The organism is Variovorax sp. YR750 (genome assembly GCF_900109805.1).
Lineage (GTDB): Bacteria > Pseudomonadota > Gammaproteobacteria > Burkholderiales > Burkholderiaceae_C > Variovorax > Variovorax gossypii.
Window position 1 is genome coordinate 565,713 of sequence record NZ_FOBJ01000001.1, and the last position, 55,196, is coordinate 620,908.

The following is a 55,196-nucleotide window of genomic DNA, read 5'->3' on the forward strand; positions in this document are numbered from 1 at the left end:
CGTGCTGAGCCAGCCCAGCGACGACGCGATCTGCCAGAAGACGATGAGCCCGACCGGCACCAGCCACGGCACCAGCCGCTTCGCCACGTTGACGGCGAAGGCCTTGAACGCGCTGTTGCCCGCCTCCTCGGCCGGCACGACCGCCGGCAGTTCCTGAACCTGTTCAGTCATGGCGATCCTTCAGCTTTGGGAGACGAGGCGCGAAGGCGCGTCTAGGTTGGCGACGACCTCGCCGAAAGGGCCGCTCAGCGAACCGCCGGCCAGCTGCGTCTTCGCCTTGCGCGAGAGCAGCGGGAACACCAGCTCGGCGAAGCGGTAGGCCTCCTCCAGATGCGGGTAGCCCGAGAGGATGAACTTGTCGAGCCCGAGCGCCGCGTATTCCTCGATGCGCGCCGCGACGGTCTTCGGATCGCCGACCAGTGCCGTGCCAGCTCCACCGCGCACCAGGCCCACACCGGCCCAGAGGTTCGGGGCAATTTCCAGCTCGGCGCGGCTGCGCTTCGCACCGCCCGCATGCAGCGCGGCCATGCGGCGCTGTCCTTCGGAATCCATGCGCGCGAAGGCGGCCTGCGCGCGGATCACGGTCTCGTCGTCCACGCGGCTGATCAGTTCCTCGGCGGCCTTCCATGCGGCGTCTTCGGTCTCGCGCACTATCACGTGCAGGCGAATGCCGAATTCGACCTTGCGGCCATTGCGCTGCGCGCGGGCACGCACGTCGGCGATCTTCTTCGCGACTTCCGCGGGCGGCTCGCCCCAGGTGAGGTACGCGTCGACCTGCTCGGCGGCGAGGTCGTGCGCGGCGGCCGAGGAGCCACCGAACCACACCGGGGGGTACGGCTTCTGCACCGGCGGGTACAGCAGCTTCGCGCCCTTCACGCTCAGGTGCTTGCCCTCGTAGTCGAAGGCCTGCCCGTCATGGCTGCGCGCGATGATCTCGCGCCAGATGCGGATGAACTCGGCCGACTGCTCGTAGCGCGCCGCATGGTCGAGGTACACGCCGTCGCCCTCGAGCTCGGCTTGGTCGCCGCCGGTCACGAGATTCACGAGCAGGCGCCCGCCCGAGAGCCGGTCGAAGGTCGCGGCCATGCGCGCGGCCAGGCTGGGCTGGTGCAACCCGGGGCGCACCGCCACCAGGAACTTGAGCTTCTTCGTCGCGCCGATCAGGCTCGAAGCGATCACCCAGGGGTCTTCGCACGAGCGGCCCGTCGGGATCAGCACGCCTTCGTAGCCGAGGTTGTCGGCCGCGCCGGCGATCTGCTGCAGGTAGGCCAGGTCGATGGGGCGCGCGCCCTCGGTGGTGCCGAGGTAGCGGCTGTCGCCGTGCGTGGGGAGGAACCAGAAGATCTGCATCACGCGACTCCCGCGCCGGCGGCTTCGAGCACGTTGATCTTCTTCGGGATCAGCTTGAGCTCGAAGAAGGTGTCGGCGATCTTCTGCTGCTCGGCCAGGATGGCCTTGGTGATCGGCGCCGTGCCGTAGGCCGAGCGGTTCACCGACAGTTCGGCCACCGGCTTCGGAAGGCCCCAGAGCGTGGCCAGCTCGCCGGCCAGATCGCCCTTGTTGGCGGCGCCCCAGACGTCGACCTTGTTGAGCTCTTCGATCGCGATGGCCAGCACGTCGGAGTTCTTCGCCACGTAGTCGAGCGAGGAGAAGTAGTAGGCGCGGTTGCCGACCACGCCCGTGGCATCGGCCAGCACGCGCGCATCGAGCGACTTCTCGGCCGCGGCGAGGAACGGGTCCCAGATCACCCATGCATCGACCGAGCCCTTCTCGAAGGCGGCGCGCGCATCCGCGGGCGGGAGGTAGACCAGGTTCAGGTCGGCGAACGCGAGGCCGTGCTTCTCGAACAGCTTGACGATGAAGTAGTGGACGTTCGAGCCCTTGTTGAGCGCGATCTTCTTGCCCTTGAGCTCGGCCACGGTCTTGATGGCGGAGCCCTTGGGCACCAGCACCGCCTCGGACTGCGGACGCGGCACAGTCGCGCCCACGTAGGCCAGCGGCGCGCCGGCGGCCTGCGCGAAGATGGGTGGAGCCTCGCCCACGTCGCCGAAGTCGATGGAGCCGACGTTCAGCGCCTCGAGCTGTACTGGGCCGGCGGTGAACTCGGTCCACTTCACGCTCACGCCGAGCGGCGCCAGGCGTTTCTCGAGCGTGCCGCGGCCCTTGAGCAACGTGAGGTAGCCCTTCTGATGGCCGATGCGGAACTGGCGCGCGGGCGTCTGCGCCAGCCCGGCGAACGAGGCCGGCAGCGCGATGGCGGCGGCCGCGCCCTGGATCAGGCGGCGGCGGGGAATGGAGATGCGTGTCATGGTTGTGCGGGAACGATCCGTTGGATGCCTGTGCCTCAGGGCTGCGCCGTGACCACGGCGTCGCTGACCTTGATGGGCTTGGGAATGAGCTTCAGCGCGAAGAAGGTGTCGGCGATCTTTTGCTGGTCGGCCGCGACGGCCGGGGTGATCGGCTTCACGTTGAATTCGTAGCGGCGCAGCGCCAGCTCGACCACGTCGACCGGCAGGCCCTGCAGCGGAGCGATGAGCTCGGCTGCCTGGCGCAGGTTCTTCTTGAGCCAGATGCCCTGCTCCACCGAATCGGCGAACAGCGCGTCGATGACCTTCGGGTTGTTCTTCACGAAGCCGCGCTCGCCCAGGTAGTACTGGTAGTTGTTGACCACCTCGGGCGTGCCGTCGGCGAGCACGCGCGCGCCGGTTGCCTTCTCGGCGGCTGCCTGGAAGGGGTCCCAGATCACCCATGCATCGACGTTCCTGCTCTCGAAGGCGGCGCGGCCGTCGGCGGGCGCGAGGTAGACGGGCTGGATGTCGGAGAGCTTCAGTCCGTTCTTCTCGAGCTGCTTCACGAGCAGGTAGTGCACGTTGCTGCCCTTGTTGAGCGCGACCTTCCTGCCCTTCAGGTCGGCAACCGACTTGATGGGCGAATCCTTCGTGACCAGGATGGCCTCGGCGCGCGGCGCGGCCGGGTCGTAGCCGAAGTAGACGAACTTGGCGCCCGCGGCCTGCGCGAAGATGGGCGGCGCCTCGCCGACATAGCCGACGTCGACCGCACCGACGTTCAGGCCTTCGAGCAGTTGCGGACCGGCCGGGAACTCGACCCACTTCACGCCGAAGCCTAGCGGCGCGAGCTTCTTCTCGAGCGTGCCCTGCGCCTTCTGCAGCACGAACAGACTGGCCGACTTCTGGTAGCCGATGCGCAGCTCGCCCTTGCCCTGGTTGCCCTGGGCGTGGGCCGAGGCCGCGGAGATGAAGCTGACGATCAGCGCGATGGCACTGACCACGATGGCGCTGATCAGCAGATCGCGCAGGCCGCGCCAGAAGGAGCGCGGCGGCACCTCGAGCACGGGGTCTTCGGTTGCGACGGGGTTCATGCGTGGATTCCTTGGTCTGCAGAAACTTCAGGCAAAGCCATCCCCTCGCCGCATACAGGCGGCTTCGAAAAGAGGATGGGGATGGGTCTGGAGGGAGCCGGGTTCGTTGAAGAACCCGCTCGTCAGACGCTACATCGCACGCGGGAAAACGGCACCGGCTCGAAGCCGTGCGTGGCAGGCAGCTTGAGGCCCTCGGTGGCCAGTACCTCGACGGCCTCGTTGAGCCGTTCGGCCAGGTCGTTGTGCACCTGGTACGCGTTCTCGGGCGTCAGCGCGATCTGCGATTCGCTGGCGTACACGCCCGGCAGGATGTGGCGCGCCGACAGCGACTGCAGCACGGGGCGCAATGCGTAGTCGAGCGCAAGCATGTGGTGCGGGCTGCCGCCGGTGGCCAGCGGCAGCACCGTCTTGCCCTTGAGTGCGTTCTGCGAGAGCAGATCGAGAAAGACCTTGAGCAGGCCGCTGTAGGCCGCCTTGTAGACCGGCGTGGCCACCACGATCACGCGGGCCGCCGCCACCTGGGCGATGGCCTGCTCGATGGCCGGGTTGTTCCACTCCGCCAGCAGCAGCGCCTGCGCGGGCAGCTCGCGCACGGCGAGCCGCTCGATCCGCGCATGACGCTGGGCCAGCCTCTCGCCCACCGCATCGAGCAAGGCGGTGGAGCGGGACGGGGCCGTGGGGCTGCCGGCAATCAGGAGAACGGACACGGGAGACTTTCTGTTTTCTTCAGGAATTCAGGGTGAGCCGGGCCACGGCGCCCGCTAAACAGGCACCGTGCACTGCCGGCTCGGCAGCGGATCGGCTTACTTCTGTTTTGCCGTGTAGATCTGGTCGAAGGAGCCGCCGTCGGCGAAGTGCTCCTTGTCGGCCTTCGCCCAGCCACCGAAGGCCTGGTCGATGGTCACCAGCGTCAGCTTCGGGAACTGCTTCTCGTACTTGGCCTTGGCCTTGTCCGAGGTCGGGCGGTAGAAGTTGCGGCCTGCGATGTCCTGGCCTTCGTCCGAGTACAGGTACTTCAGGTATTCCTCGGCCACGGCGCGCGTGCCCTTCTTGTCGACGACCTTGTCGACCACCGCCACGCTGGGCTCGGCCAGGATGGAGATGGAAGGCACCACGATCTCGAACTTCTCGGGGCCGAATTCCTTCAGCGCCAGGAAGGCCTCGTTCTCCCAGGCCAGCAGCACGTCGCCCACGCCTCGCTGCACGAAGGTGATGGTCGAGCCGCGCGCGCCGGTGTCGAGCACGGGCACGTTCTTGAACAGATTGCCGATGTATTCCTTGGCCTTGGCGTCGCCACCGTACTTGCGCTTGGCGAATTCCCAGGCGGCCAGGTAGTTCCAGCGGGCGCCGCCCGAGGTCTTCGGGTTGGGCGTGATCACCTGCACGCCGGGCTTGACCAGGTCGTCCCAGTCCTTCAGGCCCTTGGGGTTGCCCTTCTTCACCAGGAACACGATGGTCGAGGTGTAGGGAGCGGAGTTGTGCGGCAGGCGCTTCTGCCAGTCGGCCTTGACGAGGCCGCCGTGCGTGACCAGCGCGTCGACGTCGCCGCCCAGCGCCAGAGTGGCCACGTCGGCATCGATGCCGTCGATGATCGAGCGGGCCTGCTTGCCCGAGCCGCCGTGCGACTGCTTGATCGTCACGTCCTGCCCGGTCTTGCCCTTCCAGTACTTGGCGAAGGCCTGGTTGTAGTCCACGTACAGCTCGCGCGTCGGGTCGTAGGAGACGTTCAGCAGCGTCACGGGACCCTGGGCCAACGCCGGCAACGCCGAAAGGGCCATGGCACCGGCCACGCCGGCACCCAGGGAAAGCTTGATAAAGTCGCGGCGAAGGCTCATGGTGTCTTGCTCTTAAAAGGCATATCGATGAAGCTGCGTATTCTCAATACGACATATAGAAACTGGAACGACCAAGTTTTCAGTTCTAAATAGCCAAATCAACTAAGCAGCCGCTTCCCGCTTTTTCTCCCGTCTCCCCACATTTCCCGTTCAAAGGCAATCGATATGGCACGCATGATTCAGTGCATCAAGCTCGGCAAGGAAGCCGAAGGGCTCGACTTCCCCCCCTATCCCGGCGAACTGGGCAAGCGGATCTGGGAAAGCGTCAGCAAGGAAGCCTGGGCCGCCTGGCTCAAGCAGCAGACCATGCTCGTCAACGAAAACCGGCTGAACCTGGCCGATCTGCGCGCCCGCCAGTACCTGGCGCGGCAGATGGAAAAACACTTCTTCGGCGAAGGCGCCGACGTGGCCCAGGGCTACGTCCCCCCTTCGGCCCCCTGACTATCGCTGGCGCGATTGCCTCCGAATTCTTCTTCGGGGAACACCGCAGAACCGGCTTTGCCGGGCTGCAGGTGTTGCCCCCTCGAAGGGGGTGGGCGAAGCGACACGAAGTGCGCGCAGCCTGGGGGTGAGCCTGTTACCTGGCGCGCCGACGGCGTTCCGCGAAGCGAGCGCTTCGACGACATCTATCACACCGAAACCGGGGCACTGGCGCAGTCGCGCCATGTGTTCCTGGGCGGCTGCAGCCTGCCCGAAGCCTGGGCCGGACAGCCGAAATGGCGGATTCTCGAAACCGGCTTCGGCCTCGGCCTCAATTTCCTGACAACCTGGCAGGCCTGGCGTGCCGACCCGGCGCGGCCGCGCATGCTGCATTTCGTCTCGATCGAGGCCCATCCGGTCTCGGCCGACGACGTGCTGCGCGGCGCCGGGGCCTATCCCGAGCTGGTTTCCCTTGCCCGTGAACTGGCCGGGCAGTGGCATGGGCTGCTGCCCGGCTTTCACCGGCTGGCCTTCGACGAGGGCCGCGTGCTGCTCACGCTGTGCGTCGGCGACGTGCAGCCGATGCTGCGCGCCCAGCGCTTCGAGGCCGACAGCATCTTTCTGGACGGCTTCAGCCCCCGGTTGAACCCGGTCATGTGGTCTGAAGACACGCTCAAGGCCGTGTCGCGCTTCGCCCGGCAAGGCACGCGCATCGCCACCTGGACCATCGCCCGGACGATCCGCGACGCGCTAGCGCAGTACGGTTTCAGCGTGGACAAGCACCCGGGGCTGCCGCCGAAGCGCGACTGCCTGCGCGGCGTGTTCGCTCCCGCCTGGACCGTGCGCCGCCGCGAGCCGCCGCCCGAAGGCATCGAGGCGCCCGGCCACTGCGCCGTCATCGGAGCGGGCCTCGCGGGCGCGGCCGTGGCGGCCAGCCTCGCGCGGCGCGGCTGGCGGGTGAGCGTGCTCGACGCTGCCGACTGGCCTGCTTCGGGCGCCTCCGGCCTGCCGGTGGGCATGCTGGCACCGCATGTTTCGCCAGACGACGCCCTGCTCTCTCGGCTCACGCGGGCCGGCATCCGCGCTACATGGAGCGAACTGGAGCGGCTGCTCGAAGAAGGCCGCGACTGGCGTGCCAGCGGCGTGATCGAGCGCCGGCCCGACGGCGACGTGCGCGTGCCCGCCGGCTGGAGCGCTGACGGGCCGAACGAATCGTGGGCCGCCAGTGCCGACCGGCTGGCCGCGGCCGGCCTGCCCGACGACGCCCCGGCCCTCTGGCACTCGCGCGCGGCCTGGGTGCGACCGCAGCGGCTGATTGCCGCGTGGCTGCGCCAGCCCGGCATCGAGTTTCGCGGCGGTTGCCGCGTGGCGCGGCTGGAGCGCCATGCAAGCGGCTGGCAGCTGTTCGACCCGGACGGCGGACTGCTGGTCGACGCAGACCGCGTGGTCGTCTGCGCGGGCTTCGAGTCCGGCCGCTTCGCCCCCGGACTGCCCTTGCAGCCCGTGCGCGGACAGGTCGCCTGGGGCCCGATGCCCGACGACGATGCAGCCGCCCTGCCCCTCACGCCGGTCAACGGTGACGGCCATCTGGTCGCCCATGTACCCGGCGAGCACGGCGACGCGCCGATATGGCTGGCCGGTGCCACCTTCGACCGCGACAGCACCAGCCTCGAAGCCACCGTGGCGGATGGCGCCGCGAACCGCGAGCGCCTCGTTCGCCTGCATCCGGCTGCAGCCACGGCGCTGGCCGATGAATTCGAGCGCGGAGAGAGCCGTGCGTGGGTGGGCGTGCGCTGTGCATCCGGTGACCGGCGTCCGCTGGTCGGCCCGATCGACGCGGATGCTTCGGGCCTCTGGGCCTGCACCGCGCTGGGCTCTCGCGGCCTGAGCTTCGCCGCGCTGTGCGCCGAGTTGCTGGCCGCGCAATGGCACGCCGAGCCGTTGCCGCTGCCGGCCACGCTGGCCAAGGCGCTCGGCACCCAGCGGCTCTGAAGCTCCGAGGCGCTCGATCAGCTCGCGCTCGCCGCGCGATATGCCATCAGCAGCGCCATGCAGATCACCAGCACGAAGAAGTACCTGCGCAGCGTCCGCTCGTCGAGCCGGGTCGCGAGCCTCGCCCCGGCCGCCGTGCCGATCCACAGTCCGATCACGACGCAGCCCAGCAGGAGCCAGGGCAGCCCGTTGGCCACGCTCGCATAGACGAGCACCGCCGGCAGCGCGAGCGGCAAGGCGTTCACCGCCAGGCTCACGGCCTGCGCCCTGTGCTGCGAGTAGCGAAGCGCCACCGTCAGCAGCGCCGTGATGGCGAGCCCGCCACCGATGCCGAGCAGGCCCGACGACGCACCCGCCACCATGCCCACCACCCCGAGCGCCACGGCCGTGCCGTGCGGCTCGTCGGCCTGCGCCACTTCGGCGCCGTCCCCGGTCTTCGCGGGCGACTTCAGCACGACCAGCGTCGCCAGCACCAGCAGGTAGCCGACGAACATCCAGCGCAGCGTCGCGTCGGCCACGTGGCTGGCACCCCGCGCGCCCAGCCAGGCTCCGCCCAGGAAGCCGGCCGATATCCAGGCCACGGTGCGCCACGAGGCCCCGTGCCCCGACACCCGGTAGCGCACGAAACCGGCCAGGCTGGTCGGCAGCAGCTGGGCCGCGAGCGAAACGGCCTGCGCGTCGTGCTGGCCCAGCCCGGGCATCAGCGCCAGCGCCGGCACGAGCGCCCCGCCGGGGCTGACGCCGAGCAGCCCGCCCACCGCGCCCGAAAAGACGCCGATCGCCAGCCCGCCGAGCACCTGCACGAGGCCGAGGGATTCGAGCATGGGCGGCTAAGCGGCGCCCGGCCCCGAAGGAGCAAGCATGTGGTCGATGCGGCTGTCGCCGTAGGTGCGCAGCACCTCGGAGATCACCACCCTGTAGCCGTCGAGCCAGTTCGCCTGCGCCGCCTTGGCCTGTTGGTGCACGGGGTGGCGGATCAGCGCCTGCAGGCTCTCGAGCGAGTCCCAGTAGTAGACGTTCGACACCAGCCCGTTGCCCGGGTTTTCCCACGTTTCCTCGCCCAGGTAGCCGGGCAGCGATTTTGCGGCGGCGGCGATGGTCTGGTCGAGGCGGTGGAACTCGTCGTCGAACTGCCTGGTGGCGAAGATGAAGGTGGCGGAGTACATGGCGGGTCGGGTTCTCCTGGTGACGCAAGGTCCGGCCGGGCATCGGGCGGGCGCCGATTCTGCGGCATGCGCACGCGCCGATCCACATTTCCTTCGCCTTTCCTTCTCCTTTCCCTTCGCCTTTCTTTTTGCCACGCGAAGGCATGAGAATGCGGCGCATGGCCATCCAGTACGACATCCGGCACACCACCGTCTACCGCTACAGCAAGCCGGTCAGCTTCGGGCTGCACCGCGTGATGTTCCGCCCGCGCGACAGCCACGACCTGCGCGTGCTCGCCACCGACCTGCAGGTGAGCCCGGAGGCCAGCACCCGGCTCATCCAGGACCCCTATTCGAACTCCGTCGCGCTGGTGCAGCCGCTGGGCGAAGCCACCGAGCTGCGCATCGTCTGCTCATTCACCATCGAGCACGTGCCGCCCTCGCAGCGCGACCTGCTCACGCTCGACCCGTCCGCCGAGTTCCTGCCCTTCGCCTATTCGGTGCAGGAGCGCCTCGACCTCGAGCACTACCTTCGCCCGCACCACGACGACGATACGGAAGGCACGCTGATCCGCTGGGCCCACCAGTTCCTGCGCACCGACCAGCCCAACAGCACGCGCGAAGTGCTCACGCGCATGAACGCGCACATCGGCCAGAGCTTCGAATACAAGGCGCGCGACGAGGAAGGCACGCAGACGCCGCTCGAAACGCTGGCGCTGGGCAGCGGCAGTTGCCGCGACTACGCGCTGCTGATGATGGAGGCCACGCGCAGGTTGGGCATCGCCACGCGCTTCGTCTCTGGCTACCTCTACGACGCCGCGCTCGACACCGCCGCCCAGGCCCAGCCCCCGGGTGCCGGCGAGGCCGTGACGGGCGCCGGCAGCACGCACGCCTGGCTGCAGGCCTATTTGCCGGGCGTGGGCTGGCTGGCCTTCGACCCCACCAACAACCTCATGGGCAGCGGCCAGCTGATCCGCGTCGGCGTCGCGCGCGACCCTTCGCTGGCGGCGCCGATCTCCGGCAGCTGGTATGGCGACGCCGAGGCCTACGAAGGACTCGAGGCCTCGGTGGTCGTGAGCCGCCGCCAGGGCTGAACGCCCTGCGGCGGCTTTCTCCCTTACTTCCCGCGCGCCGCGCGGTACGCCTTGACCGCCGGCACCGCAGTCGCGGGACTGTCGGCGAAGAGGCCGTCAATGCCCGCGTCGAGGAAGGCCTTGATCTCCCCTACCGTGTCGCCGAACGCGATCGGGTTGGTCTTCGGCTCCTTCTTGAGGCTCTCGGGCAGGAAGTTGTTCTCCGGCCGGAAGGTCCACACGTGGACCTGCAGCTTCCTGTCGTGCGCGTCCTTCACGAGCGTGGTCGGCGTGCCCAGCTTGCCGTCGACCACCGGGATCACGCTCGCCTTGTCGGCACCGATGCCCTGCGCGTAGGTCGCGATCTCGGCCAGGCCCTCGGGCTTCTTGAGGTCGGCGTAGGTCCGCTTGTCGCCCAGGACCTGCAGGTCGTAGGGCGCGCCCTGCGAGTAGACGAGCTGCACGATCTTCACCGTGCTCTTCAGGCGGATGTCCTTCAGGTTGCCCGTCTCGAAGGACTGCACGAACACCGGCGCGTCGGCCTTGTTCATGTCGTGCTTCTGCAGCGTGTCGAGCAGCCTCTTCTCCAGCGGCAGGCCGATGGAGCGGAAGTAGGTCGGGTGCTTGGTCTCGGGGTAGACACCGATCACCCGGCCCTTGGCCGCCGACTGCGCCTTGGCGAGCTGGATCACCTCGTCGAGCGTGGGCACCTGGAACTGGTCGTTGTAAGACACGTTGGCCGGGCGCAGCTTCGGAATGCGCTCGCGGGCCTTCAGCTCCTTGAGCTCGGCCAGCGTGAAGTCCTCGGTGAACCAGCCGGTGATCGAGGTGCCGTCGATGACCTTGGTGGTCTTGCGGCTGGCGAACCTCGGCACGTCAGCCACGTTGGTGGTGGCTTCGGTCACGTTGCCCGAGGCGTCCACGATGGCGATGGCGTTCTCGTGGCGGGCGACCAGTTCGCCGTCCCTGGTGGGCACGAGGTCGGGCTCGATGAAGTCGGCGCCATCGTCGATGGCCTGCTGGTAAGCGGCCAGCGTGTGCTCGGGCCGCGATGCCGAGGCGCCGCGGTGGCCGATGACGAGCACCGGAGCGGCCTCCGCCGGAGCAGGCGCCGGCGCGGGGGCTGGTGAAGGAGCCGGTGCGGGTGATGGTGCGATGGGCAACAGCGGTGCGCCACCGCCGCCGCTGCCGCCGCCACAGGCCGCGATGAACGCGCAGGCGCAAGCCGCCAGCGTCGTCCTGGAAAAGATGAACGATTGCATTGAGATTCCTCCCTCTTGTATGTCGATGCGAATGCACCCGCCTCACGCTTCTTCGTGTTGTGGTCGGCTGGCGGTGGGCGCGCCGGATCATCGAGGGGAGGTGTGTCGGTCGCATGACATTCGACCGCACCGCGGCGCTCGGCCGCGCTCAGTAGCGCTCAGCCACGCGCGGCCAGCTTCGCCTCGAGCTCGGCGATGCGCGCGCGGGCTTCGTCGCCCTCGGGAATTGGCCGGCCGCTGTCGCGCCACTGCACCGCGCTCTTGAAGCCCTCGGCCTCGGCCTGCCGCCTGAACCACATGCCCTCGGGGTTGTGGCGCGTGATGCCGTCGAACACGGTGGCGAACATCTGGCTCTGCTCCAGCCCCATCGAATGCCAGACCTGGTTGACGACCAGCTTGTGCATCATGAGATGCGAGCTCGGCACGCCGGCGATGCGCAGCGCGAGCTTCGTCGTGGCCTCGTCGAGCTGGTCGGCCGGCACCGAGAAATTCGCGAGGCCCCATTCGGCCGCCTGCCTGCCGGCAATGGTGTCGCCCGTGAACATGAGCTGCTTGGCGCGCATGGCGCCGAGGCGGTAGGTCCACATCGCGGTCGTCGGGCAGCCCCACACCCGCGTGGGCATGTAGCCGATGCGTGCGTCGTCGGCCATGGTCAGCAGGTCGCAGCACAGAGCGATGTCGCTGCCACCGGCCACCGCATAGCCGTGCACCTTGGCGATGGTCGGCTTGCGGCTGCGCCACAGGGCCATGAAGTCGTCGGTATTGCGCTTCATGGCGGCGTAGTCGAGCATCGGGTCCCAGGGGGTCTTCTCCTGGCGGCAGGGGTGGTCGCCCTGCCCTTCATGTCCGTGGCCCTCGGCATAGTCCCCGAGGTCATAGCCGGCGCAGAACGCGCGGCCCGCGCCTTCGACAACGATCACGTGCACCTCGTCGTCGGCCTCGGCCCATTCCACAGCGCGACGTATCTCGGTGGGCGTGGTCTCGCCGATGGCGTTGAGTTTTGCAGGCCGGTTGAGCACGAGGCGCGCGATGCGCGGGTGTTGCGGGTCCTTTTCGATCAGCACGGTTTCGAAGGCGGGCATGGTCTTTTGTCTCCTGGGGTTGGGTCGCGTTGCTCTTGTAGCATCCACGCTCACCTGCAGGCAAACCTCCGGCTCCTTCCATGATCGCGACATTCAGAATCTCCGAAGACGACTACGCCGACGCGATGAGGCTGTTCGCCCGGCCGACGCCGCTGCGCTGGGCGTTGCTGGCGGCGATCGGCCTGCTGCTCCTGCTCGGCGCCCTGATCGGCGGCCCCGGGCTCTGGCCCGCCGCGGTGGGAGGAATGGTCGGCATGGCCATCGTGCTGCTGGCCACGCGCCTGCTCACGCCTGCCTTGGCGCGCCGGCACTACCGCAAGTACAAGGCGATGCAGGCGGAGTTCCAGGCGGAACTGCTGGACACCGGCCTGCGCCTCGCGTCGCCGCACGGCGATGGCACGGTGGTTTGGGAGAACGTGCTCAAGTGGCGCCAGAACGACCGCTTCGTGCTGATCTACCCGATGCCGCGGCTCTATCACATCGTGCCGAAGTCGATCGCCTCTCAAGGCTTCGACCTGCAGGGCCTGACGCAACGGCTGGAGCGGCACGTGGGGCCGCCGTTCTGACGCGCGCCTTCAGGCCCCCGCCGCACCGCCCAGCTGGAAGCGGAACACCGCCCCCCTGTCCGCCTGCTGCACCAGCCTGATGTCGCTGTCGTGCAGCTGCAGGATGCGCTTCACGATCACCAGCCCCAGCCCGCCGCTGCTCGCGCTGTCGGTGCGCGAGCCGCTCATGAACACGGGGCGCATGAACAGCGCCTTCTGCAGCTCGCCGGGAATGCCGGGCCCGGTGTCGCTCACCTGCACCGCCACGCCGCCGTTCTCGGCGCGCAGCTGCACCACGATCTCGCCGCCCTCGGGCGTGTGGCGGATGGCGTTGTCGAGCAGGTTGGTCAGCACGCGCTCGATCATGCCGAGGTCGGCCGACACCACGGGCAGGCCCGATGCGATGTCGGGCCTCAGGCGCTGGCGCCTTGCCTCGGCCGCCAGCTCGAACTTCTGGAACACGTCCTGCACGAGATCGGCCGGCGCGAAATTCTCCTTCTCGGGCTTGACCACGCCGTACTCGAGCCGGGCCAGCTCGAACACTTCCTGCGCGAGGCGGCCCACCTTTCGGCTCTGGCCCAGGGCGATCTCGAGGTAGCGCTGTCGCTCCTCGTCGCTGAGCGTGCCGGCCTTGAGCAGCAGCGTTTCCAGGTAGCCGTGCAGCGACGTGAGCGGCGTGCGCAGGTCGTGCGAGATGTTGGCGAAGAGCTCGCGGCGCTGCTGGTCCTGCAGGGTGAGCTCGCGCCATTGCTCGGCGATGCGGCGCGTCATCTGCGCGAAGGCCTGGCCGAGTTGCGCGATCTCGTCGCTGCCGCGCGAAAGCCGCTCCAGCGTGGGCGCCTCGCCCTCGAGCGAGTCGATGCCCTCGGTCTCGAAGCGCTTCACCGCCGCTGTCAGCTCGCGCAGCGGCCGGGTGATGAGGCGGAATGCCGCAAGGCCCGCCAGCAGCCCGAGCAAAGCCACCAGCCCCATCGACCACAGCGTGGTGCGCAGCACGTTGTCGGTTGCCACGTTGGCGACCAGCGCGTCGTGGTCCTCGCCCTGCAGCACCACGTAGACATAGCCCGCCTCGCGCCCGTCCATGCGCAGCGGCGCGGCGCTGAACACCTTGGACGCCGTGAGGCTGCGCGGATCGTCGCCCGCGATGGGCAGCGGCGCGCCCGAGAGCAGCCTGCGCACCGGCTCCAGCCCGACCCGGTCGCGCTTCAGGTGCCCGGGCGGCGCGGCCTGCGCCTTGATGCTGCCGTCCATCCCCAGCAGGTAGACCTCCACGCTCGGGTTGACGGCCATCAGCTTGTCGAAAAGATCCTTCACCGCTTCCTGATTGAGCCCGCCGGGCTTCATGAGCTCGGAGTTCTCCGCGATGTGCGCCGCGAGCCCGAGCGACAGCCGCTGGATGACCTCCTGCTCGTGGATGCCGCTGGAACGCATCTGCAGCCACACCGATGCGCCGCTGCACACCAGCAGCAGCACCGCGAACACGGCGGAAAGCCGCCGCGACAGCGTGGCCCAGGCCATCACGCCGAGTCCTCCCCGCTGCCGCCGGCCGACAGCTTGTAGCCGCGCCCCCACACCGTGAGGATGCGCCTGGGCTCCGCCGGATCGGCCTCCACCTTGGTGCGCAGCCGGTTGATGTGCGTGTTGACGGTGTGCTCGTAGCCGTCGTGCTGGTAGCCCCAGACCTGGTTGAGCAGGTCGAGCCGCGAGAACACCTTGCCGGGGTTGCGCGCGAAGAAGTACAGCAGGTCGAACTCGCGCGGCGTGAGCTCGACCGGCTTGCCGTCGACGCGCACCTCGCGCGCCAGCGGCTCGATGTCGAGGTTGCCCAACGTGAGGCTGCCCGACTCCATGCGCGCGTTGCGCGCCAGCGCGTCGGTGCGCCGCAGCAGCGCCTTCACGCGCGCCACCAGCTCCAGCACCGAGAAGGGCTTGGCCAGGTAGTCGTCGGCGCCCAGCTCCAGCCCGAGGATGCGGTGCACCTCGCTGGAACGCGCGCTGATGATGATGATCGGCGTGTAGCGCGTCATGGCGCGGGCGCGGCGGCAGATCTCGAGGCCGTCGATGCCGGGCAGCATCAGGTCGAGCACCAGCGCGTCCCAGTTGCCGCGCTCCAGCTCGCGAAGGCCCGCGTGGCCGTCGGCGGCGTGCTCGATGGCATAGCCCTCGTCGCGCAGGTGCATGCGCAGCAGTTCGGCAATATGGGCGTCGTCCTCGACGATCAGCACGCGCTTGGCAGTGTCCATGGTGGCGACATTGTCCCGCGATACGGCCGGCCGAGTTATCACGATTAATTGAACTTTGCGTGATGAATCGGCCATGGGGTGCGCCCAAAAATCCGCTCCATGAACAGCCGCACAGCCATCGCCCCACTCGCCCCGGATGCCCCGCAGGCCGATGCCCGCCGCCCGATCCATCCGCTGTGGATGCGCATCACGCATTGGCTCAACGCGCTGGCGGTGGTGATCCTGGTGACCAGCGGCTGGCGCATCTACGACGCCGCGCCCTTCTTTCCCTTCACCATCCCGACCGTGGTCACGCTCGGCGGGTGGCTCGGCGGCGCGCTGCAGTGGCACTTCGCGGCGATGTGGCTGCTGGTGTTCAACGGCCTCGTGTACCTCGCGCTGAACATCGCCAGCGGCCGGCTCTTCACGAAGTTCTTTCCGCTCACGCCGCGCGGCGTGCTGCAGGACGCGCTGGCCGCCCTCAAGGGCAAGCTCTCGCACGCCGACCCGCGCCACTACAACAGCGTGCAGAAGCTGGCCTACCTGTTCGTGATGCTCGACCTGATCGTGATCGTGCTGTCGGGCCTGGTGCTGTGGAAGTCGGTGCAGTTCCCGGTGCTGCGCGAACTGATGGGCGGCTACGAGTCGGCCCGCCGCGTGCACTTCTTCGGCATGGCCGCCATCGTCGCCTTCGTCGTCGTGCACCTCGTGATGGTGGCCCTCGTGCCCCGCACGCTCCTCACCATGATCCGCGGCGGCACGCCCAAAGCCTGAGATGAAAATCTTCAAAGCCCCCACCCTGAACGGCATCGACGGCGACGCCGTGCTGCGCGAAGCCCGCAGCCTGATTTCGAAGAAGCTCGACGAGCCCTCGCGCCGCGTGTTCCTGCGACGCTCGCTCACCCTCGGCGGCCTTTCGCTGCTCACCGGCTGCAGCATCAGCGACAACGCGCAGGTGGAAGCCGCGCTCACGAAGATCTCGCGCCTCAACGACAAGGTGCAGGGCCTGATCTTCAGCCCGACGCAGCTCGCGCCGACCTATACCGAAGCCGAGATCACGCGCCCCTTTCCGTTCAACGCCTACTACGGCGAGGACGAGGTGCGCGAGGTGGACGAGGCCAGCTACAAGCTGGAAGTGACGGGCATGGTCGCCGACAGGCACTCCTGGACGCTGGCCGAGCTGCGCGCCATGCCGCAGCAGGACCAGATCACGCGGCACATCTGCGTGGAGGGCTGGAGCGCCATCGGCAAATGGGGCGGCGTGCGTTTTGCCGACTTCCTTCGCCACATCGGCGCCGACCTTACGGCGAAGTACGTCGGCTTCAAGTGCGCCGACGACTACTACACCAGCATCGACATGCCCACCGCGCTGCACCCGCAGACGCTTCTGACGCTGACCTACGACGGCCAGCCGCTACCGCCGAAGTACGGCTTTCCGATGAAGCTGCGCATGCCGACCAAGCTTGGCTACAAGAACCCGAAGCACATCAAGGCGATGTTCGTCACCAACACCTATTCCGGTGGCTACTGGGAAGACCAGGGCTACAACTGGTTCGGAGGGAGCTGAGGGGCCGCCAGAGCCGCTCGACTGCCGAAGAAAGCGAAAGGCGGAGTTCCCCCGGGACCGAGCCGACATTGAAAACCCAACCTCAACTCACTCAGGAAAACTCCAGATGAACAAGCTCAGCGCAACCCTGCTCGCCACCTGCATGGCTTTCGCCGGCGCCTCTGCTTTCGCCGCGGACGAAATGGCGAAGGACGGCATGGCCAAGGACTCGATGTCCAAGGACGCAATGAAGAAGGACTCGATGGCCAAGGATTCCATGTCGAAGGACGGCATGAAGAAGGATTCGATGGCGAAGGACTCCATGTCCAAGGACGCCATGAAGAAGGACGCGATGGGCAAGGACGAGATGAAGAAGTAGGCCCGCAAGGCACCTCGCAAGCGCCATTGACGTCCGGAAGATTCGGCGTCAATGTCGCGTTGGCCGATCAGCCGGCCGCCGCAAATCCCGCTCCCCAAGGAATCTCCATGAAATCCCTCGCACTCACCGCAGGCACGCTGGCTGCCGCCGCCCTGGTCTGGTACACGGTGCCGTCGTTCGCCGAAACCGCGCGCCGCGTGCCCGCTCCCACCGCAGACCTCGCAGCGCAACCGGGCGCGAAGACCGAAACCGCCGTATTCGCCGGAGGCTGCTTCTGGGGCGTGCAGGGCGTGTTCCAGCGCGTCAAGGGCGTGAGCAATGCCGTCTCGGGCTATGCCGGCGGCGACGCGAAGACAGCGCGCTACGACGAGGTCGGCTCGGGCCGCACGGGCCACGCCGAATCGGTGCGCATCACCTACGACCCGCAGCAGATCAGCTACGGCAAGCTGCTGCAGATCTATTTCTCGGTGGCGCACGACCCGACCGAACTCAACCGCCAGGGCCCGGACACGGGCACGCAATACCGCTCCACGGTGTTCGCCGAGAACGCCGAGCAGGCGCGCATCGCCAACGCGTACATCGCGCAGCTCAACCAGGCGAAGACCTTCGGCAAGCCGCTGGCCACCACCGTCGAGATGTCCAAGCCTTTCTACGCGGCCGAGGACTACCACCAGGACTACCTGACGCTGCACCCGAGCCAGCCTTACATCGCGATCAACGACATGCCGAAGATCGACGACCTGAAGAAGCTCTTCCCCGAAAGCTACAAGGCCACGCCTTCGCTGGTGAAGGCGGCCAAGTCGGGCTGACCGGCCCTCGAAAAGCTCAAAGCAGCTTCAGCCGCTTCGCCTGCTCGGTCAGCTCCGCCCTGAAGGCCGGGTGCGCGATGCCGATGAGTTCGCGCGCCCGCTGCTTCGCCGACTTGCCGCGCAGCTGCGCCACGCCGTATTCGGTGACGACGTAGTTGATGTCGTTCTTGCTCGTGCTCACATGGGTGCCCGGCGACAGCGAGGGCACGATGCGCGAGATGGTGTCGCCCTTGGCCGTCGAGGGCAGCACGATGAAGGCCTTACCGCCGCGCGAGCGATTCGCGGCGCGCACGAAGTCCGACTGCCCGCCCGTGCCCGAATACGGCGCGTGGCCCAGGCTCTCCGAACCGCACTGCCCCAGCAGGTCGATCTGCATGGTCGCGTTGATGGCGACGAGGTTGTCGTTCAGCCCGGCCAGCGCCGGGTCGTTGGTGAAGTTCACCGGGTGCATCTCGAGCGAGGGGTTGCGGTCCATGAAGCGGTAGAGCCTCTCCGAGCCGAGCGCGAAGGTCGCGACCGACTTGCCCGGCAGGTAGTTCTTGCGGCGGTTGGTGACCGCGCCGCTCTCCACCAGCTTGAGAATGCCGTCGCCGATCATCTCGGTGTGAATGCCCAGGTCCCGCTTGTGCGTGAGCTGCATGACCACCGCGTCCGGAATGCCGCCGTAGCCGATCTGCAGGGTCGAGCCGTCGTCGATCAGGTCTGCCACGTACTTGCCGATGGCTTCCTGCACCACGCCGATCTTCGGCAGGCCGACCTCCATCACCGGCGCCTCGTTCTCCACCAGCGCGGCCACCTGCGAGACATGCACGTGGCAGGCACCGTACGCGAAAGGCACGTTCGGGTTCACTTCCAGCACCACGGCGCGGGCCTTCGCGACGGCGGCCATGGTGTAGTCGGCGCCCAGGCTCAGCGAGAAGTAGCCGTGCGCGTCCATCGGCGAGGCCATGCTGAAGACCACCTCGGCCGGGATCTGCCCGCGCTCGATCTGCGCCGGTATCTCGGAGAAGTAGTTCGGCAGGAAGTCGATCCAGCCCTCCTGCCCGCCCGCGCGGGTGGCGCCGCCGAAGAACAGCGCGACGTGACGCACATGCTCGACGGTCTCGGGGTCGATGTAGGCGTACTTGCGCATCGCGAGGATCTGCGCGACCTTCACGTCGCGGAAATCGCGCCGCTGCTCCGACAGCGCCGTGAGCAGCGTCGGCGGCTCGCCCACGCCGGTCGGCACGATGATCATGTCGCCGTCGCGCACCTGGCGCACCGCATCGGCGGGAGACGCCAGCTTCTGGCGGTACAGGTCCTGGGGAGTCGTCATGCTGGGTTCTATGCCTCTTCCTTGTATTCGCCGCGGCGCGCGGCCCGGTTGGCCCGGGTGCGCTGCACCAGCGCCTTCTGCGCGACGGCCACGTTGGCCGCCTCGCCTTTCCATGCATCGAGCGCGGGCTGCTGCACCGCGCGGGAGAACGAGAAGGTCAGCGCCCACGGCAGGCGCGACCTGAAGCGGATGTTCATCTCGTTCAGGCGAGCCGAGGCCAGCCGCGCTGGCTGCCCGCCAGAGAGAAAGGCCACGCCCGGCACGGCGGCGGGCACGGCGCGCAGCAGGCACCCGACCGTGGCTTCGGCCACCGCGTCGACGGAGTCCTGCACGGGAGCCTTCAGCCCCGGCAGCACCATGTTCGGCTTCAGCAGCATGCCTTCGAGCAGCACGCCCTGCGCGCGCAGCTCGGCGAAGGTCCGGTGCAGCACTTCCTCGGTGACCTCGGCGCAGCGGGCGAGCGAATGATCGCCGTCCATCAGCACCTCGGGCTCGACGATGGGCACCAGCCCGGCTTCCTGGCACAGCGCGGCGTAGCGCGCGAGGGCATGGGCGTTGACGCGGATGCACGCGCGCGTCGGCAGGCCATCGCCGATGGCGATCACGCCGCGCCACTTGGCGAAGCGAGCGCCCATCATGGCGTATTCGGCGAGGCGCTCGCGCAGGCCGTCCAGTCCTTCGGTGACGGTTTCACCGGGATGGCCGGCCAGCGGCTTGGCGCCGGTGTCGACCTTGATGCCGGGAATGATGCCCGCGTCGGCCAGCGCCTTCGCGAAGGGCAGGCCCGCATCGGTCTTCTGCCGGATCGTCTCGTCGAACAGGATCGCGCCCCCGATGCTGACGGCCAGCCCCGGCGCGGTGACGATCAGCTCGCGCCAGTCGCGCCGCGCAGCCTCCGTCTGCGGAATGCCGAGCGCGGCGAAGCGCTTGTTGCAGGTGGCGTTGCTCTCGTCCATGGCGAGCAGGCCCTTGTCTCCGGCGACGAGCGCGCGGGCGGTGTCGATCAGTGTCTGTGCGGTCATGGCGTGCACCTCTCTGGCGGCCATCGTACGCCCTCCCCGCCGGCTCGTTAACACCGCGAACCTGATCGCTGGCCGACTTGGCAATCCAGCCAATGTGGCGCGCCGGGTCTTTATCAAGCCGACGCGAGCCGGCAGTAATCTGCGCGCGGTCGGGACGGAAAGGAAACCTGAATGGAACGTGGGTCACGAGAGTGCGATGCGCGCGGCGGCGGAAGGCTCGTCGTGCTGGCGGGCCTGGCGCTTGCGGCGACCGTGTTCGCAGCGCCTTCCGCATTTGCGGAGCTGGGCGGTGCGCCCACGCTGGCACCGAGCCAACGCGTCGCCATCGGGTCACGCAAGACCACCAATCAGGCGACCGGCACTGCCACTGCGGAGTCCGCTCCCAGCTGGAGCATGCGGGAAGTCACGCTGCCCGACGGGCTGATCCAGCGCGAATACCTGACGGCCGATGGCGCCGTGTTCGCTGTGGCGTGGCGCGGCTCCCATCGGCCTGAGCTGTCAGTCCTGCTGGGCACGCACTACGCCCGGCAGATGTCCAGCAATGCACGGGCGCAGCGGCAGATGGGCAGGGGCTCCCACGCCACGACCACCCAGGCGGACGAAACCTTCGCGGTACATGCCTCCTCGCACCAGCGCTCGTCGACGGGCGTTGCCTGGCTGCCCGGGCTGCTGCCCGCCGGGGTCGACCCGGACACGCTGGCCATCCCGCAAGGCTCCTGACCGTCTTGACGCCCTTCCTCTTGCAATACCCAACGTGCCCATGGAACCACGACAAGCAGGCAACCGGCGTGCAGCCGATGCCATGAACCTGATTCGCGCGGCAGTGTGCGCCGCAGGCCTTCTGGGCCTCGCAGCCTGCGGAGGTGGCGGGGGCGGCGGAGGTGGCGGCGCCCTGCCGATCGGGCTGCTGCCCACCACGACCAGCGCGGCACCGGCCTCGACCTCCACGCCGGGCACGACAGCAGCGCCCGCCGCAAACTCGCCGAACTCGATGTCGCTCACGGTGTCGCGCGGCACGGATTCGAGCGGCGTCAATCTTCCCCAGATCAGCGTGAAGCTTTGCGCCCCGGCAACCGGCACCTGCCAGACCATCGACAACGTGCTGATCGACACCGGCTCCACGGGCGTGCGCATCGCCGCCGCGGCGCTGAATTCGTCGATGCTGGCGGCCCTGCCGCAGGAGACGGTGAACAGCGTCCCGCTGAATGCATGCGAGCAGTTCCTCGACGGCTACACATGGGGCACGATGCGGCTCGCCGACATCACGCTGGGGCCGAAGTCCGCGACCTCGCAGCCGCTGCAGATCATCGGGGACCCGTCCTCCGGCATCGTGCCCGGCGCATGCTCGGACAACGGCACGCTCGATGCGGAGAACACGCCCGCCGACCTCGGAACGAACGGCATCATCGGCGTCGCCTCCTTCCTGCAGGACTGCGGCACGGCCTGCGCGCAGAAGGCCGTCGCGGCCACCTACTACGCCTGCCCCTCCGGCGGGCAATGCCAGGGCACGGCGGTGCCGGTTCCGATGCAGGCGCAGAACGTCGTGGCGAACTTCGCGCAGGACAACAACGGCGTCGTGCTCGGCCTGCCGGCGATTTCCGCGGCGGGACAGGGAGTGACCGTCGGCACGCTCTATTTCGGCGTCGCCACGCAGGCCAACAACGCCATGAGCGGGGCCACGGTGCTGAAGACCGATGCGAGCACGCTCCGCCTCGCGGTCACCTACAAGAACTCGAGCTTTCCCGACAGCTTTCTGGACAGCGGATCGAACTTCCTCTTCCTCAACGATTCCACGATCGCCCAGTGTCCGAAGAGCGGCAATTTCGCGGGCTTCTACTGCCCTTCGAACACGCTGGACCTCAGCGCCAGCTTCGCCGCCGCAACGGGAGCGGCGCTGAGCCAGAGCTTCGCCATTGCGAGCGCGCAGTCGCTTTTCACGAGCAACCCGGGCGTCGTGGCCGTCGACAACATCGCCGTTGCAAGCTCCGGCAGCAGCGCCATCGACTTCGGCCTTCCGTTCTTCTACGGCAGGCTGGTCGCGGTGCTCAACGAGGGCCAGTCGGCACTGGGCCAGCAGGGGCCGTTCACGGCGCTGGCGACGCCCTGAAGAAAGCCAGGCCTGGGCCAGCTAGATCACGTTCTTCTCGAGCAGCGGCCTGTTCTCGAGGATGCGCGCGAACGACACCGGCGAGAGGTCGAGGCTGCGGTATTCGCCGAAGCGGATCAGCTCCGCCACGCCGCGCCCCGCCGCCGGGCATTGCTGCAGGCCGTGGCCCGAGAAGCCGTTGGCGAAGTAGAGGTTGTCGCAATCCGGGTGCAGGCCAAGGATCGCGTTGTGGTCGAACACGTTCATCTCGTAGTAGCCGGCCCAGGCGCCGGTCATGCGGATGGCTTCGAAGGCGGGCACGCGCTCGGCCAGCGAGGGCCAGATGAAGCTGTCGAAGGCCTCGTACTCGACTTCCAGCGGTGCGTCGTCTAGATCCTGCTCTTCGGGCGGCGCGAAGCCGCAGATGAACTGCCGGCCTTCGGGGCGCAGCCAGATGCCGGAGGTGTCGATCACCAGCGGGCAGCCCGGCAGCGTCTCGGGGCATGAGAAGCTGAACACGCTGCGGCGTCGGCCGCGCACCGGCAGTTCGATGCCGGCCCACTGCGCCACCTTCGCAGCCCATGCGCCCGCGGCGTTGACGACCACGTCGGCGTCCAGGGTGTCTCCGCTGTCGAGCCGGACGCCGGTCAGCACGCGCCCGTCGCGCCTCAGCCCGGTGGCGTGCGCCTGCACGTAGTGCACGCCCTGCGAGACGGCCTTCCTGCGGAAGGCCTGCAGCAGGCTGTAGCCGTCGTACCAGCCCTCGCCAGAAAGGCCGAGGGAGGCGAGTGCGATGCCTTCCGTCGAGATCCACGGAAAGCGCGCCTTCAGTTCGTCGGGTGTCAGCAGCGCCACGTCCACCGCGTGTGCCTTCTGCATCGCATGGTTCTCGCGCAGCACGTCCACGCCGGCCTGCGAGGCGAGATACAGGTAGCCCGGCTCGACGAGGCCGATGTCGGGCACGTCGTCGTCCACGCGCAGCGTCTCGCCGAGATTGCGGAAGAAGTCGATGCCGTAGAGCGACATCCGGATGTTGATGGCGGTGGAGAACTGCTGGCGGATCGAACTCGCCGACAGCGCCGACGAGGCCTGCCTGTACGAGAAGTCGCGCTCGACCACCGTGACCTCGAAGCGCTCCCCCTCGGGGCTGCGGGTCAGGAAGTAGGCGATGGCGGAGCCGATGGCCCCGCCGCCGATGATCACCACACGACGCATGAAATGCCCTTCTTCTCGCTGTTCGTCATTGCTGCCACTGCTGTCGATTCGCGTATGCCAGTTGCGCCGCCGCCAGGTCCCACAGTGCGTGGCCCACGGTCTTGACCAGCACCGGCCGGCCTTCGCGTGCCGGCGACGCGTTGCAGAAAGCCTGCACGGCGGACCAATCGATGCCCGCCCGGATCAGGTCGCCCGCCTCGCCGCGCGCTCCCTCCAGCGTATCCACAAACACGGCGCTGCGGCGCACCAGTTCGGGCGGCACCTCGGCCATGTCGGCACGGTAGGCGCCGACGGCGATCACGGTGGCGTCCGGCCGCACCTGCGGCGGGACCACGGGATCCTGCGAGCTGGTTGCGGCGACGATCAGGTCGGCCTGCTTCGCCGCAACGGCCAGATCCGCGACCGCGCTGGCATCGACGTCCAACGAGCGCATGCACCGCGCCAGCTCTTCGGCATGAGCCTGCGTCCGTGCATGAATCTCCAGACGCCGGATGCCCCACACCTGGGCAAAGGCTTCGGCATGCGCGCAAGCCTGCACGCCCGCGCCGATCAGCAGCATGCGCGCCGCGCCCGTGCGTCCTGCCCGGATCGCTCCAGCCAGCGAAAGCGCCGCCGTGCGCCGCGCGGTCAGCACGTTGCCGTCCATCGCGAGCAGGCGCGTGCCGGTGGTCGCGTCCATCAGCGTCACGTTGCACTGCACGACCGGCAGGCCTCGCGCGGCATTGGCGGCATGCACCGTCACCGTCTTCAGCGCGGCAAAGCGCAGGTCGGCGGCCGGCATCAGCAGCATGACTCCGCCCGCCGCGAGCGCGACCGAGGTACGCGGCGAGGCATGCGCTTCGCCTCGGCGTTCGCGCTCGAACATCTGCAGCAGCGCCTCGACCAGCGCACCCCACGGCAAGGCGGCTGCGGTTTCCTCCGCGCTCAGCGTCCGCATGCGGGGCCGCCGCCTCAGGAGCCGGCCACGCGCACGCGCTTGCCGTCCTTGTAGGTGAAGACGGTGAAGTCGGGCTTCTGCAGGTTGCCCTTGGCGTCGAAGCTGATGGCGCCGGTGACGCCGTCGAACTTCACCTTGCGCATTGCCGGCAGATAGGCCTGCGGCTCGACCGAGTTGGCCGCGCGCATGCCCGCGGCCAGCGCCATCATGGCGTCGTACAGGTACGGTGCATAGGTCAGCACCTCGGTGCCGTAGCGGGCCTTGTAGCGCTGCTCGAACTCGGCGCCCTTCGACGTCTTGTCGAGCTCCTTGCCGCCGCGCGTGCAGTACAGCAGCCCGTCGACCGCGCCGCCGCTGATCTTCGCGACCTCGTCGGTGCACAGTCCGTCGGTGCCCAGCAGCTTGGCCGTGATGCCCAGTTGCCTCATCTGCCGCGCGATGAGCCCGCCCTGGGCGTCCATGCCGCCGTAGAACACGACGTCGGGCTGCTTGCTCTTGATGGTGGTGAGGATGGCCATGAAGTCGGTGGCCTTGTCGCTGCCGTACTCCTGCGCGACGATGTTGCCGCCCAGCGCCTTCACGCCGCGCGCGAACACCTCGGCGGCGCCCTGGCCGTAGGCGGTGCGGTCGTCGATCACCGCGATGTTCTTCGCCTTCAGGTCCTTCACCGTGTAGCCGGCGATGGCCATGCCCACGTCCTCGTCGCTGGCCAGGATGCGGAAGACGTTGTCGTAGCCCTGCTTCGTGAAGGCCGGGTTGGTGGCGGTCGATACGTCGGGCACGCCGGCGCGGCTGTAGACCGCGGAGGCCGGAATGGCCGCGCCCGAATTGAAGTGGCCCAGGATGCCCTTCACGCCCATGTCGGCCAGCTTGTTGGCGACCACCATGGCCTGCTTGGGGTCGGCCTGGTCGTCCTCGGACTGCAGCACGAACCTGATCTTCTTTCCGCCGATGACGAGGCCCTGCCTGTTCAGGTCTTCCACCGCGAGCCGCGCGCCGTTGTCGTTGTCCTTGCCCCAGTGGGCGGCGCCCCCGGTGAGCGGGCCGGCGTGGCCGATGGTGACGGTCTGCTCGGCCTGCGCGAACGCGGCTGCGGGCAGGCCCAGGACGCAAGCCAGTGCGATGCCCGTTGCTGCGGAGCGGGCGGTGCGCGAAACAATCATCGGAAGTCTCCTCGAATCGTTGGCAGTGGTCGGCACGCAGAATAGAGTCGTGGGCGCAGGCGCAACAAACGCTAAAAACGCACAACGTTGTGCACCCCGGGAAGGACACCGCCCCGGGCACGACCGGTGCTTCCGCAAGAAGAACGACAGGGACAACCTCCGGCAATCGATGAGAAAAGACATTCCCAACCTGGGCGCGCTGCAGGCCTTCGAGGCCTCGGCGCGGCTGGGCAGCTTCACCCGTGCGGCGAGCGAACTGGCGCTCACGCAAAGCGCGGTCGGCCGGCAGGTGGCCATGCTCGAGCAACGGCTCGGCGTGCCGCTGTTCTCGCGCGTGCGGCGCCGGCTCACGCTCACCGACGTGGGCCGCGAATACGCGGCACGCATCCGCCGCCACCTCGACCAGATCCGCCGCGACACGCTGGAGATCAGCGCCGGCCATGAAATGGGCTTCGTGCTGGAACTGGCGGTGGTGCCGACCTTCGCCACGCAGTGGCTGATACCGCGCCTGCCGGAATTCAGCCGGCTTCACCCGAACATCACCGTGAACCTGTCGGCGCGCTCGCAGCCTTTTTCCTTCCAGGAGAACGCCTACGACGCGGCCATCTACTTCGGCGACCAGTTCTGGCCGAACACGCGCGGCGGGCTGATCTTTTCCGAGGGCGAGATGGTGCCCATCTGCAGCCCGGCCTTCCGCGATGCGCACGGCCCCTGGGACGAAGCAGGCTTCGAGCGCTGCCGCCACGTGCACCTGAGCACGCGCGCCCATGCGTGGCGCGACTGGTATGCGCAGCAAGAATGGGAATACACGGTGCACGCCTCGCGCGGGCCGCGTTACGAACTGTTCACGATGGTGGTGGCGGCCACGGCCGCCGGCATGGGCGTTGGCCTGGCCCCGCGCATCCTGATCGAGCATGAACTGCGCACCGGCGAACTCGTGATCCCGGTCGACCGGCACCTGGACGTGCGCCAGGGCTACTACTTCGCCTACCCCGAAGGCCGGCCGGCCTCGGGTGCGCTGGAGGATTTCAAGCGCTGGGTGCTAGGGCTGACGCCGGGCTAGCGGCCGGCCCATCCTGTCTATACCGGCCATTCCGGCGGTTCGCGGCCCGGTGCCGGTACTGCCCCGTTCCGGGGCACTTTCATCCCCGGGCGCAGGGTACCCTCCCCTCGGATTGATGCTTAAATATTCGGATTCGAAGCCTTTCGCCCCCGTCGCGCTCTGAAATCCTTGTAACAATTTGCGTGACGGCCTCGCGCCAGCCATATATATTGCGCCAACGAAGCAACTGCTGCGTTCTCTGCCGTGCAGCACTGCCGCACCCGGAGCTACCGGCCTGTGCCAGCGGCGGGATCAAGTCCAATGTCATTGTCTGTCTGGGTCAGGATTCGCTTGCCGCTGGCCATTCTCATGGCCGGTGCGGTGCTGTCGATCGCCCTCGCCGTGTCCGCCCACCAGGAGATCGGGCGCAGCGCCCAGGCCCGCTTCGACTCGACCGCCTTCGACCTGGCGCGCAAGGTGGAAGCCCGTTTCGACGACTACATCGCCGTGCTGACCGGCCTGCGTGCGCGCTTCAATACCCCCGAGGGGGTGACGCGCAGCGACTTCAGGGACTACGTCGCCGGCCTTAACCTGGAAACCGCCTACCCCGGCTTCCAGGCCGTCAACTACGCGCCCAGCATCGCGGCCAAGGACCGGCACGCCTTCGAGGAAAAGGTGCGCGGCGATGCCAGCCTCGACTCCGGCGTGGCCTCGGGCTTCGCCATCAAGCCGCCCGGCAAGCGGGACATCTACTACCCGCTGGTCTACATCGAGCCGCAGGCCGGCAACGAGAGGCTTATCGGCAATGACCTGGGCGCGATGCCCGACCGGGGCGACGCGCTCGAGCAGGGGCGCGACACCGGCGGGCTGGTCACCTCCGGCCGCAAGGTCCGCATTCCGGGCCGCGAGTCCGACATCGGGCTGGCGATGCGGCTGCCGGTCTACCAGCCGGGCCAGCCGCTCGACACGCTCGAGCAGCGGCGCAGTGCCTACATCGGTTCGGTCGGCGCGGGCTTCAGCATCGCGGGAATGCTGCGCGACATGGTCAGCCCCGACGCCGCGAAGACGCTGCGCCTGCGACTTCGCCTGGTCGATGCCGGCCCGGGCAAGGGCGCGATCGGTACGCGCATCGAGACCCGGTTCGTTCCGACCACCGCATTCAGCGAGCAGCAGCTGCTGTTCGACAGCGCCGGCATGGCCAAGTCCTCCGTCGCGCCCGCGCACAGCCTGCAGCGCATGCTGGGCTTCGAACTGGGCGGCCACTCCTGGCTCGTGGAGGTCGGCCAGGACGAGAACCAGGTCTTCGGCCCGCTCGACAAGACCATTCCGTGGTTCATCGTCTTCGGCGGACTCGCCACCAGCATGCTGCTGGCCGGCATCGTCTTCTCGCTGACCACCTCGCGCAGCCGGGCCCAGGTGCTGGCCCTGGAGATGACCAGCCACCTGCGCGCCAGCGAGCGCCAGTGGAAGGACGCCCAGCAGATGGCCAGCCTGGGCAGTTGGACCCTCGATCCCGCGACCGGCGCCCTCGAATGCTCAGAGGAAGCACGGCGCATCCTGGGCTTCGACTCCGATCCCATCCAGCCCGACCTGACCGCGCTGCTCTCGCGCGTTCCGGCGCCTGAGCGCGGCATGGTGCATCGGCAGATCACGCTGGCCTCGCAATCCTCGGAGCGCAACGAGTTCGAGCACCGCCTGTGCCTGCACGACGGCACGGAACGCTGGCTCCACGTCATCGCGCAATCGGCCGAGGAAGACGGCAAGACGGTGGTGCGCGGCACGGTGCGCGACGCCACGCGGCCGCGCAAGGACGCGCTGCGCCAGAAGCTCGAATACAAGATCGCCCGCCTGCTTGCCGGCGACGGCAGGGCCGAGACGGTGATGGGGCTGGCGCTGGAGGCGATATGCACCGACCTGCGCTGGGACTGCGGTGCGCTGTGGAGCGTCGGCGACGACGGCCTGGCCCACTGCACGGTCGCATGGCACGGCGACAACGACCCGGCGGTGCGGCAGTTCGTCGAGACCAGCCAGTCGATCGCCTACCGGCCCGGCGAGGGCTCGCTGGGCCGCGCCTGGGGAATCGGCAGCGTCGTGCGGATCGACACGCAGACCGCACCGGGCCATTTCGCCCGCGACACGATGGCCCGCGAAGCCGGCCTGAGCGTGGGCCTGATCGTGCCGATGGTCGCCACCGACGCGACCACGGCGCTGGAGCTCTTCGGATCGGCCCCCTACGCCGCCGACGCCGAGACGCTCGAGTCGCTGCGCGTGATCGCGTTGCAGATCGCCCAGTACAGGCAGCGCAAGCAGGCCGAGCGCAGCCTTCGCTTCATGGCCAGCCACGACGAACTGACCGGGCTGCTCAACCGCTCGGCGCTGCAGAGCGAGCTCGACCGCGCCATCAAGCGCAGCAACCGCAGCCAGAAGCAGTTCGCGGTGCTGTTCGTCGACCTGGACCGCTTCAAGCACATCAACGACACGCTGGGCCATGGCGCGGGCGACGAGATGATCAGGATCTGCGGCGAACGCCTGGCGGCCCTGCTGCGCGACAGCGAAGTCGTGGCGCGCTTCGGCGGCGACGAGTTCGTGCTGCTCCTGGAGAACCTGTGCAGCGCCAACGACGCCGCGGAGCTTGCCGAGAAGATATTGGCTACCTGCGCCGAGCCCTTCCTCATCAACACGCGCGAGCTGCACGTCAGCGCCAGCGTCGGCGTGAGCATCTATCCGGAGAACGGAGGCGATGCCGAGACGCTGCTGAAGAACGCCGACACTGCGATGTACCGGGCCAAGAAGAAGGGCCGCAACACCTACCGCTTCTACGCGGCCAAGATGAATGCGCAGAGCACCGAGCAGCTGATGCTGGAGAGCGCGCTGCGCCATGCGCTGGAGCGCGGCGAGCTGGAAATGCACTACCAGCCGAAGCTGAACCTGCAGACCCAGCGCATCGTCGGCGTCGAGGCGCTGATGCGCTGGCACCACCCGGCCCTGGGCATGATCCCGCCGGTCCAGTTCATCCCGATCGCCGAGGAGCTCGGCCTGATCCTTTCCATGGGCAAGTGGGCCCTGGAGCAGGCCTGCGCCGATGCGCTCGCATGGCAGAAGTTCGGCCTGCCGGAGGTGGTGACCAGCGTCAACCTGTCGCCGCGCCAGTTCGAGAGCCGCACGCTCATCGCCGACATCAAGGCCGTGCTCGAATCGTCGGGTCTCGAGCCGTCACTGCTGGAGCTGGAGATCACCGAAGGCGCGGTGATGGCGAACCCCGAGCATGCGGCGGAGCTGCTGCGCACGATCCGGGACATGGGCGTGGGCCTCGCCATCGACGATTTCGGCACGGGCTATTCCTCGCTCTCCTACCTGAAGCACTTTCCGCTGTCGACGGTCAAGATCGACCGCTCGTTCATCAACGACCTTTCGCAGGATGCGGACGCGCGCGCGCTCATCGACGGCATCATCACCCTCTCCCACGGGCTGCGGATGAAGGTCGTGGCCGAGGGCATCGAGACCCTCGCCCAGCTCGAGTACCTGCGCAGCCACGGATGCGACGAGGCCCAGGGCTACTGGCTGTGCAAGCCCGTTCCCGCGGACGAGGCTCGCGATTTCATGGCGCGTCACCTGCGCAACCAGTTTGCTCCATCGGTGCTGGCCTGACGGCCCGACCGTCGGCGCAATCGTCACCGGGCACGCTCGCCCGGACCTACCCACCACCTCACAGGAGCATTCATGACTCACCCCACCCAGCACAAGACACTGGAGCAGACGATCGCCGCCATCGAGGCGCTCGACTTCACGATGATCAAGTTCAAGGCCTGCCGCGCGGAAGACGGCTACGGCTGGTCGGCCGGCTACGCGAACAAGATGGAAGTGGCCTACAAGCGCTACCTGATGCTGCACGCCAGGCACCCCGAGATGACGCTCGCCCCCGAACAGGACGTCGACCGCTTCTGGCACATGCACATCCTCGATACGCGCAAGTACGCGGCGGATTGCGAAGCCACCTTCGGCTACTTCCTGCACCACTTTCCCTACCTCGGCCTGCGCGGCGAGGACGACGCCAAGGCGCTGCAGGCGGCGTTCGAGGAAATGCAGCGCCTGTCGGCAGAGGAATTCGGCGAGCCGGCGTCCACGCCTCGCCGCGAGCCGGCCGGGGATGCGGCCGCATGGTGTTCGCTGGAGGCAGCCAAGCCTGCGGCGGCGTGGTGCTCGCTGGAAACAGCCAAGCCCGAGGCGGCGTGGTGTTCGCTCGAGGCGGGCAAGCCTTCCGCCACATGGTGCTCTGCGGAAGCGGCCAAGCCCGGGGCGGCATGGTGCTCGCTCGAGGCGGGCAAGCCTTCCGCCGCATGGTGCTCGGCGGAAGCGGCCAAGCCTGCGGCGGCATGGTGTTCGCTCGAAGCGGGAAAGCCGTCCGCTGCATGGTGCTCGGCGGAAGCGGCCAAGCCCGCGGCGGCGTGGTGCTCGCTCGAAGCCGGCAAGCCCTCCGCCGCATGGTGTTCGCTGGAAGCGGGCAAGCCCGAGGCAGCCTGGTGCTCGCTGGAAGCCGGCTCCGCTGTCGGCACGAAGCCCGCGGTGGATATTCCTGTGAAGGCCGGTGCGCCCGAGTCCGCAGTTTCCCGCCTGGCGTGAACGGATGAAGGACCGGCGCGGGAAGGAGGCCGCCGGTCCGCCCTGCCTCACCGGTACCGGGCCTAGACCGGGTTGGGATTTCGCTCGAGGAAGCCCTGCTGGTGCCAGTAGGGATAGGCCCGCGTCGTCGCGCTGGCCGCATCGAGCTCGGCGACCTGCGCGGGCGTGAGCTTCCAGCCCGCCGCGCCAAGGTTCTGGCGCAGTTGGGCCTCGTCCCGCGCGCCGATCACCACGCTCGACACCGTCGGGCGCTGCAGCAGCCAGTTGAGCGCGACCTGCGGCACCGTCTTGCCGACTTCGGCGCCGACCTTTTCCAGCGCATCGACCACGCGGTACAGCAGCTCGTCGGGCACCGGCGGCCCCATGTCGGCCGTCGCGTGCAGTCGGCTGTTGGCAGGCAGCGGCTGGCCGCGCCGGATCTTGCCCGTGAGCCGGCCCCACCCCAGCGGGCTCCACACCACCGCGCCCACGCCCTGGTCCTGCGCCAGGGGCATCAGCTCCCATTCGTAGTCGCGACCGACCAGCGAGTAGTAGGCCTGGTGCGCCACGTAGCGAGCGAGGCCGTGGCGCTCGGACACGGCCAGCGACTTCATCAGGTGCCAGCCCGAGAAGTTCGACACGCCGATGTAGCGCAGCTTGCCCGCGCGCACGAGATCGTCGAGCGTGCCCAGCGTTTCCTCCACCGGCGTGCTCGCATCGAAGCCATGCAGCTGGAACAGGTCGATGTAATCGGTGCCCAGGCGCTTGAGCGCGCCGTCGATGGCCTGCACGAGGTGATGGCGCGATGAGCCTACGTCGTTCGGCCCCTCGCCGCTGCGGAAGGTGGCCTTGGTCGAGATCAGCAGAGCGTCGCGCGGCCGGCCCTTGATCGCCTCGCCGAGCACCGACTCGGCCGCGCCGGACGAATAGATGTCTGCACTGTCGAACATGTTCACGCCCGCCTCGAGGCAGATGTCGATGAGCTTGCGCGCCTCGGCCACGTCGGTACTGCCCCACGCGCTGAAGAACTCGCCCTTGCCGCCGAAGGTGCCGGTGCCAAAACTCAATACGGGGACCTTGAGGCCCGATTTGCCCAGATGACGGTATTCCAAAGTGGTACTCCTTGGTGCTTGAGGAATTCGGGAAAGAAAAAAGAAGCGGCCGAGCCGCGCGGCCATTGTTGGGCGGAGCGTTGAACCTTGTGGGCGGATGGGCTTTGCGAGACGGGCAACAAGTGGGTGACAAAGCTGCCACGGAACTCTCTTTTTCGCTCCGTAGCATGCGCCGCGAGGTCGTGGCCTTGCGATGAGTGCGATGCGCAAGACCAAGCCCTTCAGAGAGCAGACAACCAATAAGTTCTTCAGGGAGGAAAACCCATGCTTGTCGAAATCGACAAACACGGAATGATCAGTCACGCGCGCGTCAGGCATGCGCGCAGTACACAGATCGAACGAGGGAAACGGGTCGGGGCTATCACCGGCATCGTCGTGCATCAGACCGATGCCGATACGCTGGAGTCATCGCTGAACAGCTACAGGAACCCCAAGGCCAATGGAGCGCACTTTCTCATCGACAAGGATGGGACGATTTATCAGACGGCTGCGATTTATCAGAGGACGAATCATGTGGGGCCGTTGAAGGCGAGATGCCTGATAACAGGCAAATGCGCCCCGCGCGACTTTCCGGCAAAGGCTGGAGCCACGACGATTCATCGCATTGAAATGCGCAAGGCACCCCATGAGCGCTATCCAGGCAACATGGAAGCCGTCGGAATCGAGATGGTTGGCAGAGCCAGGTTGCCGCCGGGCTTCAAGGATCCGGATGTCCGTGCCAATCGCCCTCTCGAAAAGCTGCGCGCAGAATTCGGCATCTTTCCCACACCGTCCGCAGCACAGAATCAATCGCTCGCGTGGCTTGTCAGCGTGCTTGAGAGTTCCATGCAGATCGCGCCGGGCGAAGTCTTTCCACATTCCGACGTCAGTTGGAAGAATCCGACAGAGGCGCAGGGTGCGAATTGGAATCTGAAGGTACCAACACCATGAGCAACGCCAGCATTCTTGGCATCGCAGCCCTTATTGCGGCCGCAACGGCATTTCCTGCTCACGCGGCCGACAAGCGATATCCGCTCGCCGACGTGATGAAGATAGAAATCACCGAGCCTTCAATACGATCCGCATGGGAAAACAAGAACTTTCTTGACTGCGACGACGTTGTCCTGACCGAGGAAGATGTTCGCCATGCACTCCGGCATATGCGCAAGGTCTCGGAGAAATCCTATTTCGACGAGTACGCGGAACGAACCGGATGTCTTGGCGGTGCGCGCGTCACGTTCAAGAGCGGCAAAGCTATTGCGATCGGCATCGAGCCGACGGGACGCATCAATACCTTCGAACTCAACGCCAAGCTCAAGCCCATCCCCGGCCCGGAAACCTACTATGAATGCGATCCTTGCAAGGCTCGCAAGATGGAGCTCCTGAAGGACGCGCTCAATCGGGCAGATGAACGACGACTCAGGAAGCTGGAGGCGGAAGGAAAGATCCCCCCTGGTGAAGCGGAACGTCGCCTCAAGGCTTTGAGGGCCAGCCGTTGAAATCGCCATGTTCCCCCTCGCGCACCTTGAGCCAAGCCAAGGTCATCTTGATGGCGTCGGTCTTCGCTGCGGCAACTGTCCAGGTTCATGCGGCCGACAAGCGATACCCCCTTGCCTCCGTAAAGAAGATCGAGGTCATCGAGCCCTCCAGCGGATCCGCATGGGAAGACAAGGACTTCCTGGATTGCACGGATGTCGTCCTGACCGAGGAAGACGTGCGCTATGCGCTCCAGCACATCCGCAGAGTCCCGCGGAAGTCCTATTTCAGCGAGTACACCGAAAGAACGGGCTGCTCGGGCGGTGCATCGGTCACCTTCAAGAATGGAAAGTTCATCGTCATCGGAGTCGAACCCACGGGACGAATCAACATCTTCGAGGCGGACGCGAATCTTGAGCCCACCAAAGCCCCGGAAAGCTTCTACGAATGCGCGCCCTGCAAGGATCGAAAAATGGACCTCTTGAAGGACGCGCTGGATCGAGCCGACGAACGGCGGCTCAGGAAAGCAGAGGCCGAAGGAAAGATTCCCCCCGGCGAGGCCGAGCGCCGGCTAAGAGCATTGCGAGCCGGCCATTGAACGCGACACGCCCCTACTCTCGCGCCATGAACTGGGCCGGCATCTTTTCGATGGCGTTGGTAGCAGCAACAGCAACCGCCCAGGTTCATGCCGCCGACAAACGCTACCCACTCGATTTCGTCCGGAAGATCGAGATCATCGATCCCTCCAACAGATCTGCATGGGAGAACAAAGACTTCCTGGATTGCTCTGATGTCGTCCTGACCGAGGAAGACGTGCGCTACGCGCTTCAGCACATGCGCAGAGTCTCGGAGAAGTCCTATTTCGGCGAATACACGGAAATAAGCGGGTGCCTGGGTGGTGCGTCGGTCACGTTCAAGAATGGAAAGGTCATCGTCATCGGGATCGAGCCTACGGGACGCATCAACATCTTCGAGTCGAATGCAAAGCTTGAACCCACCAATGCCCTGGAGAGCTTCTACGATTGCGCGCCTTGCAAGGAACGCAAGATGGCTCTGTTGAAAGACGCCTTGAATCGAGCGGACGAACGGCGGCTCAGGAGGCTGGAGGCAGAAGGAAAGATTCCTCCCGGCGAAGCCGAGCACCGACTGAAAGTCCTGCGAAACAGCCGCTGACCCTTGCACTCCCCCACCCCGCTTCGGCGGGTTTTTCTTTCGCCCTACTCTCCCGATCAACCACCCTTCGGCTGGATAACATCACCCGATGCGAATCTCCCTCGAAAGCCCCGCCCAACCCGACGTCGTCCAACTCATCGACGACCTCGACGCCTACCAGAAGCCGCTGTATCCGCCCGAGTGCCACTACGGCATCGACATCGCTGCGCTGTCTGCCGCGAATGTGCTGTTCGCTGTGGCCCGCGACGGCGAAGGCACGGCCGTCGGTTGCGGAGCCATCGTGATGGAGCCGGAATTCGGCGAGCTCAAGCGCATGTACGTGCGACCCGAGAACCGGGGACAAGGCGTCGCGGCGAAAGTGCTGGGCTTCCTGGAGGGCGAAGCGATGGCGCGTGGCTGCGCGATGTTCAGGCTGGAAACGGGCGTGAGCCAGCCGGAAGCGCTGTCGTTCTATGCACGCGCGGGCTACGCCCGGCGAGGGCCGTTCGGGACGTACCCGGACGATCCGCTGAGCGTGTTCATGCAAAAGGAAATCGCGGGCTGAGAGGCTGCCGCCTCCATCGGCGATGAATCCGGTCAGCGCCTGATGCGCACCGAAGCCGCGCTGCGCTCGGCCTCGCCGTGGAACACGGCCTCGATGTTGTTGCCATCGGGGTCCAGCACGAACGCCGCGTAGTAGCCGGGGTGGTATGAGCGCTCGCCCGGAGGGCCGTTGTCCCGCCCGCCATGCGCCAGTGCAGCCTTGTAGAACGCGTCCACCATGGCCCGATCCCTCGCCTGGAACGCAAGGTGATGGCGCCCGGTGAGCTCGCCCTGCACTTCCTCGCTGTCGCGCGTCGAGACGAACAACTCGTCCGCCCAGAAGTCTCGCTCGCCCGAGCCGCCCATGGGGATCTCCAGCGCTTCGAGGACGGCGGAATAGAAGGCCTTGCTCGCAGCCAGGTCGCGAACGACCAGGCCGATGTGGTCTATCAGGCGGCCTCGATGCAGTTCGCGTTTCTCCATGGAGTGCTCTTGACGGTTGGTGCGGGAGGCGGAGTCTACAGAGGCTCCCTCCAGACTGCCCTCGCGATCAGGCTGCCTCCGGCGTTGCCAACGCCGCACGCATCGCACGGGTCGCGCTGTCGGCAGCGTCGATGCGACGGCTCATCTCCTCATTGACCAAACGCACCAAAGAGCCGAGTTCGGTGCGCGTGGGACCGAGTTGCTCCGTATCGCCCACTTCGAGCGGTGCAATGAGCTTTTCAAGGCATACATAGGCGCAGAGCACTTCGCGAAGACTGTCGGTGTCGTCGCAGGCTTGCAGCGAAAGAGAGTCGGTGATGTCGAGCTGCGAGCCAATCGGCGGCCCTTTCGCTACGGAGTGGTCGGGAGATTGTGCGGACGCGCTAGCAGAAGTAGCCATGAATGGCCTCCAAGAGGTGCGATTTGCAAAAACCGCCGCACCCAACGCCAATTGGAGGCGGCGACTCGAACGGGTTGGCGTACCGGGCACCTCTCGCGAGAACCGGCGAGCCTCGCGGCTCCCCACTCGAGCCGCCAAAAAGGAGGCACGAACGACAAAGCCGCAGAGTCTCTGCGGAGAAATCTGCGGCTTACATCGCAGAGGTGCTTTGGGACGCCAATCCCAAGCACGTCTTTTTTTGACGTGCGATGGGCAGTGTATCGCCTGAGCCGAGAGCCAACCGCGGCGTAGCGTCTCGGAAATGAAGCTATCGATTCGGCGCAACAAGCTGGAGCAACTCGTTCGCAGATGCGCAGTGCTCCCAATCTCGACATGCGGCACTGCCCGACAGCAGTCGCCTAGCTACAGCCATCCGAAGATGCTCAAGAGACATGCTGCGCAAGCCCTCTGCGGCGGTCATCGCCACATCCGGATGGCCGGCTACATACACATCGACTAGCAGTTCCGACTCCCTAAGCTCCAGGCCGTCTCCAAGGATGTATGCGAGACGGTCCTGCCACTCGAGCGGCTGTGACGCCCACGCTCTTGCAAGTCCCTCCCATTCGGATCCCGTAAGGCACCTTAGCGCTCGCTGAGACTGAGCGTAGCCTTCGTCGTACCAGTAATCCACGCTGGTCACATCGATAAAGCTGAAGTCGATCATGGCCCGCAGCTTATCGCCCGGCTTCCAGCGGGCTGCTTGCAGATCGACTCTGCGCTCAAAAAGACAGACCTAGGGAAACCCCTAGTCAGCGAGCCACAAACGGCAGCCCAAGCCGACTTCAGAGGGAAAGAACTCCGGCAAGTGCCCTCTCATGCCCCTTCACCCCTGGCCCGCTACTTGCGATCATGATCAAAAATGACAGAAAATTTTCTTATCTGACTTATATTTGTAAACTGGTTTTCAAAAAACGCACACTTTCGGGCGCATCGCACCCTCCATGAGCACCACTCTCGACACCCCAGGCACCACCGTGGCCCAGCGCATCGCGCAGGCGTTGCCGCGGCTGTCGCGATCGCATCGGCAGGTGGCCGACTACGTGCTGGAGCACCCGCTGCAGGTCGCCACGCTGCCCATCGACGAGCTGGCAGCGGTGGTAGGCGTGTCGGTCGCCACGGCCAACCGCTTCGCGCGCGCGCTGGACTTCGACGGCTACGCGACCTTCCGCGCCGAGCTCGTGCGCGGCTTCGAGCCGCTGGTGGCGCCGGTGGAGCGCCTGCGCGGCAACCTGGAGCGGCCGACCACGGTGGCCGAGGTGTTCGCCACAGCGCTCGACGAGAGCCGCCGCAACATCGACGCCACGCGCCAGACGCTGGACTACGCCGCCTGCGAAGCCGCGGTGGAGCGCATCGGCAAGGCGCGCTCGGTCTACATCGGCGGCTTCGGCGCGAGCGCATGGCTCGCGGGCCTGCTGCAGCACGGGCTGGACGGCAGCTGCAGCGACGTGCGGCTGCTCGCGGGCGTCAGCGGCGTCACGCACGCCGCGCGCACGCTGATGCACGCGGGGCCGCAGGACGTGTTCATCGGCCTCACCTTTCCGCGCTACCTCACGGACACCATCGCGCTCGCGCAGATCGCGCGCAGCCAGGGCTGCGCGGTGATCGCACTCACCGACCGCCCCAGCTCGCCGCTGGCCCCGCTGGCCGACGTGGCGCTCTTCTGCCAGACCGAAACCAGCTACCGCCCGAACTGCGAGACCAGCGTGCTCGCGCTGATCGAGGCGCTGACCAGCGCGGTGTCGCTGCGCGCGCCCGACCCGGTGCAGTCGGCCGGCCGCATCCTGCACGCCGTGCGGCCATGGCTGCACGGCGCCAACGGGCTGCCCCGCATCAACGGGCTCGACACGAGCGCCCGCCAACAAGACAAGACGACAGATGCCTCCGCCGCGAACGGCGCCGGCAAGAGAAAGAAGAAAGCTTCCCGATGACCCAGACCCACGTGCCCGTGATCGCCATCCACGGCGGCGCCGGCACCATCAGCGCCGCGACGACGAGCGCGGAACAGGCGCAGGCCTATCACGACGCGTTGAAGAGCATCGTGGCCGCCGCGCAGGCGATGCTGCTCAAGGGCGCATCCGCGCTCGACGCAGCCTGCCTCGCGGTCGAGATGCTCGAAGACTGCCCGCTCTTCAACGCCGGCCACGGCGCGGTGTTCACGCACGACGAAACCCATGAGCTCGATGCCGCCGTGATGGACGGCGCCACGCTCGCCGCCGGCGCGGTTGCCGGCGTGTGCCACATCCGCCGCCCGGTGCGCGCCGCGCGCGCCGTGCTGGAAGACGGAGCCCACGTGCTGCTGGCCGGTGCCGGTGCCGAGGTGTTCGCGCGCGAACGCGGGCTGGAGATGGTCGAGCCTTCGTTCTTCTCCACCGAGGCTCGTCGCCAGCAGCTCTATCGCGTGCGCGGCACCGGCCGTGTCGTGACCGATCACGAGGGCGCGACGATGGCGGCGACAGGTTCGTCCCCGCTCGACGAGGACAAGAAGTTCGGCACCGTCGGCGCCGTCGCGCTCGACATGCACGGCCACCTGGCCGCGGCCACCTCCACCGGCGGCATGACCAACAAGCGCGTCGGCCGCATCGGCGATTCGCCCCTGATCGGCGCCGGCACCTATGCCGACGACCGCACGGCCGCCGTGTCGTGCACCGGCAGCGGCGAGATGTTCATCCGCGTCGCCGCGGCCTACGACGTGTGCGCGCGCATGGCCTACGGCGGCGCGACGCTCGAAGCCGCCACGCACGCGGTGGTGCAGCAGTCGCTGCCGGCCATCGGCGGCTCCGGCGGGCTGATCGCCGTCGACCGCCACGGCAACCTGAGCCTGGCCTTCAACTCCGAAGGCATGTATCGCGGCCACGCGCGCGGCAACGACGCACCGCAAACGGCCATCTTCGCCTGAAGCCGCACGCACGCACGCTCGCTCGCACCCTCTTTTTCTCGCACTCCCATGTCCACCCCTGCCCTCGCCCTGCCGGACGGCCGCGTTCTCGCCGTCGACGACCTCACCGTTCGCTTCTCGACTTCCGAGCGCACGGTCGATGCCGTGAAGAAGCTGTCCTTCCACGTCGACCACGGCGAAACGCTCGCGGTGGTGGGCGAATCGGGTTCGGGCAAGTCGGTCACCTCGCTCGCGCTGATGCGGCTGGTGGAGCACGGCGGCGGCCGCATCCTGAACGGCAGCATGATGTTCCGCCGCCGCAACGGCGAAGTGCTCGACCTGGCGCAGGCACGCGACAGCGCGATGCGCAACATCCGCGGCGCGGACATCGCGATGATCTTCCAGGAGCCGATGACGTCGCTGAACCCGGTGTTCACGGCAGGCGACCAGATCGCCGAGGCCATCCGCATCCACCAGGGCAAGAGCGACGCGGCCGCGCGCGCCGAAGCGCTGCGCATGCTGGAGCTGGTGCGCATTCCCGAGGCGCGCAACGTGCTCGACCGCTACCCGCACCAGCTCTCGGGCGGCATGCGCCAGCGCGTGATGATCGCGATGGCGCTGTCGTGCAAGCCGCAGCTGCTGATCGCCGACGAACCCACCACCGCGCTGGACGTGACCATCCAGGCGCAGATCCTCCAGCTCATCCGCGAGCTGCAGAAGGAGATGCGCATGGGCGTGCTCTTCATCACGCACGACATGGGCGTGGTGGCCGAGATCGCCGACCGCGTGCTCGTGATGTACCGCGGCGACAAGGTGGAAGCCGGCAGCTCCGACACCGTGTTCGCGGCGCCGCAGCACCCCTACACCAAGGCACTGCTGTCGGCCGTGCCGAAGCTCGGCGCGATGCAGGGCACCGACCTGCCGGCCAAGTTCGAGCTGCTGCGCACCGAGGCCAGCGCCGACACCGTGCCGTGCACCCAGACCACGCCGCAGGACACCGTGCGCCACGCCGATGGCCCCATCCTGCGCGTGCGCGACCTCGTCACCCGTTTCGACGTGCGCAGCGGTCTCTTCGGCCGCGTGAAGCGCCGCGTGCATGCGGTGGAGAAGATCAGCTTCGACCTGTACCCCGGCGAAACGCTGGCGCTGGTCGGCGAATCGGGCTGCGGCAAGTCGACCACCGGCCGCTCGCTGCTGCGCCTGGTCGAGAGCCAGAGCGGCGCCATCGAGTTCGGCGGCAAGAACATCCGCGACCTGCCCACGCGCGAGCTGCAGGCGCTGCGCCGCAACATCCAGTTCATCTTCCAGGACCCCTTCGCCTCGCTCGATCCACGCGTGACGGTGGGCTTCTCGATCATGGAGCCGCTGCTCATCCACAAGATGGCCAGCGGCGCCGAGGCGCAGCAGCGCGTGGACTGGCTGCTGCAGAAGGTCGGCCTGCCGCCGGAAGTGGCACAGCGCTACCCGCACGAGTTCTCGGGCGGCCAGCGGCAGCGCATCGCGATCGCGCGCGCACTGGCGCTCAACCCCAAGGTAGTGGTGGCCGACGAATCGGTGTCGGCGCTGGACGTGTCGATCCAGGCGCAGATCGTCAACCTGATGCTCGACCTGCAGCGCGAGCTTGGCGTGGCCTTCCTTTTCATCTCGCACGACATGGCGGTGGTCGAGCGCATCAGCCACCGGGTGGCCGTGATGTACCTGGGCCAGATCGTCGAGATCGGCCCGCGCCGCGCGGTGTTCGAGGCACCGCAGCACGCCTACACCCGCAAGCTGATGGCGGCGGTGCCGGTGGCCGACCCGTCGCGCCGCAACAAGCCGCGCGCGCTGCTCGAAGGCGAGATTCCCAGCCCGATCCGCGCGGTGGGCGACGAGCCCGAGGTGCCGCCGCTGGTGCAGGTCGCGCCCGGCCATTTCGTTGCGCGGCACGCCATCGGCGGCGCGTTCTGACCCCCCGTTTTTTCTTCACTCATTTTTCTCAACCCGCAGGCCCTCCTGCTTTTTTCCTCGAACCGACTGGAGTTCTTCCATGACGCAACAAGCTTCCTCCTCCCTGCGATGGGCATCCGCACTGCTGGGCCTGGCCGCGCTGGCCGCCTCGGGCACGGCACTGGCCGCGAAAGACGTGGTGCTGTCGATCGGCTACCAGCCGGAAACGCTGGACCCGTACAACACCAACACCACCATCACCACCGCGGTGACGAAGACCTTCTATGAAGGCCTGTTCCAGTTCGACAAGGACCTGAAGGTGCAGAACGTGCTGGCCGAGGGCTACGAGGTGTCGAAGGACGGCCTGGTCTACACCATCAAGCTGCGCACCGGCGTGAAGTTCCACGACGGCACCGACTTCAACGCGGACGCCGTGAAGTTCACGCTCGACCGCGTGCTGAACCAGGACAACAAGCTGCTGCGCTACAACCAGTTCAACCGCGTGAGCAAGGTCGAGGCGGTCAACCCGACGACCGTGCGCATCACGCTGAAGGAGCCCTTCGGCCCCTTCATCAACTCGCTGGCCCACGCATCGGCCGCCATGATCTCGCCCACCGCGCTGAAGAAGTGGGGCAACAAGGACATCGCCTTCCACCCCGTGGGCACCGGCCCCTTCGAATTCGTCGAGTGGAAGCAGACCGAAGCGGTCAAGGCCAAGAAGTTCGACGGCTACTGGAAGAAGGGCTACCCGAAGGTCGACAACGTGTCGTGGAAGCCGGTGCTGGAGAACAACACGCGCGCCGCGATGCTGCAGACCGGCGAGGCCGATTTCGCCTTCCCCATTCCCTACGAGCAGGCAGAGCTGCTGAAGAAGAGCGACAAGCTCGAAGTGGTGGCCACGCCCTCGATCATCACGCGCTTCCTGGCATTCAACATGCTGCAGAAGCCCTACGACAACCCGAAGGTGCGCGAGGCCATCGGCTACGCCATCAACAAGGAAGCGCTGGCCAAGGTCGCCTTCGGCGGCTATGCCTTCCCCGCGCAGGGCGTGCTGCCCCAGGGCGTGAAGTACGCCGAGAAGATGGCTCCCATTCCCTATGACCTGAAGAAGGCCAAGGAGCTGATGAAGGAAGCCGGCTACCCCGACGGCTTCGAGTCGGTGCTGTGGAGCGCCTACAACAACACGACCTCGCAGAAGACGATCCAGTTCGTGCAGCAGCAGCTCGCGCAGATCGGCATCAAGCTGCAGGTGCAGGCGCTCGAAGTGGGCCAGCGCACCGAGCAGGTGGATGCATGGCCCGATCCGAAGACGGCCAAGGTCCGCATGTACTACACGGGCTGGTCGTCGTCGACCGGCGAAGCCGACTGGGGCCTGCGCCCGCTGTTCGCCTCTGAAGCCTGGGCTCCCAAGCTGAACAACATGTCGTTCTACAAGAGCGAGGTGGTCGACAGCTCGCTGGCCAAGGCGCTGGTGACCACGGACGAGAAGGAACGCGCAGCGCTGTACAAGACCGCGCAGGAAGAGATCCGCAAGGACCTGCCGCGCGTGCCGATGATCACCGAGCAGAACCTGTCGGCGCACGCCAAGCGTCTCTCGGGCGTGTTCGTGATGCCTGACGGCAACATCAACATCGACGCCATTGCGGTGTCGAACTGATCCCCGGTTCCTCGTTTCCTGACTGACTGCCCGGCGGGCGGTGGCATGCCGCCATCGCCCGCCCGCGGCAACCGCACCCCATGCTGAATTACTTCCTCAAACGACTGTTGGGCCTGATCCCCACGCTGCTCATCGTGGCGGTGCTGGTGTTCCTGTTCGTCCACATGCTGCCCGGCGATCCGGCGCGACTTGCCGCCGGCCAGGACGCCGACGAGCAGACCGTGGCCATGGTCCGCGCGGAGCTCGGGCTGGACAAGCCGCTGCCGCAGCAGTTCGTGAGCTTCTTCACCCACATCCTGCAGGGCGACTTCGGCACCTCCATCCGCACGCGGCGGCCGGTGGCGACCGAAATCGGCGAGCGCTTCTTCCCGACGGTGATGCTGACCATCACCAGCATGGTGTGGGCGGTGATCTTCGGCATGGGCATCGGCATCGTTTCCGCGGTGTACCGCAACAAATGGCCCGACCGGCTGGGCATGACGCTCGCCGTGTCGGGCATCTCCTTTCCCGCATTCGCGCTCGGCATGCTGCTGATGCAGATCTTCTCGGTCCAGCTCGGATGGCTGCCCACGGTGGGCGCCAGCAGCTGGAAGCACTACATCCTGCCCTCGATCACGCTGGGCGCCGCGGTGGCGGCCGTGATGGCGCGCTTCACGCGGGCCTCCTTCGTCGAGGTGATCCAGGAAGACTTCGTGCGCACCGCGCGCGCCAAGGGCGTGCGCGAGCGCGTGGTGATCATCAAGCACTGCCTGCGCAACGCGCTCATTCCGGTGGTGACGATGATGGGCCTGCAGTTCGGCTTCCTGCTGGGCGGCTCGATCCTGGTCGAGGCGGTGTTCAACTGGCCGGGCCTCGGCCGCCTGCTGGTCGACGCAGTGCAGATGCGCGACTACCCCGTCATCCAGACGCTGGTGCTGCTGTTCTCGCTCGAATTCATCCTGATCAACCTGCTGGTGGATGTGCTGTACGGCTACATCAACCCGACCATCCGATACAAGTGAGCAAGCAGCCATGACGCAACAAGCTTCCGGCATGCCTGCCGAAACCATCGCCGCGACCGTACCTGTCGTCGCCGTCCAGACCGCCGGCAAGGTCCGCACGCCCTGGGGCGAATGCTGGCGCCGCTTCAAGAAGCAGCCGGTGGGCATCGTCGCCGCGCTCTTCGTGCTGCTGCTGGTGTTCGTCGCGGTGTTCGCGCCGTGGATCGTGCCCTTCGATCCGGAGAACTACTTCGACTACGACATGCTGAACACCGGCCCCTCGGCCGCGCACTGGTTCGGCGTCGATCCGCTGGGCCGCGACATCTTCAGCCGCATCCTGATGGGCGCTCGCATCTCGCTGATGGCCGGCTTCCTGTCGGTGGTGCTGGGCGGCATCGTCGGCACGGCCTTCGGCCTGCTGGCGGGCTACTACGAAGGCTGGTGGGACCGCATCGTGATGCGCATCTCGGACGTGCTGTTCGCCTTCCCCGGCATCCTGCTGGCGCTGGGCGTGGTGGCCATCCTGGGCAGCAGCATGACCAACGTGGTGGTGGCTGTGTCGGTGTTCAGCGTGCCGGCCTTCGCGCGGCTGGTGCGCGGCAACACGCTGGTGCTGAAGCAGCAGACCTACATCGAGGCCGAGCGCAGCATCGGCGCCTCGGACTGGACAATCATCGTGCGACACATCCTGCCGGGCACCATCTCGTCGATCGTGGTGTATTTCTCGATGCGCGTGGGCACCTCGATCATCACGGCGGCCAGCCTTTCGTTCCTGGGCATGGGCGCGCAGCCGCCGACGCCCGAATGGGGCGCGATGCTCAGCGAGGCCCGCGCCGACATGGTGACCTCGCCGCACGTGGCGCTGTTCCCCAGCCTGGCCATCTTCTTCACCGTGCTCGCCTTCAACCTGCTGGGCGATGCACTGCGCGACGCGCTCGATCCGAAAATCGACCGCCAGTAAGTCAATTCAGTCCTCTCGATGTCTTCCAGCAAGCAGCAGGCCCCGCTCCCTTTCATCGGCAACCTGCTCCAGGGCGAACGCAACGCCATCACCGACGTCGCGGGCGTCACCGTGGGTCATCGCACGCTGGCCGACGGCCCGGTGCAGACGGGCGTGACCGTCATCCGCCCCCATGCGGGCGACCCGTTCCAGGACAAGGTACCCGCCGCCGCGGTGGTGCTCAACGGCTTCGGCAAAAGCGTCGGGCTGTTGCAGGTGGAAGAGCTCGGCGTGCTCGAGACGCCCATCGCGCTGACGAACACCTTCTCGGTGGGCACGGTGGCGGCGGCGCAGATCCGCCGCTGCGTGGCCGACAACCCCGAGACCGGCCGCACGCTGCCCACGGTGAACCCGCTGGTGTTCGAGTGCAACGACGGCTTCCTCAACGACATCCAGCGCATGGCCGTGAGCGAGGCCGATTACCTGCAGGCGCTGGCCGATGCCGGAGCCGACTTCGAGCAGGGCTCGGTCGGTGCGGGGCGCGGCATGTCGAGCTTCCAGCTCAAGGGCGGCATCGGCAGCGCATCGCGGCGGGTGTCGGCGCGCAACGACGGCACCAGCGGCGGCCTGGGCGGCAGCAAGAACGTCGGCACCGGCGGCCTGCACACGGTGGGCGCGCTGGTCCTGGCGAACTACGGGCGCCAGCCGCAGCTGCTGCTGGCCGGGCACGCGGTGGGCGAAAGGCTTGCCGCGCTGCAGGCCGAGCGCAGCCTTCCGGCGGTGAACGAGGCCGAGAAGGGCTCGATCATCATCGTGCTGGCCACCGACGCCCCGCTCGACGCGCGCCAGCTGCGCCGCCTCGCGCTGCGCGCCGGGGCCGGCCTGGCCCGCACGGGCTCGGTCTTCGGGCACGGCAGCGGCGACATCGTGCTGGCCTTCTCCACCGCCTACACCGTGCCCGGCAGCGTCGACCGGCCGATGCCGGCGGTGGCGATGCTGCACGACGGGCTGCTCGACGGCCTGTTCCAGGCCGCGGCCGACAGCACGGAACAGGCGATCATCCATGCCCTGTGGCGCGCAACGCCCGTCATCGGGCGCGACGGCAACCACCGCGCCGCCCTGGGCGACGTGCTGCCCGCCTCCACTCTCTTCTCAACCCACGCCTGACTGCGAGCCGCTCCATGAAAGTCCTGATCTCCACCGACATCGAAGGCGTCGCCGGCGTCTACCACTCCGAGCAGGTGCGCGCGGGCAACCCCGAGTACGAGCGCGCGCGGCTGCTGATGACGCACGAGGCCAACGCCGCCATCGCCGGCGCCTTCGACGCGGGCGCCACCGAGGTGCTGGTGAACGACTCGCACGGGGGCTTCCGCAACATGCCGCCCGACCTGCTCGACGCCCGCGCCCGCGTGGTGCAGGGCAAGCCGCGCTACCTGAGCATGGTGGCGGGCGTGGAAGAAGGCGTGGATGCCGTCTGCATGGTCGGCTACCACTCGCGCGCGCAGGGGCGCGGTATCCTGGCGCACACCATCAACAGTTTCGCCTTCGCGGGCATCTCGCTCGGCGGGCAGGAACTGGGCGAGGCCGGGCTCTACGGCGCCCTGGCCGGCGAGTACGGCGTGCCCGTGGTAATGGCCAGCGGCGACGACGTGTTCATTTCCGAGAACCGCCCGCTCTTCCCGCACGCGACCTTCGTCGAGACCAAGAAGGCCACCGGCTGCACCAGCGGCGTCTCGCTGTCGCCCGAGCAGTCGCGCCGTGCCATCCGCGCCGGCGTGGAAGAAGCGCTGGCGGCTCGCGCGAAGGCGAAGCCGCTCGTCTTCGAAGGCCCGCAGACCGTGACGCTGCGCGCCCAGACCTCCGCGCTGGCCGACCTGTTCTGCCAGTGGCCGGACTTCGAGCGCGTCGACGGCGTCACCCTGCGCTTCACCGCCCGGACGGTGGAAGCCGCCGTGCGTATGCTGAATTGCTGCTCGGCGATGTCCTCGATGCTGCGCTGAGGCGTCCGGCCTTCAGGCCAGCACGTCGAAGCTGCGCAGGATCCAGGACAGCTGATAGAGCAGGTTGACGGCCGCCAGGCCGACGTGAAAGCGCCGGTTCGCGGTGTACGCCGCCACGGCCGCCAGCACCAGATACGCCGCAATCCGGATCGGATATTCGGCGCCGAAGGCGGCGAAATGGTCGCGGCCCTTCAGCAGTGAATCGACGGCGTCGAAGACGACCGAGATGGCCAGCAGCGCGAAGAACCAGCGGCGGCGCGAGATGAAATAGTCGCCGTAGCCGTCGTACTCGTCGATGTCCGACGGGAAGAGCACCGCGCACATCAGGTAGTAGAGGATGGCGAAGCTCATCACGAACAGATAGAGCTCGAAACGCCAGCTGAGGGCCGACAGCCGGTACTCCCACCACCAGAAATGCAGCATCGACAGCAGCATGGAAAGCGCCCATGCCAGATGCACCCAGTCGGGCCGGTGGCGTCGCGGATGCTGGACGAAGCGGGCCACGCCCGTCAGCACGCTCGCGATGGCCAGGCTCACGACCATGCCGATCGCCACCTTGATGTGGATGAAGACGGCCGGGTCCGGGTGGGTAGGCTCCATCGGCGCAACGATAGCAAAGCCGGCGGACCGGCAACAAGCGCGCGGGGGGCTTCGGGCGCCCTGCCCGTCCTTATCCGGAATAAGCATCAAACCCTCCGGAAACCCGCATGGATGCTGGCGAATAAGCTTATCCGCATAAAGCGCGAACCAAAAAATAGTTTGGTTCCATAAGGAGCACTTGGAAAATCGCGCCTTCTTGCTGGGGTGCCCCGCTCTACGCGCGGCACCGCACTTCCTCAAGACACACGCACGATGTACCAATACACAGAATTCGACCGCCAGTTCGTCCACCAACGGGCTGCCCAGTTCCGCGATCAGCTCGAACGCTGGCAGAAGGGCAAGCTCGCCGAAGACGAGTTCCGCCCCCTGCGCCTGCAAAACGGCTGGTATGTGCAGCGCTACGCGCCGATGCTGCGCGTGGCCGTGCCTTATGGCGAACTGTCGAGCCGACAGCTGCGCGTGCTGGCGCGCATCGCACGCGAGTACGACGAGCCCGAGGCCGAGGTCTACAAGAAGGCCATCGAAACGCAAGGCCAGCTCGGCAGCCACAAGCTGCCCACCCACTACGCCCATTTCTCGACCCGCCAGAACGTCCAGTACAACTGGATTCCGCTGGCCAAGTCGGCCGACGTGATGGACCTGCTGGCCTCGGTCGACATGCACGGCATCCAGACCAGCGGCAACTGCATCCGCAACATCACCAGCGACGAGCGCGCCGGCATCGCCATCGACGAAGTGGCCGACCCGCGCCCGTTCGCGGAAATCATGCGCCAATGGAGCACGCTGCACCCCGAGTTCGCGTTCCTGCCGCGCAAGTTCAAGATCGCCATCACCGGCGCCACCGAGGACCGCGCCGCCACCGGCTGGCACGACGTGGGCCTGCACGTGGTGAAGAACGAAGCCGGCCAGATCGGCTTTCGCGTGCAGGTGGGCGGCGGCATGGGCCGCACGCCCATCGTGGGCACGGTGCTGCGCGAGTTCCTGCCGTGGCAGCAGATCATGAACTACCTGGAAGCTGTGATCCGCGTCTACAACCGCTACGGCCGCCGCGACAACATCTACAAGGCGCGCATCAAGATCCTGGTGAAGGCCGAGGGCCAGCGCTACATCGACGACGTCGAGGCCGAGTACAAGCAGATCCTCGAGCACGACGGCGGGCCGCACACCATCACGCAGGAAGAGTACGACCGCGTGGCCGCCTCCTTCGTGCCGCCGACGCTGGCCACCCGCGTGCTGCAGAGCGCCGAGAAGACCGACGCCGAGCTGCGCGCCCACGCCGCCGACGACGTCCAGTTCGCCCGCTGGCTCGCGCGCAACGTGGCGCCGCACAAGAACCCGGCCCTGCGTGCCGTGACGCTGTCGTTCAAGCGCCTGAAGCAGGCGCCCGGCGACGCATCGGCCGACCAGCTCGACACGCTCGCCGAACTGGCCGACCGCTTCTCGGCCGGCGAAGCCCGCGTGACGCACGACCAGAACGTGGTGCTGCCCTGGGTGCACGCCGAAGACCTGCACGCGCTGTGGCTCGCCGCCCGCGCGGCCGGCTTCGCCAGCGCCAACGTGCACCTGCTGACGGACATGATCGCCTGCCCCGGCGGCGACTTCTGCGCGCTGGCCAACGCACGCTCCATTCCCGTCGCCGAAGCCATCACCGAGCGCTACCAGGACCTCGACGAGCTCGACGACCTGGGCGAGATCGACCTGCACATCAGCGGCTGCATCAATTCGTGCGGCCACCACCACAGCGGCCACATCGGCATCCTGGGCGTCGACAAGGACGGCAAGGAGTGGTACCAGGTCACCCTCGGCGGCTCCGACGGCTCCGCGCTCAGCGGCACGCCGCAGGCCGGCAAGGTGGTCGGCCCCTCGTTCTCGGCGGCAGAAGTGCCCGGCGTGATCGAGGCCGTGCTCAACACCTACCGCGACACCCGCGAAAGCGGAGAGAACTTCATCGACACGCTGCGCCGCGTGGGCCACGACCCGTTCAAGGTCGCCGCCAACGGTGCGCGTTTCAAGGTGGAGGAAGCAGCATGAAAAAGACCCTGAACATCCTGGCAGCCGAAGAACACATCGACGACGGCGACCCGAAGGTGCTGCAGCTGGCCAACGACGCCGACCCGCTCGCCATCGAGGTGTGCCTGGCGGACATCGAGCGCATCGACCTGCACTTCCCGAAGTTCACCGACGGCCGCGCCTACAGCCAGGCCTTCCTGCTGCGCCGCCGCCTCGGCTTCACGGGCGACATCCGCGCCACGGGCGACGTGCTGATCGACCAGCTGGTGCAGATGGAACGCACCGGCTTCTCCAGCGCCGTGCTCAAGGAAGGCGTGGACGCCTCCGACGCGCAGCGCCAGTTCGACCGCTTCGCCGCCTTCTACCAGGGCGATGCGGTGAAGACCGCGCCGCATTTCGCGGTCGGCAACTGAGACGCGTGGAAGCACCTGAGATGAGCATCGACCTCGAACGCATCAACGCCGAACTCGGCCGCAACTCGGAAGGCCTGGTGGACTGGGCACTCGGCCTGGGCCAGCCCGCGATCGTCACCACGAACTTCCGGCCCTTCGAGGCCGTGATCCTGCACATGGTCACGCGCGTGAAGCGCGACGTGCCGGTGATCTGGATGGACAACGGCTACAACACCGAAGCCACCTACCGCTTCGCCGACGAGGTGACGAAGCAGCTGGGCCTGGACCTGCACATCTACCTGCCGCGCCGCTCGCGCGCGCACCGCGAGGCGGTGGAAGGCCCGACGCCGGCGCTCGACGATCCGCGCCATGCCGCCTTCACCGAAGAGGTGAAGCTGGAGCCCTTCGCCCGCGCGCTGCGCGAGACAGCGCCCAAGGTCTGGTTCACCGCGCTGCGCGCCACCGACACGGCCGTGCGTGCGCAGATGGACCCGGTCAGCGTGAATCCCGACGGCCTGATCAAGGTCGCGCCCTTGCTGCACTGGTTGTCCAAGGATCTGCACGAGTACTGCGTGAAGCACGGCCTGCCCAACAACTTCGACTACGTCGACCCGACCAAGGGCGAAGACAACCGCGAGTGCGGACTGCATCTCGCGCACTGAGCGCCTGCACCGCACCGACCAACCGCATCCAGCCCCATCCTCCGATGAACGCCCGTACCGAAACCGATCTGCTGCTGCCGCCCGCGCACCTTTCCAACACGCACCTCGATGCGCTGGAGGAAGAAACCATCTTCATCCTGCGCGAAGTCGCGGCCGCCTTCGAGCGCCCCACCCTGCTGTTCTCGGGCGGCAAGGATTCGCTGGTGCTGCTGAAGTGCGCGGAAAAGGCATTCGGCGTCGGCCGCATTCCCTATCCGCTGCTGATGATCGACACCGGCCACAACTTCCCCGAGGTGACGGCCTATCGTGACCAGCGCGCGAAGGAACTGGGCGCCGAACTCATCGTGCGCAGCGTGGAAGACTCGATGAAGCGCGGCACCGTGCGCCTGGCCCACCCGGGCGAGTCGCGCAATGCGCACCAGTCGGTGACGCTGCTGGAGGCGATCGAAGAATTCCGCTTCGACGCGCTGATCGGCGGCGCCCGTCGCGACGAGGAAAAGGCGCGCGCCAAGGAGCGCATCTTTTCGCACCGCGACAGCTTCGGCCAATGGCAGCCCAAGGACCAGCGCCCCGAGCTGTGGACGCTGTTCAACACCCGCCTCGCCCCGGGCGAACACTTCCGCGTGTTCCCGATCTCGAACTGGACCGAGCTCGACGTGTGGCAGTACATCGCCCGCGAGGAAGTCGGCCTGCCTTCGATCTACTACACGCACAAGCGCGAAGTGGTCGAGCGCCGCGGCCTGCTGGTGCCGGTGACCGAACTGACACCCGCGCGCGACGGCGAGACGGTGCAGGTGCGCGACGTGCGCTTCCGCACCGTGGGCGACATCACCACCACCTGCCCGGTGGAAAGCCTGGCGGCCGACGCGAGCGACGTGGTGCTCGAGACCCTGTCGGTCGACGTGAGCGAGCGCGGAGCCACGCGCATGGACGACATGACGTCCGAAGCTTCGATGGAAAAACGAAAGAAAGACGGGTATTTCTGACCCACCCCCAGGCTTCGCGCACTTCGTGTCGCTACGCCCACCCCCTCGAAGGGGGCAACACCAGCGGCCCGGCAAAGCCGGTTCCGCGGTGTTCCACGAATTGGAGAACCACTCAATGAACGCTGCCGTAATTTCCAACGCCTCGCCCGCCGACGTCCACGGCGACACCGGCACCGCCCTGCGCTTCATCACCTGCGGCTCGGTCGACGACGGCAAGAGCACGCTCATCGGCCGACTGCTGGTCGACAGCAAGACCGTGCTGCAGGACCAGCTGGCTGGCGTGCAGCGCGGCGGCGAGACCGATCTCGCGCTGCTGACCGACGGCCTCTCTGCCGAGCGCGAGCAGGGCATCACCATCGACGTGGCCTACCGCTACTTCTCGACCGCCAAGCGCAAGTTCATCATCGGCGACGCGCCGGGCCATGAGCAGTACACGCGCAACATGGTCACGGCCGCCTCGGCCGCCGACGCCGCCGTGGTGCTGGTCGACGCGACCAAGCTGGCCTGGGCCGCCGAGGTGGAAGACGGCACCGTGGTCAAGCGCGAGCTGCTGCCGCAGACGCGCCGCCACTCGCTGCTGTGCCATCTGCTGCGCGTGCAGTCGATCGTGTTCGCCGTGAACAAGCTCGATGCCATCGGCGATGCCGGCCTGGCCTTCGAGCGCATCTCGGCCGCGCTGAACGCCTTTGCCGAAGCGGCCGGCGTGAAGGTCGCGGGCATCGTGCCGATCTCCGCGCTCAAGGGCTGGAACGTGGCCACGCGCCACGCCGACTGGGTCGGCTACGAGGGCCCGAGCCTGCTCGAGCTGCTCGAGGAACTGCCGGTCACGGCGCAGGACGAGGCCGTGCCCTTCGCCTTCCCGGTGCAGTGGGTCGAGAAGTTCTCGTCGTCTGCAGACACCTCGCAGGGTCGCCGCGTGTTCTGGGGCCGCGTCGCCTCGGGCCACGTGGAGCCGGGCCAGCGCGTGACCGTGCTGCCGAGCAACCAGACCGCCACCGTCGCCCAGGTGCTGAGCCACACGCGCCAGCCCAAGGCGGTGCATGCGGGCCACAGCGCCGGCATCGTGCTCGACCGCGAGGTCGACGTGTCGCGCGGCGACTGGCTGCTGGCGCCCGGCGCCTTCGAGCCGGTGCGCGAGATCACCGCCACCGTGGCCTGGCTCGACGACGAGCCGCTGGTCGCGGGCCGTGTGTACTGGGCGCTGCAGGGCCACCGCTGGGTGAAGGCCAAGGTGGCGCGCATCGTCGACCGCGTGAACATCACGACGCTCGACTCCGAGCCGGCGACGCAGCTGGAAGCCAATTCCATCGGCGACGTGGTGCTGGCGCTGCAGCAGCCGCTGGCCGTGCTGCCCTTCACGCAATCGCGTGCCCTGGGCTCCCTCGTGCTGGTCGATACGGCCTCCCACAGGACCGCCGCTGCCGTGCTCGTGCAGCCCTCCGCCGCAAAGGCCTAAAATCCCGGGTTTTCCCCGACCTCACCACTGACGCCAAAAAACAAATGACCCACGTCGTCTCCGAAGCCTGCATCCGTTGCAAATACACCGACTGCGTGGACGTTTGCCCCGTCGACTGTTTCCGCGAAGGTCCCAACATGCTGGTGATCGACCCGGACGAATGCATCGACTGCGCGGTCTGCATCCCCGAGTGCCCGGTCAACGCGATCTACGCCGAGGAAGACCTGCCGGCCAACCAGATCGCCTTCATCAAGATCAACGCCGAGCTGGCCCAGGCCGACGGCTGGAAGAGCATCACCAAGCGCAAGCCCGCCCTGCCCGACGCCGAGGAGTGGAAGGACAAGACGGACAAGGTCGGGGAGCTGGTGCGCTGAACCAGCCCGTCGTTCCTGCCGCTTTTCCGATCGAGACCGACGCGCTGATCGTCGGCGCCGGCCCCGTGGGGCTGTTCCAGGCCTTCCAGCTGGGCCTGCTCGAAATCTCCTGCCACATCGTCGATGCACTGCCCGCCGCCGGCGGCCAGTGCGTGGCGCTGTATGGCGACAAGCCCATCTACGACATTCCTGGCACGCCGGTGACCAGCGGGCGCGACCTGGCGCAGTCGCTGCTGCAGCAGGTGGCACCGTTCAAGCCGCAATTCCACTTCGGCGAGCAGGTTTCCACCCTGGCGCGCGAGGCCGACGGGCGGCTGCTGCTGACCACGTCGGCAGGCAAGGCATTCCTTGCGAAGACCGTGTTCATCGCAGCCGGCGTCGGCGCCTTCGTGCCCAAGCGCATCGCCGTCGAGGGCATCGCGCAATTCGAGGGCAGCTCGCTCTTCTATCACCCCGATTCGCTGGACCGCTTCGCCGGACAGACGGTGGTGGTCAACGGCGGTGACGACATCGCGCTCGAAACCGCCATCGCGCTCACGGCTGTCGCCAAGCAGGTCACGCTGGTGCACCGACGCGACGGCTTCCAGGCCGAGGAAGCGACCGTCTCGGCCATGCGCGCCCTCGTGGCCGCCGGCCAGCTGGCCTTCAAGGTCGGCCAGCCCGCCGCCTTCGACGGTAGGCAGCTCCAGATCACCACGCCCGACGCGACCACCGTCGACCTTCCGCTCGACGCGCTGGTCGCCTGCCTCGGCATCTCGCCGCGCCTCGGCCCCATCGCCGACTGGGGCCTGGAGCTGGAGCGCAAGCAGGTGCCGGTCGACACCGAGAAGTACGAAACCCGCGAGCGCGGCGTGTTCGCGGTGGGCGACATCAACACCTACCCGGGCAAGAAGAAGCTCATCGTCTGCGGCTTCCACGAGGCCACGCTGGCTGCCTGGGGCGCCACGGCCATCGTGTTCCCCGGCAAGGCCGTGCCGCTGCAGTACACGACCACCAGCACCCGCCTGCACGAGCTGCTGGGCGTGGCCGGCTCCCGCTAGCTAGCTCGCGCGGGGCAGCTGTGCCCTGTATTCACCGATGAAGCTGCCGATGGCGGCCACGTAGCGGTCGATGTCGGCATCGGTCAGCGGCAGCGACAGCACCACGAAACCGCGCGGCGAGGTGTAGATGCCCTCGCTCAGCAGATGGAAGAACAGCAGCTGGCGCAGACGGGCATCGACCGGTGCCAGGTCGTCGGTGCTGCGCACCTCGCCGGCCACGAAATGCGCGTTCATCAACGAGCCGATGCCGGTGAACTGCATCGCGACGCCCTCCCCGGCGCACAGCGCATCGAGCCGCTTCCGCATCGCATCGCCCCTGTCGGCCAGTGCACCAGCCGCCTCCGGCGTGAACAGCTTCGTGAGCCCGGCGTGCCCGGCCGCCATCGTCAGCACGTTGTTGTTGAAGGTGCCCGAGTGGGCCAGCGGCCCGGTGCGCGGGTCGAACAGCGCCATCACGTCGGCACGGCCGCCGAAGGCACCGAAGGACATACCCCCGCCGATGTACTTGCCCAGCGTGGTCAGGTCCGAGCGGATGCCCAGCTTGTTCGCCAGTCCGTGCGGCGCCAGGCGCGAAGTCATCACCTCGTCGAAGATCAGCAGCGCACCGGCGCGCGTGGCCGATTCGCGCAGCGCCTGCAGGAACTCCAGGCGGCCCGGAATGCAGCCGCTGGCGCCTTGCATCGGCTCCAGCAGGACGGCGGCGATCTCGGGGCCGTGCTTGTCGATCTGCTCGCGTGCCGTCTGCGTGTCGTTGTAGGGCAGCACGAGGAAGTCGAAAGGCACCGTCGTCGGCGACGGCTTTGCGCCGAAGCCCAGCACGCCACCGTGGTAGCCGCCCGAGAACACGACGATCTTGCGGCGGCCCGTGAAGTGCAATGCCGCGGTCAGTGCCATCAGGTTCGCCTCGGTACCCGAGTTGGTGAAGCGAAGCTGCTCGATCTGCGGAAAGCGCTCGCAGATGAGCCTTGCGAGCCGGCCTTCGAGCAGGTTGTGGCCCGTGAGGTTGATGCCGCCCTTCATCGCCTCGGCGACGGCTTCGCGGATCT

At 67.4% G+C, this 55,196-nt stretch carries 55 protein-coding genes (2 of these 55 cut by a window edge); 33 read left to right on the forward strand and 22 right to left on the reverse strand.

Annotated elements, in window-relative coordinates; genetic code table 11:
• The 6 genes from ssuC to BMY35_RS02565 form a co-directional block, all read right to left on the reverse strand.
• Window positions 1-171, reverse strand: partial view of an aliphatic sulfonate ABC transporter permease SsuC gene (ssuC, locus tag BMY35_RS02540; RefSeq protein ID WP_093195407.1) — the start only. 678 nt of this gene lie to the left of the window's left edge; only the first 171 of its 849 coding nucleotides appear in the window; it begins with the start codon at window positions 169-171; the stop codon falls past the left edge of the window.
• 9 nt (window positions 172-180) lie between these two features.
• Entirely contained in the window at window positions 181-1,350 is a 1,170-nt protein-coding gene (gene ssuD / locus BMY35_RS02545; RefSeq protein WP_093195408.1) for an FMNH2-dependent alkanesulfonate monooxygenase, read from the reverse strand.
• Window positions 1,350-2,309, reverse strand: a complete 960-nt coding sequence (locus tag BMY35_RS02550; protein WP_093195409.1) for a sulfonate ABC transporter substrate-binding protein — start codon at window positions 2,307-2,309, stop codon at window positions 1,350-1,352. Before BMY35_RS02550 ends, ssuD begins: the two co-directional genes overlap by 1 nt.
• Before the next feature lie 35 nt (window positions 2,310-2,344).
• A complete protein-coding gene (locus BMY35_RS02555) occupies window positions 2,345-3,379 on the reverse strand; it encodes a sulfonate ABC transporter substrate-binding protein (protein WP_093195410.1) in 1,035 nt (344 codons plus the stop codon).
• A gap of 122 nt (window positions 3,380-3,501) precedes the next feature.
• Window positions 3,502-4,086, reverse strand: coding sequence for an NADPH-dependent FMN reductase (gene ssuE / locus BMY35_RS02560; protein ID WP_093195411.1), 585 nt, complete (start codon window positions 4,084-4,086; stop codon window positions 3,502-3,504).
• A gap of 96 nt (window positions 4,087-4,182) precedes the next feature.
• A complete protein-coding gene (locus tag BMY35_RS02565) occupies window positions 4,183-5,214 on the reverse strand; it encodes a sulfate ABC transporter substrate-binding protein (RefSeq protein WP_093195412.1) in 1,032 nt (343 codons plus the stop codon).
• 165 nt (window positions 5,215-5,379) lie between these two features.
• On the opposite strand from BMY35_RS02565, the gene BMY35_RS02570 reads away from it, so the two are divergent.
• Window positions 5,380-5,655: an oxidative damage protection protein gene (locus tag BMY35_RS02570; RefSeq protein WP_093195413.1), complete on the forward strand. Its 276-nt coding sequence runs from the start codon at window positions 5,380-5,382 to the stop codon at window positions 5,653-5,655.
• A gap of 15 nt (window positions 5,656-5,670) precedes the next feature.
• Window positions 5,671-7,626, forward strand: a complete 1,956-nt coding sequence (mnmC, locus tag BMY35_RS02575) for a bifunctional tRNA (5-methylaminomethyl-2-thiouridine)(34)-methyltransferase MnmC2/FAD-dependent 5-carboxymethylaminomethyl-2-thiouridine(34) oxidoreductase MnmC1 (RefSeq protein ID WP_093195414.1) — start codon at window positions 5,671-5,673, stop codon at window positions 7,624-7,626.
• A 17-nt stretch (window positions 7,627-7,643) separates the two neighbouring features.
• Here the strand turns inward: mnmC and BMY35_RS02580 are convergent, their stop codons facing one another.
• Both BMY35_RS02580 and BMY35_RS02585 read right to left on the reverse strand, forming a co-directional pair.
• Window positions 7,644-8,450, reverse strand: a complete 807-nt coding sequence (locus tag BMY35_RS02580; RefSeq protein ID WP_093195415.1) for a sulfite exporter TauE/SafE family protein — start codon at window positions 8,448-8,450, stop codon at window positions 7,644-7,646.
• 6 nt (window positions 8,451-8,456) lie between these two features.
• Entirely contained in the window at window positions 8,457-8,792 is a 336-nt protein-coding gene (locus BMY35_RS02585; RefSeq protein WP_093195416.1) for an antibiotic biosynthesis monooxygenase family protein, read from the reverse strand.
• A gap of 158 nt (window positions 8,793-8,950) precedes the next feature.
• Here BMY35_RS02585 and BMY35_RS02590 point away from each other — a divergent pair, with 158 nt between their 5' ends.
• Entirely contained in the window at window positions 8,951-9,865 is a 915-nt protein-coding gene (locus BMY35_RS02590; RefSeq protein WP_240652025.1) for a transglutaminase family protein, read from the forward strand.
• Between the two features lie 23 nt (window positions 9,866-9,888).
• On the opposite strand, the gene BMY35_RS02595 is transcribed toward BMY35_RS02590, so the two are convergent.
• On the reverse strand, window positions 9,889-11,106 hold the full coding sequence (locus BMY35_RS02595; protein WP_093195418.1) for a glycerophosphodiester phosphodiesterase: 1,218 nt from the start codon (window positions 11,104-11,106) through the stop codon (window positions 9,889-9,891).
• Window positions 11,107-11,264: 158 nt separating this feature from the next.
• Window positions 11,265-12,188: a crotonase/enoyl-CoA hydratase family protein gene (locus tag BMY35_RS02600; protein WP_093195419.1), complete on the reverse strand. Its 924-nt coding sequence runs from the start codon at window positions 12,186-12,188 to the stop codon at window positions 11,265-11,267.
• 80 nt (window positions 12,189-12,268) lie between these two features.
• On the opposite strand from BMY35_RS02600, the gene BMY35_RS02605 reads away from it, so the two are divergent.
• Window positions 12,269-12,754 carry a YcxB family protein gene (locus BMY35_RS02605; RefSeq protein WP_093195420.1) on the forward strand — a complete coding sequence of 162 codons (486 nt, stop codon included), beginning with the start codon at window positions 12,269-12,271 and terminating at the stop codon, window positions 12,752-12,754.
• A 9-nt stretch (window positions 12,755-12,763) separates the two neighbouring features.
• Here the strand turns inward: BMY35_RS02605 and BMY35_RS02610 are convergent, their stop codons facing one another.
• Together BMY35_RS02610 and BMY35_RS02615 are read right to left on the reverse strand one after the other, a co-directional pair.
• Window positions 12,764-14,251, reverse strand: a complete 1,488-nt coding sequence (locus BMY35_RS02610; protein WP_093195421.1) for a sensor histidine kinase — start codon at window positions 14,249-14,251, stop codon at window positions 12,764-12,766.
• The gene (locus BMY35_RS02615; protein WP_093195422.1) at window positions 14,251-14,976 is read right to left on the reverse strand and encodes a response regulator transcription factor; all 726 of its coding nucleotides are present in this window, start codon (window positions 14,974-14,976) and stop codon (window positions 14,251-14,253) included. The genes BMY35_RS02610 and BMY35_RS02615 overlap by 1 nt, the downstream gene beginning before the upstream one ends.
• A gap of 99 nt (window positions 14,977-15,075) precedes the next feature.
• On the opposite strand from BMY35_RS02615, the gene BMY35_RS02620 reads away from it, so the two are divergent.
• From BMY35_RS02620 to msrA, 4 genes are all read left to right on the forward strand, one after another.
• A complete protein-coding gene (locus tag BMY35_RS02620; RefSeq protein WP_093195423.1) occupies window positions 15,076-15,729 on the forward strand; it encodes a cytochrome b/b6 domain-containing protein in 654 nt (217 codons plus the stop codon).
• Window position 15,730: 1 nt separating this feature from the next.
• Entirely contained in the window at window positions 15,731-16,522 is a 792-nt protein-coding gene (locus tag BMY35_RS02625; RefSeq protein WP_093195424.1) for a molybdopterin-binding protein, read from the forward strand.
• Window positions 16,523-16,628: 106 nt separating this feature from the next.
• Window positions 16,629-16,880 (forward strand): pentapeptide MXKDX repeat protein, encoded by a 252-nt coding sequence (locus BMY35_RS02630; protein WP_093195425.1) that lies wholly within the window; start codon window positions 16,629-16,631, stop codon window positions 16,878-16,880.
• 107 nt (window positions 16,881-16,987) lie between these two features.
• Window positions 16,988-17,689, forward strand: coding sequence for a peptide-methionine (S)-S-oxide reductase MsrA (gene msrA / locus BMY35_RS02635; protein WP_093195426.1), 702 nt, complete (start codon window positions 16,988-16,990; stop codon window positions 17,687-17,689).
• Between the two features lie 16 nt (window positions 17,690-17,705).
• Here the strand turns inward: msrA and BMY35_RS02640 are convergent, their stop codons facing one another.
• Window positions 17,706-19,004 carry an acetyl-CoA hydrolase/transferase family protein gene (locus BMY35_RS02640; protein WP_093195427.1) on the reverse strand — a complete coding sequence of 433 codons (1,299 nt, stop codon included), beginning with the start codon at window positions 19,002-19,004 and terminating at the stop codon, window positions 17,706-17,708.
• 8 nt (window positions 19,005-19,012) lie between these two features.
• Entirely contained in the window at window positions 19,013-20,026 is a 1,014-nt protein-coding gene (locus BMY35_RS02645; protein WP_093195611.1) for a class I fructose-bisphosphate aldolase, read from the reverse strand.
• A 171-nt stretch (window positions 20,027-20,197) separates the two neighbouring features.
• On the opposite strand from BMY35_RS02645, the gene BMY35_RS02650 reads away from it, so the two are divergent.
• Window positions 20,198-20,746, forward strand: a complete 549-nt coding sequence (locus BMY35_RS02650) for a DUF2844 domain-containing protein (protein WP_093195428.1) — start codon at window positions 20,198-20,200, stop codon at window positions 20,744-20,746.
• 82 nt (window positions 20,747-20,828) lie between these two features.
• Window positions 20,829-22,133, forward strand: a complete 1,305-nt coding sequence (locus tag BMY35_RS02655) for a DUF3443 family protein (RefSeq protein ID WP_177213559.1) — start codon at window positions 20,829-20,831, stop codon at window positions 22,131-22,133.
• A 21-nt stretch (window positions 22,134-22,154) separates the two neighbouring features.
• On the opposite strand, the gene BMY35_RS02660 is transcribed toward BMY35_RS02655, so the two are convergent.
• Genes BMY35_RS02660 through BMY35_RS02670 form a run of 3 tightly spaced genes read right to left on the reverse strand, consistent with a single transcriptional unit; the run spans window position 22,155 to window position 25,427 of the window.
• Complete coding sequence (locus BMY35_RS02660) at window positions 22,155-23,327, reverse strand: NAD(P)/FAD-dependent oxidoreductase (protein WP_093195430.1); 1,173 nt, start codon at window positions 23,325-23,327, stop codon at window positions 22,155-22,157.
• Between the two features lie 25 nt (window positions 23,328-23,352).
• A complete protein-coding gene (locus BMY35_RS02665; protein ID WP_093195431.1) occupies window positions 23,353-24,264 on the reverse strand; it encodes a delta(1)-pyrroline-2-carboxylate reductase family protein in 912 nt (303 codons plus the stop codon).
• Window positions 24,265-24,278: 14 nt separating this feature from the next.
• Entirely contained in the window at window positions 24,279-25,427 is a 1,149-nt protein-coding gene (locus tag BMY35_RS02670; RefSeq protein ID WP_093195432.1) for a branched-chain amino acid ABC transporter substrate-binding protein, read from the reverse strand.
• Between the two features lie 169 nt (window positions 25,428-25,596).
• Between BMY35_RS02670 and BMY35_RS02675 the strand changes: the two genes are divergently transcribed.
• The 3 genes from BMY35_RS02675 to BMY35_RS02685 all read left to right on the forward strand — a co-directional run bounded on the left by BMY35_RS02675 (window position 25,597) and on the right by BMY35_RS02685 (window position 31,089).
• Window positions 25,597-26,490, forward strand: a complete 894-nt coding sequence (locus tag BMY35_RS02675) for a LysR substrate-binding domain-containing protein (protein WP_093195433.1) — start codon at window positions 25,597-25,599, stop codon at window positions 26,488-26,490.
• A 330-nt stretch (window positions 26,491-26,820) separates the two neighbouring features.
• Entirely contained in the window at window positions 26,821-30,117 is a 3,297-nt protein-coding gene (locus BMY35_RS02680) for a bifunctional diguanylate cyclase/phosphodiesterase (protein ID WP_256228067.1), read from the forward strand.
• Between the two features lie 72 nt (window positions 30,118-30,189).
• A complete protein-coding gene (locus BMY35_RS02685) occupies window positions 30,190-31,089 on the forward strand; it encodes a glycine-rich domain-containing protein (RefSeq protein ID WP_256228069.1) in 900 nt (299 codons plus the stop codon).
• Window positions 31,090-31,151: 62 nt separating this feature from the next.
• Here the strand turns inward: BMY35_RS02685 and BMY35_RS02690 are convergent, their stop codons facing one another.
• A complete protein-coding gene (locus BMY35_RS02690) occupies window positions 31,152-32,180 on the reverse strand; it encodes an aldo/keto reductase (RefSeq protein WP_093195435.1) in 1,029 nt (342 codons plus the stop codon).
• A 264-nt stretch (window positions 32,181-32,444) separates the two neighbouring features.
• On the opposite strand from BMY35_RS02690, the gene BMY35_RS02695 reads away from it, so the two are divergent.
• The 5 genes from BMY35_RS02695 (at window position 32,445) to BMY35_RS02715 (ending at window position 35,352) form a co-directional block, all read left to right on the forward strand.
• Window positions 32,445-33,110 carry a peptidoglycan recognition protein family protein gene (locus tag BMY35_RS02695; protein WP_093195436.1) on the forward strand — a complete coding sequence of 222 codons (666 nt, stop codon included), beginning with the start codon at window positions 32,445-32,447 and terminating at the stop codon, window positions 33,108-33,110.
• Complete coding sequence (locus tag BMY35_RS02700; protein WP_093195437.1) at window positions 33,107-33,658, forward strand: hypothetical protein; 552 nt, start codon at window positions 33,107-33,109, stop codon at window positions 33,656-33,658. The genes BMY35_RS02695 and BMY35_RS02700 overlap by 4 nt, the downstream gene beginning before the upstream one ends.
• Window positions 33,659-33,684: 26 nt before the next feature.
• Window positions 33,685-34,233: a hypothetical protein gene (locus BMY35_RS02705; RefSeq protein WP_256228070.1), complete on the forward strand. Its 549-nt coding sequence runs from the start codon at window positions 33,685-33,687 to the stop codon at window positions 34,231-34,233.
• A 26-nt stretch (window positions 34,234-34,259) separates the two neighbouring features.
• Window positions 34,260-34,808: a hypothetical protein gene (locus BMY35_RS02710; RefSeq protein WP_093195438.1), complete on the forward strand. Its 549-nt coding sequence runs from the start codon at window positions 34,260-34,262 to the stop codon at window positions 34,806-34,808.
• Window positions 34,809-34,896: 88 nt separating this feature from the next.
• Window positions 34,897-35,352, forward strand: a complete 456-nt coding sequence (locus tag BMY35_RS02715; RefSeq protein WP_093195439.1) for a GNAT family N-acetyltransferase — start codon at window positions 34,897-34,899, stop codon at window positions 35,350-35,352.
• A 32-nt stretch (window positions 35,353-35,384) separates the two neighbouring features.
• Here the strand turns inward: BMY35_RS02715 and BMY35_RS02720 are convergent, their stop codons facing one another.
• Both BMY35_RS02720 and BMY35_RS38675 read right to left on the reverse strand, forming a co-directional pair.
• Window positions 35,385-35,813 carry a VOC family protein gene (locus BMY35_RS02720; protein WP_093195440.1) on the reverse strand — a complete coding sequence of 143 codons (429 nt, stop codon included), beginning with the start codon at window positions 35,811-35,813 and terminating at the stop codon, window positions 35,385-35,387.
• A 67-nt stretch (window positions 35,814-35,880) separates the two neighbouring features.
• Window positions 35,881-36,213, reverse strand: a complete 333-nt coding sequence (locus BMY35_RS38675) for a hypothetical protein (RefSeq protein ID WP_256228071.1) — start codon at window positions 36,211-36,213, stop codon at window positions 35,881-35,883.
• A gap of 980 nt (window positions 36,214-37,193) precedes the next feature.
• Between BMY35_RS38675 and BMY35_RS02735 the strand changes: the two genes are divergently transcribed.
• The 8 genes from BMY35_RS02735 (at window position 37,194) to BMY35_RS02770 (ending at window position 46,630) form a co-directional block, all read left to right on the forward strand.
• Window positions 37,194-38,180 carry a MurR/RpiR family transcriptional regulator gene (locus tag BMY35_RS02735; protein WP_093195442.1) on the forward strand — a complete coding sequence of 329 codons (987 nt, stop codon included), beginning with the start codon at window positions 37,194-37,196 and terminating at the stop codon, window positions 38,178-38,180.
• Window positions 38,177-39,148, forward strand: coding sequence for an isoaspartyl peptidase/L-asparaginase family protein (locus tag BMY35_RS02740; RefSeq protein ID WP_093195443.1), 972 nt, complete (start codon window positions 38,177-38,179; stop codon window positions 39,146-39,148). Before BMY35_RS02735 ends, BMY35_RS02740 begins: the two co-directional genes overlap by 4 nt.
• A 48-nt stretch (window positions 39,149-39,196) precedes the next feature.
• On the forward strand, window positions 39,197-41,074 hold the full coding sequence (locus tag BMY35_RS02745; protein WP_093195444.1) for a dipeptide ABC transporter ATP-binding protein: 1,878 nt from the start codon (window positions 39,197-39,199) through the stop codon (window positions 41,072-41,074).
• A 79-nt stretch (window positions 41,075-41,153) separates the two neighbouring features.
• Complete coding sequence (gsiB, locus tag BMY35_RS02750; RefSeq protein ID WP_093195445.1) at window positions 41,154-42,710, forward strand: glutathione ABC transporter substrate-binding protein GsiB; 1,557 nt, start codon at window positions 41,154-41,156, stop codon at window positions 42,708-42,710.
• Between the two features lie 80 nt (window positions 42,711-42,790).
• Complete coding sequence (gene gsiC / locus BMY35_RS02755; RefSeq protein ID WP_093195446.1) at window positions 42,791-43,711, forward strand: glutathione ABC transporter permease GsiC; 921 nt, start codon at window positions 42,791-42,793, stop codon at window positions 43,709-43,711.
• Between the two features lie 31 nt (window positions 43,712-43,742).
• Window positions 43,743-44,651, forward strand: a complete 909-nt coding sequence (gene gsiD, locus BMY35_RS02760; RefSeq protein WP_093195447.1) for a glutathione ABC transporter permease GsiD — start codon at window positions 43,743-43,745, stop codon at window positions 44,649-44,651.
• Between the two features lie 18 nt (window positions 44,652-44,669).
• Window positions 44,670-45,797 (forward strand): P1 family peptidase, encoded by a 1,128-nt coding sequence (locus BMY35_RS02765; protein WP_093195448.1) that lies wholly within the window; start codon window positions 44,670-44,672, stop codon window positions 45,795-45,797.
• A gap of 14 nt (window positions 45,798-45,811) precedes the next feature.
• A complete protein-coding gene (locus BMY35_RS02770) occupies window positions 45,812-46,630 on the forward strand; it encodes a M55 family metallopeptidase (protein WP_093195449.1) in 819 nt (272 codons plus the stop codon).
• 12 nt (window positions 46,631-46,642) lie between these two features.
• Here the strand turns inward: BMY35_RS02770 and BMY35_RS02775 are convergent, their stop codons facing one another.
• The gene (locus BMY35_RS02775; RefSeq protein WP_093195450.1) at window positions 46,643-47,230 is read right to left on the reverse strand and encodes a hypothetical protein; all 588 of its coding nucleotides are present in this window, start codon (window positions 47,228-47,230) and stop codon (window positions 46,643-46,645) included.
• 252 nt (window positions 47,231-47,482) lie between these two features.
• On the opposite strand from BMY35_RS02775, the gene BMY35_RS02780 reads away from it, so the two are divergent.
• The 7 genes from BMY35_RS02780 (at window position 47,483) to BMY35_RS02810 (ending at window position 54,150) form a co-directional block, all read left to right on the forward strand.
• Window positions 47,483-49,261, forward strand: coding sequence for a nitrite/sulfite reductase (locus tag BMY35_RS02780; protein WP_093195451.1), 1,779 nt, complete (start codon window positions 47,483-47,485; stop codon window positions 49,259-49,261).
• Window positions 49,258-49,653 carry a DUF934 domain-containing protein gene (locus BMY35_RS02785; RefSeq protein WP_093195452.1) on the forward strand — a complete coding sequence of 132 codons (396 nt, stop codon included), beginning with the start codon at window positions 49,258-49,260 and terminating at the stop codon, window positions 49,651-49,653. Before BMY35_RS02780 ends, BMY35_RS02785 begins: the two co-directional genes overlap by 4 nt.
• Window positions 49,654-49,673: 20 nt before the next feature.
• Window positions 49,674-50,294: a phosphoadenosine phosphosulfate reductase domain-containing protein gene (locus BMY35_RS02790; protein ID WP_093195453.1), complete on the forward strand. Its 621-nt coding sequence runs from the start codon at window positions 49,674-49,676 to the stop codon at window positions 50,292-50,294.
• A gap of 44 nt (window positions 50,295-50,338) precedes the next feature.
• On the forward strand, window positions 50,339-51,280 hold the full coding sequence (gene cysD, locus BMY35_RS02795) for a sulfate adenylyltransferase subunit CysD (RefSeq protein ID WP_093195454.1): 942 nt from the start codon (window positions 50,339-50,341) through the stop codon (window positions 51,278-51,280).
• Between the two features lie 115 nt (window positions 51,281-51,395).
• Window positions 51,396-52,736, forward strand: a complete 1,341-nt coding sequence (locus BMY35_RS02800; RefSeq protein ID WP_093195455.1) for a sulfate adenylyltransferase subunit 1 — start codon at window positions 51,396-51,398, stop codon at window positions 52,734-52,736.
• A gap of 44 nt (window positions 52,737-52,780) precedes the next feature.
• Window positions 52,781-53,110 carry a ferredoxin FdxA gene (fdxA, locus tag BMY35_RS02805; RefSeq protein ID WP_093195456.1) on the forward strand — a complete coding sequence of 110 codons (330 nt, stop codon included), beginning with the start codon at window positions 52,781-52,783 and terminating at the stop codon, window positions 53,108-53,110.
• Window positions 53,068-54,150: an NAD(P)/FAD-dependent oxidoreductase gene (locus tag BMY35_RS02810; RefSeq protein ID WP_256228075.1), complete on the forward strand. Its 1,083-nt coding sequence runs from the start codon at window positions 53,068-53,070 to the stop codon at window positions 54,148-54,150. Before fdxA ends, BMY35_RS02810 begins: the two co-directional genes overlap by 43 nt.
• Here the strand turns inward: BMY35_RS02810 and BMY35_RS02815 are convergent, their stop codons facing one another.
• On the reverse strand, window positions 54,151-55,196 hold the 3' portion of the coding sequence (locus tag BMY35_RS02815) for an aspartate aminotransferase family protein (protein ID WP_093195457.1). 259 nt of this gene lie beyond the right edge of the window; only the last 1,046 of its 1,305 coding nucleotides appear in the window; its start codon lies off the right edge, out of view; it ends in the stop codon at window positions 54,151-54,153.

Coding starts and splice junctions, on each gene's coding strand:
- ssuD (WP_093195408.1), bottom strand. CDS start 1,350: ATGCAGATCTTCTGGTTCCTCCCCACGCACGGCGACAGCCGCTACCTC.
- BMY35_RS02550 (WP_093195409.1), bottom strand. CDS start 2,309: ATGACACGCATCTCCATTCCCCGCCGCCGCCTGATCCAGGGCGCGGCC.
- BMY35_RS02555 (WP_093195410.1), bottom strand. CDS start 3,379: ATGAACCCCGTCGCAACCGAAGACCCCGTGCTCGAGGTGCCGCCGCGC.
- BMY35_RS02565 (WP_093195412.1), bottom strand. CDS start 5,214: ATGAGCCTTCGCCGCGACTTTATCAAGCTTTCCCTGGGTGCCGGCGTG.
- BMY35_RS02570 (WP_093195413.1), top strand. CDS start 5,380: ATGGCACGCATGATTCAGTGCATCAAGCTCGGCAAGGAAGCCGAAGGG.
- BMY35_RS02580 (WP_093195415.1), bottom strand. CDS start 8,450: ATGCTCGAATCCCTCGGCCTCGTGCAGGTGCTCGGCGGGCTGGCGATC.
- BMY35_RS02585 (WP_093195416.1), bottom strand. CDS start 8,792: ATGTACTCCGCCACCTTCATCTTCGCCACCAGGCAGTTCGACGACGAG.
- BMY35_RS02590 (WP_240652025.1), top strand. CDS start 8,951: ATGGCCATCCAGTACGACATCCGGCACACCACCGTCTACCGCTACAGC.
- BMY35_RS02595 (WP_093195418.1), bottom strand. CDS start 11,106: ATGCAATCGTTCATCTTTTCCAGGACGACGCTGGCGGCTTGCGCCTGC.
- BMY35_RS02600 (WP_093195419.1), bottom strand. CDS start 12,188: ATGCCCGCCTTCGAAACCGTGCTGATCGAAAAGGACCCGCAACACCCG.
- BMY35_RS02605 (WP_093195420.1), top strand. CDS start 12,269: ATGATCGCGACATTCAGAATCTCCGAAGACGACTACGCCGACGCGATG.
- BMY35_RS02610 (WP_093195421.1), bottom strand. CDS start 14,251: ATGGCCTGGGCCACGCTGTCGCGGCGGCTTTCCGCCGTGTTCGCGGTG.
- BMY35_RS02615 (WP_093195422.1), bottom strand. CDS start 14,976: ATGGACACTGCCAAGCGCGTGCTGATCGTCGAGGACGACGCCCATATT.
- BMY35_RS02620 (WP_093195423.1), top strand. CDS start 15,076: ATGAACAGCCGCACAGCCATCGCCCCACTCGCCCCGGATGCCCCGCAG.
- BMY35_RS02625 (WP_093195424.1), top strand. CDS start 15,731: ATGAAAATCTTCAAAGCCCCCACCCTGAACGGCATCGACGGCGACGCC.
- BMY35_RS02630 (WP_093195425.1), top strand. CDS start 16,629: ATGAACAAGCTCAGCGCAACCCTGCTCGCCACCTGCATGGCTTTCGCC.
- msrA (WP_093195426.1), top strand. CDS start 16,988: ATGAAATCCCTCGCACTCACCGCAGGCACGCTGGCTGCCGCCGCCCTG.
- BMY35_RS02640 (WP_093195427.1), bottom strand. CDS start 19,004: ATGACGACTCCCCAGGACCTGTACCGCCAGAAGCTGGCGTCTCCCGCC.
- BMY35_RS02645 (WP_093195611.1), bottom strand. CDS start 20,026: ATGACCGCACAGACACTGATCGACACCGCCCGCGCGCTCGTCGCCGGA.
- BMY35_RS02650 (WP_093195428.1), top strand. CDS start 20,198: ATGGAACGTGGGTCACGAGAGTGCGATGCGCGCGGCGGCGGAAGGCTC.
- BMY35_RS02655 (WP_177213559.1), top strand. CDS start 20,829: ATGAACCTGATTCGCGCGGCAGTGTGCGCCGCAGGCCTTCTGGGCCTC.
- BMY35_RS02660 (WP_093195430.1), bottom strand. CDS start 23,327: ATGCGTCGTGTGGTGATCATCGGCGGCGGGGCCATCGGCTCCGCCATC.
- BMY35_RS02665 (WP_093195431.1), bottom strand. CDS start 24,264: ATGCGGACGCTGAGCGCGGAGGAAACCGCAGCCGCCTTGCCGTGGGGT.
- BMY35_RS02670 (WP_093195432.1), bottom strand. CDS start 25,427: ATGATTGTTTCGCGCACCGCCCGCTCCGCAGCAACGGGCATCGCACTG.
- BMY35_RS02675 (WP_093195433.1), top strand. CDS start 25,597: ATGAGAAAAGACATTCCCAACCTGGGCGCGCTGCAGGCCTTCGAGGCC.
- BMY35_RS02685 (WP_256228069.1), top strand. CDS start 30,190: ATGACTCACCCCACCCAGCACAAGACACTGGAGCAGACGATCGCCGCC.
- BMY35_RS02695 (WP_093195436.1), top strand. CDS start 32,445: ATGCTTGTCGAAATCGACAAACACGGAATGATCAGTCACGCGCGCGTC.
- BMY35_RS02700 (WP_093195437.1), top strand. CDS start 33,107: ATGAGCAACGCCAGCATTCTTGGCATCGCAGCCCTTATTGCGGCCGCA.
- BMY35_RS02710 (WP_093195438.1), top strand. CDS start 34,260: ATGAACTGGGCCGGCATCTTTTCGATGGCGTTGGTAGCAGCAACAGCA.
- BMY35_RS02715 (WP_093195439.1), top strand. CDS start 34,897: ATGCGAATCTCCCTCGAAAGCCCCGCCCAACCCGACGTCGTCCAACTC.
- BMY35_RS02720 (WP_093195440.1), bottom strand. CDS start 35,813: ATGGAGAAACGCGAACTGCATCGAGGCCGCCTGATAGACCACATCGGC.
- BMY35_RS38675 (WP_256228071.1), bottom strand. CDS start 36,213: ATGGCTACTTCTGCTAGCGCGTCCGCACAATCTCCCGACCACTCCGTA.
- BMY35_RS02735 (WP_093195442.1), top strand. CDS start 37,194: ATGAGCACCACTCTCGACACCCCAGGCACCACCGTGGCCCAGCGCATC.
- BMY35_RS02740 (WP_093195443.1), top strand. CDS start 38,177: ATGACCCAGACCCACGTGCCCGTGATCGCCATCCACGGCGGCGCCGGC.
- BMY35_RS02745 (WP_093195444.1), top strand. CDS start 39,197: ATGTCCACCCCTGCCCTCGCCCTGCCGGACGGCCGCGTTCTCGCCGTC.
- gsiB (WP_093195445.1), top strand. CDS start 41,154: ATGACGCAACAAGCTTCCTCCTCCCTGCGATGGGCATCCGCACTGCTG.
- gsiC (WP_093195446.1), top strand. CDS start 42,791: ATGCTGAATTACTTCCTCAAACGACTGTTGGGCCTGATCCCCACGCTG.
- gsiD (WP_093195447.1), top strand. CDS start 43,743: ATGCCTGCCGAAACCATCGCCGCGACCGTACCTGTCGTCGCCGTCCAG.
- BMY35_RS02765 (WP_093195448.1), top strand. CDS start 44,670: ATGTCTTCCAGCAAGCAGCAGGCCCCGCTCCCTTTCATCGGCAACCTG.
- BMY35_RS02770 (WP_093195449.1), top strand. CDS start 45,812: ATGAAAGTCCTGATCTCCACCGACATCGAAGGCGTCGCCGGCGTCTAC.
- BMY35_RS02775 (WP_093195450.1), bottom strand. CDS start 47,230: ATGGAGCCTACCCACCCGGACCCGGCCGTCTTCATCCACATCAAGGTG.
- BMY35_RS02780 (WP_093195451.1), top strand. CDS start 47,483: ATGTACCAATACACAGAATTCGACCGCCAGTTCGTCCACCAACGGGCT.
- BMY35_RS02785 (WP_093195452.1), top strand. CDS start 49,258: ATGAAAAAGACCCTGAACATCCTGGCAGCCGAAGAACACATCGACGAC.
- BMY35_RS02790 (WP_093195453.1), top strand. CDS start 49,674: ATGAGCATCGACCTCGAACGCATCAACGCCGAACTCGGCCGCAACTCG.
- cysD (WP_093195454.1), top strand. CDS start 50,339: ATGAACGCCCGTACCGAAACCGATCTGCTGCTGCCGCCCGCGCACCTT.
- BMY35_RS02800 (WP_093195455.1), top strand. CDS start 51,396: ATGAACGCTGCCGTAATTTCCAACGCCTCGCCCGCCGACGTCCACGGC.
- fdxA (WP_093195456.1), top strand. CDS start 52,781: ATGACCCACGTCGTCTCCGAAGCCTGCATCCGTTGCAAATACACCGAC.